General features: G+C 71.5%; 49 protein-coding genes and 1 riboswitch (1 of these 50 running past the window's edge). Of the genes, 15 read left to right on the top strand and 34 right to left on the bottom strand.

What is annotated here, in order from left to right; all coding sequences use genetic code 11:
- Positions 1-114: 114 nt before the first annotated feature.
- From ABJI51_RS06340 to ABJI51_RS06325, 4 genes are all read right to left on the bottom strand, one after another.
- Positions 115-447: a beta/gamma crystallin domain-containing protein gene (locus tag ABJI51_RS06340; protein WP_348948197.1), complete on the bottom strand. Its 333-nt coding sequence runs from the start codon at positions 445-447 to the stop codon at positions 115-117.
- Between the two features lie 83 nt (positions 448-530).
- Complete coding sequence (locus tag ABJI51_RS06335; RefSeq protein WP_348948704.1) at positions 531-917, bottom strand: beta/gamma crystallin domain-containing protein; 387 nt, start codon at positions 915-917, stop codon at positions 531-533.
- 99 nt (positions 918-1,016) lie between these two features.
- The gene (locus ABJI51_RS06330) at positions 1,017-2,168 is read right to left on the bottom strand and encodes a PucR family transcriptional regulator (RefSeq protein WP_348948196.1); all 1,152 of its coding nucleotides are present in this window, start codon (positions 2,166-2,168) and stop codon (positions 1,017-1,019) included.
- A gap of 758 nt (positions 2,169-2,926) precedes the next feature.
- A complete protein-coding gene (locus tag ABJI51_RS06325; protein ID WP_348948194.1) occupies positions 2,927-4,138 on the bottom strand; it encodes an NAD(P)/FAD-dependent oxidoreductase in 1,212 nt (403 codons plus the stop codon).
- Between the two features lie 204 nt (positions 4,139-4,342).
- Here ABJI51_RS06325 and ABJI51_RS06320 point away from each other — a divergent pair, with 204 nt between their 5' ends.
- The 3 genes from ABJI51_RS06320 (at position 4,343) to ABJI51_RS06310 (ending at position 8,717) form a co-directional block, all read left to right on the top strand.
- Positions 4,343-4,543, top strand: a complete 201-nt coding sequence (locus tag ABJI51_RS06320; protein ID WP_348948192.1) for a hypothetical protein — start codon at positions 4,343-4,345, stop codon at positions 4,541-4,543.
- Positions 4,544-4,627: 84 nt separating this feature from the next.
- The gene (locus ABJI51_RS06315) at positions 4,628-6,607 is read left to right on the top strand and encodes an SDR family oxidoreductase (RefSeq protein ID WP_348948191.1); all 1,980 of its coding nucleotides are present in this window, start codon (positions 4,628-4,630) and stop codon (positions 6,605-6,607) included.
- A 328-nt stretch (positions 6,608-6,935) separates the two neighbouring features.
- Entirely contained in the window at positions 6,936-8,717 is a 1,782-nt protein-coding gene (locus ABJI51_RS06310; RefSeq protein WP_348948189.1) for a hypothetical protein, read from the top strand.
- A gap of 1 nt (position 8,718) precedes the next feature.
- Here the strand turns inward: ABJI51_RS06310 and ABJI51_RS06305 are convergent, their stop codons facing one another.
- On the bottom strand, positions 8,719-9,852 hold the full coding sequence (locus ABJI51_RS06305; RefSeq protein ID WP_348948187.1) for an FAD-dependent oxidoreductase: 1,134 nt from the start codon (positions 9,850-9,852) through the stop codon (positions 8,719-8,721).
- Positions 9,853-9,945: 93 nt separating this feature from the next.
- Complete coding sequence (locus tag ABJI51_RS06300; protein ID WP_348948702.1) at positions 9,946-11,268, bottom strand: aminotransferase-like domain-containing protein; 1,323 nt, start codon at positions 11,266-11,268, stop codon at positions 9,946-9,948.
- Between the two features lie 99 nt (positions 11,269-11,367).
- On the opposite strand from ABJI51_RS06300, the gene ABJI51_RS06295 reads away from it, so the two are divergent.
- A complete protein-coding gene (locus ABJI51_RS06295; protein ID WP_348948185.1) occupies positions 11,368-12,024 on the top strand; it encodes an O-methyltransferase in 657 nt (218 codons plus the stop codon).
- A gap of 4 nt (positions 12,025-12,028) precedes the next feature.
- Here ABJI51_RS06295 and ABJI51_RS06290 read toward each other — a convergent pair whose 3' ends face one another.
- Complete coding sequence (locus ABJI51_RS06290; RefSeq protein WP_348948183.1) at positions 12,029-13,912, bottom strand: transglycosylase domain-containing protein; 1,884 nt, start codon at positions 13,910-13,912, stop codon at positions 12,029-12,031.
- 174 nt (positions 13,913-14,086) lie between these two features.
- Positions 14,087-14,812 (bottom strand): FadR/GntR family transcriptional regulator, encoded by a 726-nt coding sequence (locus ABJI51_RS06285; protein ID WP_348948181.1) that lies wholly within the window; start codon positions 14,810-14,812, stop codon positions 14,087-14,089.
- 100 nt (positions 14,813-14,912) lie between these two features.
- Between ABJI51_RS06285 and ABJI51_RS06280 the strand changes: the two genes are divergently transcribed.
- The gene (locus ABJI51_RS06280; protein WP_348948179.1) at positions 14,913-15,170 is read left to right on the top strand and encodes a hypothetical protein; all 258 of its coding nucleotides are present in this window, start codon (positions 14,913-14,915) and stop codon (positions 15,168-15,170) included.
- On the opposite strand, the gene ABJI51_RS06275 is transcribed toward ABJI51_RS06280, so the two are convergent.
- From ABJI51_RS06275 to ABJI51_RS06245, 7 genes are all read right to left on the bottom strand, one after another.
- Positions 15,157-16,524 (bottom strand): L-serine ammonia-lyase, encoded by a 1,368-nt coding sequence (locus ABJI51_RS06275; protein ID WP_348948177.1) that lies wholly within the window; start codon positions 16,522-16,524, stop codon positions 15,157-15,159. The two genes, ABJI51_RS06280 and ABJI51_RS06275, sit on opposite strands and share 14 nt — an antisense overlap.
- Positions 16,525-16,539: 15 nt before the next feature.
- Positions 16,540-17,541, bottom strand: coding sequence for a lipoyl synthase (gene lipA / locus ABJI51_RS06270; protein ID WP_348948175.1), 1,002 nt, complete (start codon positions 17,539-17,541; stop codon positions 16,540-16,542).
- The gene (glyA, locus tag ABJI51_RS06265) at positions 17,538-18,812 is read right to left on the bottom strand and encodes a serine hydroxymethyltransferase (protein WP_348948173.1); all 1,275 of its coding nucleotides are present in this window, start codon (positions 18,810-18,812) and stop codon (positions 17,538-17,540) included. Before glyA ends, lipA begins: the two co-directional genes overlap by 4 nt.
- Positions 18,812-19,189: a glycine cleavage system protein GcvH gene (gene gcvH, locus ABJI51_RS06260; RefSeq protein ID WP_348948171.1), complete on the bottom strand. Its 378-nt coding sequence runs from the start codon at positions 19,187-19,189 to the stop codon at positions 18,812-18,814. The genes glyA and gcvH overlap by 1 nt, the downstream gene beginning before the upstream one ends.
- Positions 19,190-19,199: 10 nt before the next feature.
- Positions 19,200-20,291: a glycine cleavage system aminomethyltransferase GcvT gene (gene gcvT / locus ABJI51_RS06255; RefSeq protein WP_348948169.1), complete on the bottom strand. Its 1,092-nt coding sequence runs from the start codon at positions 20,289-20,291 to the stop codon at positions 19,200-19,202.
- A 2-nt stretch (positions 20,292-20,293) separates the two neighbouring features.
- Complete coding sequence (gene gcvP, locus ABJI51_RS06250) at positions 20,294-23,125, bottom strand: aminomethyl-transferring glycine dehydrogenase (protein WP_348948700.1); 2,832 nt, start codon at positions 23,123-23,125, stop codon at positions 20,294-20,296.
- A 134-nt stretch (positions 23,126-23,259) separates the two neighbouring features.
- Positions 23,260-23,353: riboswitch (glycine riboswitch) on the bottom strand.
- A gap of 307 nt (positions 23,354-23,660) precedes the next feature.
- Entirely contained in the window at positions 23,661-24,953 is a 1,293-nt protein-coding gene (locus ABJI51_RS06245) for a helix-turn-helix domain-containing protein (protein WP_348948168.1), read from the bottom strand.
- 72 nt (positions 24,954-25,025) lie between these two features.
- Between ABJI51_RS06245 and ABJI51_RS06240 the strand changes: the two genes are divergently transcribed.
- Positions 25,026-25,217 carry a hypothetical protein gene (locus tag ABJI51_RS06240; RefSeq protein ID WP_348948166.1) on the top strand — a complete coding sequence of 64 codons (192 nt, stop codon included), beginning with the start codon at positions 25,026-25,028 and terminating at the stop codon, positions 25,215-25,217.
- On the opposite strand, the gene ABJI51_RS06235 is transcribed toward ABJI51_RS06240, so the two are convergent.
- The 4 genes from ABJI51_RS06235 to ABJI51_RS06220 are packed head-to-tail and all read right to left on the bottom strand — an operon-like array spanning position 25,214 to position 29,404.
- Complete coding sequence (locus tag ABJI51_RS06235; RefSeq protein WP_348948164.1) at positions 25,214-25,981, bottom strand: 3-oxoacyl-ACP reductase; 768 nt, start codon at positions 25,979-25,981, stop codon at positions 25,214-25,216. The genes ABJI51_RS06240 and ABJI51_RS06235 overlap by 4 nt on opposite strands.
- Positions 25,981-27,345 (bottom strand): aldehyde dehydrogenase family protein, encoded by a 1,365-nt coding sequence (locus ABJI51_RS06230; RefSeq protein ID WP_348948162.1) that lies wholly within the window; start codon positions 27,343-27,345, stop codon positions 25,981-25,983. The genes ABJI51_RS06235 and ABJI51_RS06230 overlap by 1 nt, the downstream gene beginning before the upstream one ends.
- On the bottom strand, positions 27,346-28,059 hold the full coding sequence (locus ABJI51_RS06225; protein WP_348948160.1) for a gamma-glutamyl-gamma-aminobutyrate hydrolase family protein: 714 nt from the start codon (positions 28,057-28,059) through the stop codon (positions 27,346-27,348). It lies immediately after the preceding gene.
- Complete coding sequence (locus ABJI51_RS06220) at positions 28,040-29,404, bottom strand: glutamine synthetase family protein (protein WP_348948158.1); 1,365 nt, start codon at positions 29,402-29,404, stop codon at positions 28,040-28,042. Before ABJI51_RS06220 ends, ABJI51_RS06225 begins: the two co-directional genes overlap by 20 nt.
- 279 nt (positions 29,405-29,683) lie before the next feature.
- Between ABJI51_RS06220 and ABJI51_RS06215 the strand changes: the two genes are divergently transcribed.
- Positions 29,684-30,208 (top strand): YflT domain-containing protein, encoded by a 525-nt coding sequence (locus ABJI51_RS06215; RefSeq protein WP_348948156.1) that lies wholly within the window; start codon positions 29,684-29,686, stop codon positions 30,206-30,208.
- An 87-nt stretch (positions 30,209-30,295) separates the two neighbouring features.
- Here ABJI51_RS06215 and ABJI51_RS06210 read toward each other — a convergent pair whose 3' ends face one another.
- From ABJI51_RS06210 to ABJI51_RS06200, 3 genes are all read right to left on the bottom strand, one after another.
- Positions 30,296-31,513 (bottom strand): DUF1700 domain-containing protein, encoded by a 1,218-nt coding sequence (locus ABJI51_RS06210; RefSeq protein ID WP_348948154.1) that lies wholly within the window; start codon positions 31,511-31,513, stop codon positions 30,296-30,298.
- Positions 31,510-31,833, bottom strand: a complete 324-nt coding sequence (locus ABJI51_RS06205) for a PadR family transcriptional regulator (protein ID WP_348948153.1) — start codon at positions 31,831-31,833, stop codon at positions 31,510-31,512. Before ABJI51_RS06205 ends, ABJI51_RS06210 begins: the two co-directional genes overlap by 4 nt.
- 87 nt (positions 31,834-31,920) lie before the next feature.
- Positions 31,921-32,367 carry an Lrp/AsnC family transcriptional regulator gene (locus ABJI51_RS06200; RefSeq protein WP_348948151.1) on the bottom strand — a complete coding sequence of 149 codons (447 nt, stop codon included), beginning with the start codon at positions 32,365-32,367 and terminating at the stop codon, positions 31,921-31,923.
- 61 nt (positions 32,368-32,428) lie between these two features.
- Here ABJI51_RS06200 and ABJI51_RS06195 point away from each other — a divergent pair, with 61 nt between their 5' ends.
- A complete protein-coding gene (locus tag ABJI51_RS06195; protein ID WP_348948149.1) occupies positions 32,429-33,328 on the top strand; it encodes an SMP-30/gluconolactonase/LRE family protein in 900 nt (299 codons plus the stop codon).
- Here the strand turns inward: ABJI51_RS06195 and ABJI51_RS06190 are convergent.
- The 8 genes from ABJI51_RS06190 to ABJI51_RS06155 form a co-directional block, all read right to left on the bottom strand.
- Positions 33,306-34,502, bottom strand: a complete 1,197-nt coding sequence (locus tag ABJI51_RS06190) for an MAB_1171c family putative transporter (RefSeq protein WP_348948147.1) — start codon at positions 34,500-34,502, stop codon at positions 33,306-33,308. The genes ABJI51_RS06195 and ABJI51_RS06190 overlap by 23 nt on opposite strands.
- A complete protein-coding gene (locus ABJI51_RS06185) occupies positions 34,499-35,029 on the bottom strand; it encodes a hypothetical protein (protein WP_431605584.1) in 531 nt (176 codons plus the stop codon). The genes ABJI51_RS06190 and ABJI51_RS06185 overlap by 4 nt, the downstream gene beginning before the upstream one ends.
- Positions 35,030-35,329: 300 nt before the next feature.
- A complete protein-coding gene (locus tag ABJI51_RS06180; protein WP_348948145.1) occupies positions 35,330-35,764 on the bottom strand; it encodes a helix-turn-helix domain-containing protein in 435 nt (144 codons plus the stop codon).
- Between the two features lie 54 nt (positions 35,765-35,818).
- Positions 35,819-36,691, bottom strand: a complete 873-nt coding sequence (gene mutM, locus ABJI51_RS06175; RefSeq protein WP_348948143.1) for a bifunctional DNA-formamidopyrimidine glycosylase/DNA-(apurinic or apyrimidinic site) lyase — start codon at positions 36,689-36,691, stop codon at positions 35,819-35,821.
- Positions 36,692-36,758: 67 nt separating this feature from the next.
- A complete protein-coding gene (locus tag ABJI51_RS06170) occupies positions 36,759-38,114 on the bottom strand; it encodes a polysaccharide lyase 6 family protein (RefSeq protein ID WP_348948141.1) in 1,356 nt (451 codons plus the stop codon).
- A 91-nt stretch (positions 38,115-38,205) separates the two neighbouring features.
- On the bottom strand, positions 38,206-38,955 hold the full coding sequence (rnc, locus tag ABJI51_RS06165) for a ribonuclease III (protein WP_348948139.1): 750 nt from the start codon (positions 38,953-38,955) through the stop codon (positions 38,206-38,208).
- Between the two features lie 13 nt (positions 38,956-38,968).
- Entirely contained in the window at positions 38,969-39,151 is a 183-nt protein-coding gene (gene rpmF, locus ABJI51_RS06160) for a 50S ribosomal protein L32 (RefSeq protein WP_003090635.1), read from the bottom strand.
- A 73-nt stretch (positions 39,152-39,224) separates the two neighbouring features.
- Positions 39,225-39,827, bottom strand: coding sequence for a YceD family protein (locus tag ABJI51_RS06155; RefSeq protein WP_348948137.1), 603 nt, complete (start codon positions 39,825-39,827; stop codon positions 39,225-39,227).
- A 141-nt stretch (positions 39,828-39,968) separates the two neighbouring features.
- Between ABJI51_RS06155 and ABJI51_RS06150 the strand changes: the two genes are divergently transcribed.
- Together ABJI51_RS06150 and ABJI51_RS06145 are read left to right on the top strand one after the other, a co-directional pair.
- A complete protein-coding gene (locus ABJI51_RS06150; RefSeq protein ID WP_348948135.1) occupies positions 39,969-40,406 on the top strand; it encodes a VOC family protein in 438 nt (145 codons plus the stop codon).
- 28 nt (positions 40,407-40,434) lie between these two features.
- Positions 40,435-40,881, top strand: a complete 447-nt coding sequence (locus tag ABJI51_RS06145; RefSeq protein ID WP_348948134.1) for a nitroreductase family deazaflavin-dependent oxidoreductase — start codon at positions 40,435-40,437, stop codon at positions 40,879-40,881.
- A gap of 7 nt (positions 40,882-40,888) precedes the next feature.
- On the opposite strand, the gene ABJI51_RS06140 is transcribed toward ABJI51_RS06145, so the two are convergent.
- The 3 genes from ABJI51_RS06140 to rsmD all read right to left on the bottom strand — a co-directional run bounded on the left by ABJI51_RS06140 (position 40,889) and on the right by rsmD (position 42,797).
- Entirely contained in the window at positions 40,889-41,614 is a 726-nt protein-coding gene (locus ABJI51_RS06140) for a DivIVA domain-containing protein (protein WP_348948132.1), read from the bottom strand.
- 102 nt (positions 41,615-41,716) lie between these two features.
- Positions 41,717-42,193, bottom strand: coding sequence for a pantetheine-phosphate adenylyltransferase (gene coaD, locus ABJI51_RS06135; RefSeq protein WP_348948130.1), 477 nt, complete (start codon positions 42,191-42,193; stop codon positions 41,717-41,719).
- A 43-nt stretch (positions 42,194-42,236) separates the two neighbouring features.
- Entirely contained in the window at positions 42,237-42,797 is a 561-nt protein-coding gene (gene rsmD / locus ABJI51_RS06130) for a 16S rRNA (guanine(966)-N(2))-methyltransferase RsmD (protein ID WP_348948128.1), read from the bottom strand.
- 123 nt (positions 42,798-42,920) lie between these two features.
- On the opposite strand from rsmD, the gene ABJI51_RS06125 reads away from it, so the two are divergent.
- Positions 42,921-45,035 (top strand): HelD family protein, encoded by a 2,115-nt coding sequence (locus ABJI51_RS06125; RefSeq protein ID WP_348948126.1) that lies wholly within the window; start codon positions 42,921-42,923, stop codon positions 45,033-45,035.
- 371 nt (positions 45,036-45,406) lie between these two features.
- Here the strand turns inward: ABJI51_RS06125 and ABJI51_RS06120 are convergent, their stop codons facing one another.
- Positions 45,407-49,198, bottom strand: a complete 3,792-nt coding sequence (locus ABJI51_RS06120; protein WP_489617900.1) for an nSTAND1 domain-containing NTPase — start codon at positions 49,196-49,198, stop codon at positions 45,407-45,409.
- Positions 49,199-49,339: 141 nt separating this feature from the next.
- Here ABJI51_RS06120 and ABJI51_RS06115 point away from each other — a divergent pair, with 141 nt between their 5' ends.
- The 4 genes from ABJI51_RS06115 to ABJI51_RS06100 form a co-directional block, all read left to right on the top strand.
- Entirely contained in the window at positions 49,340-50,335 is a 996-nt protein-coding gene (locus ABJI51_RS06115) for an LLM class flavin-dependent oxidoreductase (RefSeq protein WP_348948125.1), read from the top strand.
- Between the two features lie 357 nt (positions 50,336-50,692).
- The gene (locus ABJI51_RS06110; RefSeq protein ID WP_348948123.1) at positions 50,693-51,487 is read left to right on the top strand and encodes an MlaE family ABC transporter permease; all 795 of its coding nucleotides are present in this window, start codon (positions 50,693-50,695) and stop codon (positions 51,485-51,487) included.
- A gap of 2 nt (positions 51,488-51,489) precedes the next feature.
- A complete protein-coding gene (locus ABJI51_RS06105; RefSeq protein WP_348948121.1) occupies positions 51,490-52,341 on the top strand; it encodes an MlaE family ABC transporter permease in 852 nt (283 codons plus the stop codon).
- A protein-coding gene (locus ABJI51_RS06100; protein ID WP_348948119.1) for an MCE family protein crosses the window boundary here: on the top strand, positions 52,338-52,662 show its start. The gene runs 950 nt beyond the window's last position; the window shows 325 of its 1,275 coding nt (coding positions 1-325); its start codon is at positions 52,338-52,340; its stop codon lies off the right edge, out of view. The genes ABJI51_RS06105 and ABJI51_RS06100 overlap by 4 nt, the downstream gene beginning before the upstream one ends.

Genomic DNA, 52,662 nt, shown 5'->3' with positions numbered 1-52,662 from the left:
GGGTGGTTGGTGTTTTGGTAAAAACTGGTTTTCACCTTTTTTACGCACTCACGACAAGCCGCGGCAGACCGCCCAACCCGGCGATCCGCTGGTTCGGCTTCGGCGGCTCCGGGCTCAGAGGATCCGGATCTCGTCCATCCTCACTCCGCCGGGGTGGTTCGGCCAGGTGAACTTCGTCCACTTGTCGATCGGCGTCTCCGGCTGCCACCGTCCGTCACCGAGCCACTGGGCCCGGTTGTTTCCGGTCCAGATCTCGGTGACCCAGAAGGCCGAGCCCGCCAGGTTGTAGATTCTCATGGACCCGGCATTCGCGAAACACCAGGTTTTCGAGGGAAGATTGCTGGCGTGTACCGTGACGTGCAGGAATTCGTCGTTGTTGCACGGGACCTCGTTCATGGCCGATGCGACACCCGCCGGAATGGCGGCCGTCATCGCCGCGGCGGCCACCACCGTCAGCGCCAGCCTCTTGACATTTCGAGCCAACTTGATCCCTCCACAGCGGGAACAATCACTTGCCGGAGCTTGGAGCTTCAGAGGATCCGCACTTCGTCGAGCCGCACTCCGCCGGGGTGGTTCGGCCAGGTGAACGTGGTCCACTTGCCGATCGGCGTCTCCGGCTGCCACCGCCCGTCACCGAACCACTGGACCCGGTTGTTCCCGGTCCAGATCTCGGTGACCCAGATCGGGTTTCCGAACAGAGTCCGGATTTCCATGGACCCGGCGTTCGCGAAACACAGGTTCTGACTGGGGAAGTTGCTGGGGTGTACCGTGACCCGCGTAAATTCGTTGTTGTTGCAGGGGACCTGGTCCATGGCCGATGCGACACCCGCGGGAATGGCGGCCGTCATCACCGCGGCGGCCAGCACCGTCAGCGCCAGCCTCTTGACATTTCGAGCCAACTCTAGCCTCCGGATCATGGACAACCATTCGTTGGAAAATTGACACCGGCAATGCGCGCCGGTAAGAAAAACCGTAGCAACCGATCCGGTGACGAAACCAGGTACCGCGCTACGACGTCAGCCGCGCCGGATTGGAGATCCGCACAAGCTGCGGTACTGCAGGGCCCACCACACCTCGAACGCCGTTTCCGTGTCCTGCAGGTCTGCTTCGGTCAGCGCAGCGAACCGCTCCAACCGGTAGCGCAGTGTGTTGACGTGGACGGACAGTGCGGCAGCGGCTTCGGGAATCGACCGCCGCCGGGACAGATACGTTTCGACGCTGTCGAGCAACGCCTCGCCGATGGCGCTCTCCGCCTCGACCGGCTCGATGTACCGGGCGTGGAGGAACTTGCCCAGTTCCGGCTCGTTCGCCACCGCCAGCCGCAGCGCCATGCGCCCCCGGTCCACGATCCCGCGATAGCCGAACCGGGTGGCCGCCTCGAGCAGTTGCGTGGCCTCGGCGAATCCGGCACGCAACCGCGGCAGTTCGATCGGGCCGGCCAGTCCGGCGGTGACGTCGCCGGCCAGTTCGCTCGCGACGGGCTGGGACAGCACTGCCACCGCATCACCGCCGTAGGTGCCGGCCAGGGCCTTGTCCTGCGCGCCGGCCGCGCGTTCCAGCACGCCGGTGACCGCGAGCGGATCGGTGTTCGCCGACCGGGCCCGCAGCACCCAGTACTGCCGGTCGGCGGTGAGCCCGTACCCGACCCCCGCCGCGACCATCTGGCCGGTCGTCATCGTGCCTTCCAGCAAGCGGGCAAGCAGGGAGGTCCGCTGGCGCTTCTCGCGGCGGGCGAGGTCGAGCTCGGCTTCGCGGTGGCCGGCGAGGAACTCGTTGCCGTACTCGTCGCCGAGCTGCCAGATCCGCTGGGCGCCGAGCAGCATGGCCTCGGCAGAGATGGCCTGCGCCTGGGCGGTCCGGAGAAATTCGTCGCGCAGCAACGCTATCCCGTTCCGGTAGGCGGCCAGGACGTCGGAGACAGGGACGCCCTGCAGTGCCCGGCGCCGCCCGGTCTCCCGTTCGTCCTCCACGACATCGCCGGAGTGCTCGCCGCCGAGGGCGGCGAGCACCCGGACGACGTTGCGGTGCGCCGACGGCCGGACCTCCGACAGCGGAACCACGCGGTAGGAGCCGATCCCGGCGGTGACCCGCACCTGCGCGGTCACCAGCTCGTCGACCGGGAGCTTCCCGGCCACCAGCGCAAGCTGGGCATCGAGCGACTCGGACATGTTCCATCCCTCTCCCCTGGACGTCACACGAATGATCCGGCCCCACCGGACGACGCGGCTCGCTGCAGCCTCGCCACCGGTTCCGATGATCGGACAGCGCCCGGGCTTCAGCCGGAGTGCTCACGGGGCGCGTCCAACGCTAGGAGACCAGTGGCTCCAAGATCGTCACCGCACAGCGGGAACTTCGCTGTAGCTCGCACGGGGGACAAGAGTTCTTTCGGGCGGCCGATGACCTCGCGGGCCGCGTCCAGTTCTCCGGCGCGCGTCGATGGCCCGGGTCAGCAAGCGGCGGCCTTCACCGGCCGGCCGACCTCGATCAGTACCCGGCCGGCCATGACGTCGATCTCGTCCCGGCTCATCCAGTAACCCACTCCGGCTCGGGAATCCCGGGCGACCGCTCCTCGTGGGTGTCGTCGACCAAGTCGAGGGCCACTCGTGAGCTACGCGCAGCGGATCTTGCGGCGGTCCGTACCGAGACTCGACGGACACGTTCAGGGCACGCGAGTACGTGATGACGTGTTCCCGCTTGACGGCCCGGGTGCCGGTCTCCAGGTGCCCGAGCAGCGCCTTGCTCCAGCGGGTCTTGGCTGACATCGCGGCGCGGCCTGGGCCGGCACGGCCTTCCTGGTCATCCGGCTCAGCAGTCCGGCCAGGAACTACGCGCGTTTCCGCCTGGGCAATGAGGGCCGGAACGCAAAAGGCGTCCTCCTCCAGTCCGAGGACCAGGTGACGGCCTTCTTGAACATCCCCGTGGCGGATTACTGGGCGTTCGAAAGATCACCCTCCCGAAGCCACGCGGCATCGACCTTCTGGTGCCCGTCGACCAAGGCGGCCAGCGCGTCTCCGTCGTCCCACATGTTCACGTTCATCGCCGCCGTCACTTCGCCGTCGCGGAGCCAGAACGCCGTGAACTCGCGGGCCGCCAGGTCTCCCCTGACCACCAGCTCGTCCGAAGCCGGGTCCGCCAGGCCGCGGTACTCGCAGCCGAGGTCGTACTGGTCGGTGAAGAAGTACGGCGTCGCCAGGAACGGCTCGTTCTCCCCCAGCAGGTTCTGTGCCACGTGCGCGCCCTGGTCCTTCGCGTTCGCCCAGTGCTCCACGCGGATGCGGCGGCCGTAGCGCGGGTGGAAGTGGGCCGCGATGTCGCCCACCGCGTACACGTCCGGGGCCGCCGTGCGCAGGCCCGCGTCCACGCTCACCCCGCCGTCGTCGGACAGCTCCAGGCCCGCCGCGTGGGCCAGCTCGACCCGCGGGGCCGCGCCGACCGCGATCAGGACCACGTCCGCCGTCAGTTCTTCGCCGCTCGCCAGGCGGATGCCCGGGCCCGGCGTGATCTCCGCGACCTGCTCGCCCAGGCGCCAGTGCACGCCCTTTTCCGCGTGCAGGTCGCGGAACACGCCGCCGACCGTCTCGCCGAGCACGTTCGCCAGCGGCACGCGGACCGGGTCGACCACCGTCACCTCCGTGTCGTGCGCGCGGGCCGCCGCGGCCGCCTCCGAGCCGATCCAGCCCGCGCCGACGATCAGCACCCGCCCGGCCGCCGCGAACGCCGACCGCAGCTTCAACGCATCGTCGAGCGTGCGCAGCGTGTACAGCCCAGGGTCGTCGCCGCCGGGGACGGGGAGGGTGCGCGGGCGGGAGCCCGTCGCCAGGACCAGGCGGTCGTAGCGGTGCTCGCCGCCCGCGTCGTCGAGGACCAGGCGCGCGCCCAGCTCGATGCGCGTCGCCGTCACGCCCGGGGTGAAGCGGATGTCCTTGTCCGCGTAGAACTTCTCCTCGTGCACCCAGTCCGGCTCGTCGGCGTTGCCCAGCAGCACGCCCTTCGACAACGGCGGCAGCTCGTACGGGCGGTGCCGGTCCGACCCCATCAGCAGGACGTCGCCGGTGTAGCCGCGCTCGCGCACGGCCGCCGCGGCGGACGCCCCGCCCAGGCCCGCTCCGACGATGACGATCTTGTGCGGCTCCGGCATCCCGACCTCCCGTGAGACTGTCCGGAGCGCACGGTACTCCGGCGCCGTCCGGATCACGACCGGGCGATACGCCGGAAATCCCCGGAACGCAAGAGAAAACCCGCGAGTAGGCAGATCGGGTGAACCGGCGTCATAGCCTCCCCGAGACCCCCTCCCACCCTCGCACGGAGCACGACCACGACAAACGAGCGGAGGGCGGCGACCATGAGTCGGGGCGAGTGGTCGATCGGCTGCCGGGATCTGGCCGGCAGGCGCAGGGACGTGACGGTGTTCGTCAGCAACGACAAGGTGGTGCTGGTCGCGCCGCCGGGCGAGGCGGCGGTGCTCGGGCCGCTCGACGTCGGACGGCTGCGGGCCGCCCTGCGTGACGCCGTCGTGGCGACGGCCGACGAAACCGAAAGCTGAGGCCGGGCTCGCCCGGTGACACTGACAACTACCGTTCCTACTTTCCAGTAGGTTAGAGTCGGTCCCGACGAGAAGGGACCGGCCATGACGACCTACTTCGTGACGGGCGCGACGGGCTTCATCGGAAAACGCCTGGTCGCGCGGCTGCTACGGCGGCCGGAGACGTCCGCGGTGTACGCGCTGGTCCGCGAGACCTCCCGCGATCGCCTGGCCCGCCTGGCTCAGGACTGGCCGGGCGCGGACAAGCTGCACCCGGTGCCCGGCGACCTCGCCGAACCACGGCTCGGCGCCGACCCCGCCGTCCTGGGGCACCTCGACCACGTCGTCCATCTCGGCGCCGTCTACGACCTCACCGCCGACGCGGAGGCCAACCGGCGGGCCAACGTCGAGGGCACGCGCCACCTGCTCGCCTTCGCCGCCGCGGCGCGGGCCGGGCTGGTGCACCACGTCTCGTCGATCGCCGTCGCGGGCGATCACGCCGGCCGGTTCACCGAGGCCGACTTCGACCTCGGGCAGCACTTCGGGTCGCCCTACCACGCGACGAAGTTCCAGGCCGAGAAGCTCGTGCGCGAGCAGCCGCTGCCCTACCGCGTCTACCGGCCGTCCGCGGTCGTCGGCGACTCGCGCACCGGCGAGATGGACAAGATCGACGGCCCCTACTACTTCCTGCCCGCGATCTCGCGGCTGGCCGCCCTGCCGCGGCGCCTGCCCCTGGCCGCACCCGATCTCGGCGCGACCAACCTCGTGCCGGTCGACTACGTCGTCGAGGCGATGGACTTCCTGATGCACCGGGACGCGCCGTCCGGGACGACCTACCACCTCGCCGCCGCGCGGCCCCAGCCGCTCAACTCCGTCTACAACGCCTTCGCGCGCGCTGCCGGCGGCCCCACGATCCGCGCCACGCTGCCCGCGAAGCCGTCCGGCGTCGTGCGGCGCGCCGGCACGAAGGTCGCGAAGGCGGCCGCGGCGGGCATCGACCGCGTCCCCGGCGGCCGGGCGGCGCGGGCCGCCGTCCTCGAGGAACTGGGCATCCCGCTCGAAGTGCTGCCGCACCTGACCATGGACGTCGAGTTCGACACCGCGCGCACCAGGACGGCGTTGTTCGGCAGCGGCATCGAACTGCCGGACCTGCGCGACTACGCCGCACCGCTCTACCGGTACTGGCAGGCCCACCTCGACCCGGACCGCGCGCGGCGCGGGCACGGCCTGGCCGGGCGGACGGTGCTGATCACCGGGGCGTCGTCCGGGATCGGCCGTGCGTCGGCGCTCGCCGTCGCACGCAAGGGCGCGAAGGTGATCCTGGTGGCCCGCCGCGCCGCGGAACTCGACCAGGTGCGGCAGGAGATCACCGCCGCGGGCGGCACCGCGGCGGCGTACCCCTGCGACCTCACCGACGGCGACGCGGTCGACGCGCTGGTCAAGGACGTGCTCGGCGAGCACGGCGCGGTCGACATGCTGGTCAACAACGCCGGCCGGTCGATCCGGCGCTCGGTTTCGCTGTCCACCGAACGGTTCCACGACTTCGAGCGCACGATGGCGATCAACTACTTCGGCCCGGTGCGGCTGATCCTCGGCTTCCTGCCGTCGATGGCCGCGCGGCGGTTCGGGCACGTCGTCAACGTCACCACCCAGGGCCTGCAGACCGACACCCCGCGCTTCTCGGCGTACCTGGCGTCGAAGGCGGCGCTGGAGGAGTTCGGGCTGACGGCCGGGCGCGAGACGCTGTCGGACGGCATCACCTTCACGTCGGTGCGGATGCCGCTGGTGCGGACGCCGATGATCGCGCCGACCGGCTACCGCGGCATCCCGTCGAGCAGCCCGGAACGCGCGGCCGCGCTCGTGGTGAAGGCCCTCGAAGAGCGTCCGGAAGTGCTCAGCCTGCCCGAAGGCCGCGCCGCCGAGCTGGCGACGCTCGCCGCGCCACGGCTGGCGCGGTTCGCCGCGCACCTGGCGTACCGGGCGATGCCGGAGTCGGCACCGGAGGCCCGCGGGCTGCCGCGGCGTCCCGCGCCGGCGTCGGTCGCGGCGACGCTGACCCGCCTGATCTGGCGCCGCCGCGCCTGATCGCCGCGTATTCCGCCGATACGCTGGCACGGACGGGAGGGGACTTTTACCCTCGCGCCAGTCCCGTACATCGGTACGGGCGGGAACTGGGGAGTTCGAAATGCCGGAAACCACCATCGGGCGGCCAGACGGCCAGGCGGCCGAGATCGGCACGGCGCGGCGGACCTTCGGGTAGGCGCGGCGAGCCCCTTCACGGACTTGAAGTCCGTGAAGGGGCCATTCACGGCCCTCCGGTATCGCGGATGCCAGGTGGTGGCGTTCATGCCGGACGCCGGTCCGGCCGCTACCATCGCTTCCGGGTGTGATCGGGAGCGGAAGGCGGGCGGGCGTGGACGTGGCGAGTCCTGCGCACGCCGATGCCCCGGCACCCGCCCCGCAGCGGACGTCCCGCCCGTGGCGGCGCTGGAGCGTGCACGCCACCTGGGTCCTGCTGCTCGCGCTGGCCACCGAACTGCGGGTCGGCCGCTTCGGCTTCCACCCCTCCGACCAGGGTTTCATCCTCGCCCAGGCCTGGCGCGTCCTGCACGGCGAAGTGCCGCACGCCGACATCATCTCCGCGCGCCCGCTCGGTTCGGCCGTGCTGCACGTCCTCGACTACGCGCTGCCGATGCCGTTGTTCTTCGGGTCGAGCTTCCTGTCCATGATCGAGATCATCGTCGCCACCATCGCGTTCGCGACGCTGGTGACGCGGCGGCGGGTGCTGGACTGGGGCCCGGGCATGACGGCGATGGTCGCGGCGGCGTCGCTGATCAACCTCAACGCCTTCCCGCTGATGGCCTGGCACACCGTCGACGGCATCGCGCTCACCGCGTGCGGTGCCTGGGCGCTGGACGCGGGCCTGACCGGGAACAACGCCCTCGCCCGCCGCGGCGGGCTGGTGCTGCTCGGCTGCGCCGTGTTCGTCAAGCAGAGCTTCGCGCTGGCCGCGGTGATCGCCGTGCTGTGGCTGGCGCTGCACCCGGCGACACGGGCGGGCACGCGGCGCGCGCTGCGGCTGGTGCTCGACCTCCTCGCGCTCGGCGCGCCCGGGCTGGCGTACGTGACGTGGGTGAGCCTCGGCGGCGGGTTCACCGAGATGGTCGAGCAGCTCACCGGCGGCGTCCCCGCCTACGGCCAGCGGCTGCTCGGGCTGTGGCTGGACGACCCGGAGGTGCTCACCCGCGCCCCGGTGCGCGAGCTGAGTTTCTTCGCCGCCATCGCCGTGGTGCTGCTGGCCGTCCGGCTGCCCGGCGACCGGCTCGGCGCGGCCGGGCGCGCCGCGTCGTGGGTGCTGGTGCTCGCCGGCGCGGCCGCGGTGGTCTGGACCGTGGTCGACGGCCGGTTCACCGGCTCCTCGCGCTGGGCGGACGTCCTGTGGTGGATCGTCGCGGTGAGCGTGCCGGTGAACGCGGCCGTCCGGCGCAAGGTGCCGTGGGCCGGGCTCCTGGTGCTGGCCACCGGGTTCATGACCAGCCTGTCGTGGGGCAACGACACGCCGACGCTGCTCACCGGCACGCTCGCGCTGACGGTGTTGCTGCTGCTGAGCCACATCGTGCCGCCGCGGCCCCGGCTGGCGCGCCGCTGGGTGACCGCGACGGCCGGGCTGACGGCGGTCGCGGTGTGCGGCTGGGTGGTCGTCGCCCGCCACGACCAGGCGGCCTACCTCGACCTCGGGCACGACCGCCTGACCGCGGACCTCGGCGACGTCAGCCCCGCGATGAGCGGCATCCGCACGAACCCGTCGACCTACGCCTACGTCCGGCAGATCCGCGACTGCCTCGACCGCTTCCCGGCGGCGCGGACGGCGATCCTGCCCGACAACGCGTTCGCCTATCCCGCGTTCGGCCTGCGCAACCCGTTCCCGCTGGAGTGGCCGCTGCCGCTGGAGATCGTCGGCGACGCGCCCGAGCGGATGCTGGCGACGACCGACGCGCTCAACCGCTCGGGCGGCTACCTGGTGCTGTTCCAGACGGTGCCGAGCCGCCTGCTGGCCACCGGCGGCCCGGTGCCCGCCGAGGTCCCGGCCGACACCCCGGTGTTCACCTACCTCGGCCTGGAGACCGCCATCCAGGCCCGGCTCACCGGCCGCACGGTGACCTGCGGCAGCTTCGTCGGCAAGTACGCGCCCTGACTCAGGAGCCGCCGAGCGTGCTGAACACCTCGATCAGGTTCTGCACGACGTTCTCCTCGTCGGAGAGCAGCTTGCTCGCCACCATCCCCTCCTCGCCCACCTTCGCGGCGCGGGGGAACATCGCCTCCTCGTAGACGGCCAGCGCCGTTTCGACGTCGCCGGGGTGGGCGGCGAGGGCCTGGCCGAGTTCCGCACCGTCGAGCATGGCCAGGTTGGCGCCTTCGCCGTTGGCCGGCATCAGGTGGGCCGCGTCGCCGAGCAGGGTCACCCCCGGCACCCGCGCCCACCGCAGCCCGATCGGCAGCGTGTAGTGGGGACGCAGCACGGGCGCGGTGTCGGTCGCGGTGATCAGCGCCGTGATCTCCGGTGCCCAGCCGTCGAACTCCGCCGCGATCTTCGCGGCCGCCTCGGCGGCGTCGGTGAAGTCGATCGTGTCGAACCACTCCAGCTGCCGGACGAACGAGACGTACGCGTGCAGCGTGTCGCCGCTTTCCCGGTGGGCGAAGATGCCCTTGCCCGCCGCGGGCACCATCAGCGAGCCGCCGCCGACCGCCTTCGCCGTGGCGGGGTGTTTCGTGTCGGCGTCGTACAGATAGGTCTCGACGAAGACTTCGCCGGCGTACTCGGGCGTGGCGGCGGTGAGCAGCGGCCGGATCTTCGACCACGCGCCGTCCGCGCCGACCAGCAGGCTCGTGACGACACTGGTGCCGTCGGCGAAGGACACCTCGTGCCTGCCGCCGTCCAGCGTGCGGGCGCCGGTGACCTTGTGTCCCCAGTGGACAGTGCCGTCCGGCAGGGAGTCCAGCAGCAGCCGGCGCAGCTCGCCGCGCTGCACCTCGGGACGGCCGCCCGTGCCGTCGTCGTCCTTTTCGAACAGGACGGTCCCGTCCGTGCCGAGGACCCGCATGGCCTGACGGCCTTCCAGGATCAGGCCGCGGAACTGTTCCGTCAGGCCCGCGGCCTCGATCGCGAGCTGGCCGTTGTAGTCGTGGATGTCGAGCATCCCGCCCTGCAGCCGGGCCATCGGCGACGGCTCCGCCTCGTGGACCTCCACCGGGATGCCGTGGACGTGCAGCACGCGGGCTAGGGCGAGCCCGCCGAGACCGGCGCCGATGATCGTGACTGGGGTGTGCATCCGTGCTCCTTCGATTGCTGGTGACGCTCGAAGGTTCTCGGGCGGCGCTGGTGCGGAGCGCACACAGCGCTGCCATGCAGCTGTCAGTCGCTGTCAGCCGGGCACGAGATCGTCCGGGCTGCCTGCCGCGAGCCCGGCCAGGACGTCCAGAGCCGCGGACAGCGTTTCCACCGGCGGGGCCGACACGGCGAGCCGGACGGCGTTCGGCGCGTGGCCCGGCAGCACCGCGAACGCCGCCGCCGGGGACAGCGCGATCCCGTGCCGCGCCGCCGCCGCGACGAACGTCTCCGCCCGCCACTGCTGCGGCAGCTCCCACCAGCGGTGGTAGGCCGTGGCATCGCCGCGCAGCCCCGGCAGCTTCGCCTCGACCACCGCGGCACGCGCGGCGGCGTCACGGCGTTTCGCGGCTTCGACCTCGGCGAGGGTGCCCGTCGCGATCCACCGCGTCGCGGCCTCGACGGCGAAGCGCGACGCGGCCCAGCCGCCCGAGCGGACCGACGACGCCAGCCGCGCTGCCCACGACGGCGGCGGCACCAGGAAACCCGCGGTCAGCCCGGGCGCGACCCGCTTGGACAGGCTGTCGGCGAACACCGTCCGCTCCGGCGCGAACGCGGCGAACGGCGGGACGTCGCCGCGCAGGAACGTGTAGATGCCGTCCTCGATCACCGGGATGTCCAGCCGGGACACGGTTTCGGCCAGTTCCCGGCGACGGCGTTCGGGCATGGTCGTGCCGAGCGGGTTGTGCAGGGTCGGCTGGACGTAGAGCGCGCGGACCGGCCCGGCCGCGGCGAGCGCGTCCGGCACCAGACCGGAATCGTCGGTCTCGATCGGCACCAGTTCCACGCCGAGCCGGGTGGCGAGGGCCTTCACCACCGGGTAGGTCAGGGATTCGACCGCGAGCCGTTCACCCACCGGCACGAACGCGGCGATCGCGGCCGCGATGGCCTGCCTGCCGTTGCCGGTGAACAGGATCGTGGCGGGGTCCGGCCGCCAGCCGCCCCGGGCGAGCAGCGCGGCCGCCGCCTCGCGCGCCGCCGGCGTGCCCGCGGCCCCGATCGGGTGCAGGGCGGCGGTGAGGACGTCGGCGCGCAGCAGCGGTTCGAGCGCCCTGGCCAGCAGCGCCGACTGCCCGGGCAGGACGGCGAAGTTGAGTTCGAGGTCGACGCGGGCCTCACCGGGTTCGGCGAGCGCGGGTTCGGGCGGCGGTTTCGCGGCCCGCACGAAGGTGCCGCGGCCGACCTCCCCGACGGCCAGGCCCCGCCGGACGAGTTCCCCGTAGACCCGGGCGGCGGTGGAGTTGGCGATGCCGCGCTGCCGCGCGAACCGGCGCTGGGGCGGCAGCCGGTCACCGGGCCGCAGCCGCCCGGCCTCGATGTCCGCGGCGAGGGCGTCCGCGACGACGCGGTAGTCGTCCATGTCCACCTTCGCTTCCCGCCGCCGAACGCCGCCGGTGAGCATGATCCCACCGCGCCGGACCCCGCCGGTGATCGGCGCTAGATTGGTCGCGGAGGTGCCATGACCGAGAAGACCTGGGCCGCGGTCGACGACTACCTGACCGGTGCCCTGCTCAGCCCCGACCCGGTGCTCGACGACGCGCTCGCGGACTCGGCCGCCGCCGGGCTGCCGTCGATTGCCGTCGCGCCCAACCAGGGCAAGCTGCTGCACCTGCTCGCCCGGATGGCCGGCGCGCGCAGCATCCTGGAGATCGGCACGCTCGGCGGGTACAGCACGATCTGGCTGGCCCGCGCGCTCCCGCCCGGCGGCAAGCTGGTGACCTGCGAATACGACCCCAAGCACGCCGAGGTCGCGAAGGCCAACCTCGCCAGGGCCGGGTTCGGCGAGGACGTCGTCGAGATCCGGGTCGGCGCCGCACTGGACACGCTGCCGGCACTGAGCGGGCCGTTCGACTTCGTCTTCATCGACGCCGACAAGGCCAACCTCGCCAACTACGTCCGCGCGGCAATCGACCTGTCCCGCCCGGGCACGACGATCGTGGTCGACAACGTCGTCCGCCAGGGAGCGGTGGCCGACGCGACCAGCACCGACCGGAATGTCCAGGGCGCGCGGGAGATGTTCGCCGTCCTCGCCGAGGAGCCGCGTCTGGACGCCACGGCCGTCCAGACCGTGGGTGCCAAGGGGTACGACGGATTCCTGCTCGGCCTGGTCCGCTGACCCCTCACCGCGGCGGCCGCGCCATCGGCAGGCCGCCGTCCACCAGCGACCCCTGGTGTGCGGCGGCCATGAACGTGCGCCAGACGTCGGCCGGGATCACGTCGCCGGTCAGCTTTGCGCCGGTCGCGTCCCTCAGGCGGCGCTCGTCGTCGGAGCCGATCCAGACCGCCGTCACCAGCCGGTCCGTGTAGCCGACCGCCCAGGCGTCCTGGTTGTCCGGGCTATTGCCGTGCTCGGCTTCGCCGGTGCGCAGCGCCGCCGGGCGGCCGCCGGGCAGGGCCGTCGCCAGGGTGCTCGTGACGTCCGCGGCGATGCGGCGGCCCGCGTCGCCGAACGCCGGGGTTGCCGTGTCCGGGTGCTGCCAGATGACCGCGCCGCTCTCGTCGCGCACCTTCGCGACCAGGTGCGGCGTGGTGCGACGCCCGTCCGCGGCGAAGGTCGCGTACGCGCCCGCCATGTCCAGTGGCCGCAAGGGATACCGGCCGATCGCGATGCCCGGCCCGATCAGGAAGCCGTCCTTCTCGCGCATCGTCGGCACGCCATCGACGGCGTCCGGGATGCCCGCCTGGCGGGCGGTGTCGCTCAGCGCTTCCGGGCCGAGCTGCTTCGCCAGCGCGACGAACGGGCCCTGGGCGTGCGTCGCCATCGCCGTGCGCGGGGTGCATCTCGCGCCGCAGACGTCCGGGTACTGGAACTTCTCGCCGAGGAACTCGATTTTCGACGGCGACGGGATCGGCTGGTCGACGCCGTACCCGGCGCGCAGCAGCGCGGCGAGCGTGAACGGGTGGAACGCCGAGCCCGCCGCGTGCGGAGTGCCCGCGTAGTCGCGCACGCCCTGGCTGCCGCCGTGGTAGACGCGGACGGCACCGGTCTTCGGGTCGGTGGCGACGACGGCACCGCGGAACTCCGGCGGCTCGCCCTTCAGCCTGTCCTGCAACGTCTTCTTCGCGGCCTCCTGCAGGCCGCGGTCCAGCGTCGTCTCGACGGTCATGTTGCCCTGCTGGAGCCTGCCGAGCGGGAAGCCGTCCCGTTCGAGCTCGGCGAGGACCTGCTGCTTGACGTGGAACTCGTCGTAGGTGACCCGGCCGGCGCGCGTCTCCGACGGCGGCTGGATCTCGGCACCGGGGTAGGCCATCGGTTCGCTGCCGCTGACATAGCCGCGGCCGACGAGCTTGTCGCGCACGTACTGCCAGCGCCGCGCGGCGTGGGCGTCGCCGGAGGCGGCCGGGTCGTGCACCGACGGCGACTGGATCATCCCGGCGAGGAAGGCGGCTTCGCTCCAGGTGATGGAGTCGTCGAGCTTCCGCCCGAAGTAGGCGTTCATCGCGGCGGCGGGCCCGAACGTGCCGCGGCCGAAGGAGATGATGTTGACGTAGCTTTCGAAGATCTGCTCCTTGCTCTGCTCCTGGGTGATCTTGGTGGCGAGCACGAGCTCGGCGAACTTGCGGACGAGGGTGGCGTCGTCGTCGCCGGTGGACTTCTTGATGTACTGCTGGGTGATCCCGGAGCCGCCGCCGACCCCGGTGAGGAAGGCGCGGCCGATGCCGGTCGGGTCGAAGCCCTGGTTGTCCCAGAAGGTGGGGTCCTCGGTGGCGATGATGGCGTCCCGCAGCTTTGCGGGCACGCGCGCGTAGGGCACGAACAGCCGGTCACCGTCGGCGGGAACGACCTTGAGCAGCTCGGACCCGTCCGAGTACTGCAGGACGACGGTCTTGTCGAGCCCGGCGAGGACTTCCTGCGGGCTCCGGACGTCGAGCACGAGGTAGGCAACCCAGAAGGCGATCAGCGGGACACCGATGAGCACGCCCAGTGTCCAGGACACGATCCGCCGGACGCGCCGCCATCGGGTCTTCGGCTTGGTGGTGGGGTCCTCCGTCGCCAAGGTCACGAAGGGATGACGGCCGGACGGGTGAGAAGGTTGTGGGTGAAATGTTCGAATCCTGTCAGGATCCGGGTGCCGGGCAACGGCGGCGCCGGGCCCGCGTGTCTTGAATGAGTCATTCAGGGCTTCGGAGGTCCTGAATGACTCATTCATGTCGTCGAAGGAGCCACCCGAAGGCCGTCAGGACAGGAAGGCGCGCAGCAGCGAAGCCGTCCCTTCGATGTGCTCGGCCATCGCGCGGCGGGCCGCCGGGGCGTCGCCTGCGAGTATCGCGTCGACGATGGCCTCGTGCTGGGCGTTCGAGTGCTCCAGGTTGGGCGGGAGCAGCGGGATGCGGTCGAGCAGCTGGTTGACGCGGGTGCGGGCGTCGGCCATTGCCGTGGTCAGGGAGCCGGAGGCGGTCACCTCGGCGATGGCCAGGTGCAGCCGCGAATCCTTGCGGCGGTAGTCGGCGAGGTCCGCGGCGGCGGCCTCGGCGAGCGTGCCCGTGAGGTGGCGGCGGTCGGCGGGGCTGAGCGTGCGGGCGGCCGCCATCTCCGCGGCGCCGGTTTCGAGGACGTAGCGGAGGCTGAGGGCGTCCTCCAGCGCGACCGCGTCGACCTTTCCGCTGGGTGACCGTTCGGGCGGGCCGGGGAGGCTTTCGTTCACGAACGTGCCGCCGTACCGCCCTCGGCGTGACTCGACGTAGCCGGCGTCGGAGAGCGCCCGGATGGCTTCGCGCAGCGTGACGCGGCTGACGCCGAGCCGTTCGGCCAGCTCCCGTTCCGACGGCAGCCGCTCCCCCGCGCCGACGACGCCGAGCCGGATCGCCTGCAGCAGCCGCTCGACGGTCTCCTCGAAGGCGTTGCCGGTGCGGACCGGCCGGAACAGCGCTTCACCGGCATTCACGACCGAGGTCGAATCCATCCCGCGAGTTTAGGCGCACCGGCGGGGTCGTCGCTGTCGGTGACACCGCGCGTTCGCGGCGCGGAAAACCGGTGGCTCCGGACGGGCGCGGTCGGCAACGATGGCACCACCGACACCGAACATCGACTCAGGGGGCGATCCGGTGCACTTCCTGATGGCCGAAGATCTGGTCCACGAACGCGAGACCGAGCTGCGCCACGGCGTACGCAACCGCCCGCCGGGCCGGGCGACACCACGTCGCCGCACGGGAACGCGCAAGCAGCAGCTCGGCTGGACGCTGGTGGAGGTCGGCCTGCGCCTGGCGGTGGAGCCGGAGGCGCCACTTTCCCGGGAAAGTGACGCCGTCAGCACTCGATGACGTTCACCGCCAGGCCGCCGCGGGCGGTCTCCTTGTACTTCACGCTCATGTCCGCGCCCGTCTCGCGCATCGTCTTGATCGCCTTGTCCAGGGTCACCACGTGACTGCCGTCGCCGCGCATCGCCATCCGGGCCGCGTGGATCGCCTTCGACGCTCCCACCGCGTTGCGCTCGATGCACGGGATCTGGACCAGGCCGCCCACCGGGTCGCACGTCAGTCCCAGGTGGTGTTCCACGCCGATCTCCGCCGCGTTCTCCACCTGGGCCGGGGTGCCGCCCAGTACCTCCGTCAGGCCCGCCGCCGCCATCGCCGAGGCCGAGCCGACCTCGCCCTGGCAGCCGACCTCGGCGCCGGAGATCGAGCCCGTCTGCTTGAGGATCGAGCCGATCGCGCCCGCGGTCAGCAGGAACGTCACGATGCCGTCGTCGGAGGAGTGGCGGACGAACCGCTGGTAGTAGTGCAGGACCGCGGGGATGATGCCCGCCGCGCCGTTGGTCGGGGCCGTCACCACCCGGCCGCCCGCCGCGTTCTCCTCGTTGACCGCCAGCGCGTACAGGCTCACCCAGTCCATCGCGTACAGCGGGTCGTCGGCGCCGTCCTCGGCCAGCAGCTTCTCGTGCAGGGCTTTCGCCCGCCGCGGCACCTTCAGGCCGCCCGGGAGGACGCCCTCGTGCGTGCAGCCGTTGCGGACGCACTCGGCCATGACCGCCCAGATGTCCAGCAGCCCGGAACGCACCTCGGCGGCGGTGCGCCAGGACAGCTCGTTCGCCAGCATGATCTCGCTGATCGGCAGGCCGGTCGACGTGCAGTGCGCCAGGAGGTCCGCGCCGGTGCGGAACGGGTACGGCACCGGCGTCGAGTCCTCGACGAACACCGTGTCGGTCTCGTACGACTCGTCGCGGACGAATCCGCCGCCCACCGAGTAGTACGTGCGCTCGCGCAGCAGCTCGCCCGCCGCGCCGAACGCGCGGAAGATCATGCCGTTGGGGTGGGCGGGCAGGGACTTGCGGCGGTGCATGGTGAGGTCGCTGTCCTCGTCGAACGCGACCTCGTGCGTGCCGCAGAGCCGCAGCCGCCCGGACTCGCGGATCGCCGCGATCTTGCCGGGCACCGTGTCGGTGTCGATCTCTTCGGGACGCTCGCCGGACAGCCCGAGCAGGACGGCTTTGTCGCTGCCGTGGCCGAAGCCGGTCGCGCCCAGTGAGCCGAACAGCTCCGCCTGGACGCGGGACACCGCCGCGAGGTCCGCGCCGAGTCCGTCCACAAAGGTCAGTGCGGCCCGCATCGGCCCGACGGTGTGGGAGCTCGACGGGCCGATGCCGATGGAAAACAGGTCGAAGACGCTGATCGCCATTGATCTGCCCCTTCCTTATCGGGCCAGCAGCGAGCTGGCCTCTTGCGCGGCCGGGCCCTGGTCGGCGAGGTGGGCCAGGTTCTCCGGCAGTTCTTCTCCACGGTAACGCTTGGTCTGGGCGTAGAGCCGTCCCGCGCGGTACGACGAGCGCACCAGCGGCCCGGCCATGACCCCGGCGAAGCCCATGGCTTCGGCCGCGCGCGAGTGCTCCACGAACTCCTCCGGCTTGACCCACCGGTCCACCGGATGATGCCGCGGCGAGGGACGCAGGTACTGCGTGATCGTCAGGATCTCGCACCCCGCGTCGACCAGGTCCTGCATCGCCGGAGCCACCTCGTCCGGAGTTTCCCCCATCCCGAGGATCAGATTGGACTTCGTCACCAGACCGGCCTCACGCGCAGCCGTGATCACTTCCAGGGACCGAGCGTACCGGAATCCCGGACGAATACGCTTGAAAATCCGCGGAACTGTCTCCACGTTGTGCGCAAGAACCTCCGGCCGCGACCCGAAAACCTCCGCCAGCTGCTCCGGATCCGCATTGAAATCCGGAATCAGCAATTCCACGCCGGTACCGGGGTTCAACGCATGAATCTGCCGCACCGTCTCCGCATACAACCACGCGCCACCGTCGGGCAGGTCATCCCGCGCCACACCAGTGACCGTGGAGTACCGCAAACCCATGGCCTGCACGGACTCGGCGACCTTGCGCGGCTCGGTCCGATCCAACGCGGCAGGCTTACCGGTATCGATCTGGCAGAAATCACACCGCCGGGTGCACTGATCCCCGCCGATCAGGAACGTCGCTTCCCGGTCTTCCCAGCATTCGTAAATGTTGGGACACCCGGCCTCTTCACAGACCGTGTGCAAACCCTCACGCCGCACCAGGCCCTTGAGTTCGGTGAACTCCGGACCCATCCGCACCCGCGTCTTGATCCACGACGGCTTCTTCTCGATCGGCGTCTCACTGTTGCGCACTTCCAGGCGCAACAGCTTCCGGCCCTCGGGCTGCGCGCTCATCGCGAAAGGTCCGCGTACAGCGGGTGCTTCGCCGCGAGGGTCTCGACGCGGTCGCGGAGCTTGGCGCGCACCGCGTCGTCGAAGCCCGGCTTCAGCGCTTCGGCGATGATGTCGGCGACCTCGGCGAAGTCCTCGGCCCGGAAGCCGCGGGTGGCCAGTGCCGGCGTGCCGATCCGCAGGCCGGAGGTGACCATCGGCGGGCGCGGGTCGAACGGGACGGCGTTGCGGTTGACCGTGATGCCGACCTCGTGCAGCCGGTCCTCGGCCTGCTGTCCGTCCAGAGTGGACTGGACGAGGTCGACGAGCACCAGGTGGACGTCGGTGCCGCCGGTCAGCACGCGGACACCGGCCGCGGCGCAGTCGTCCTGCGAGAGCCGCGAAGCCAGGATGCGCGAGCCTTCGAGCGTGCGCTGCTGGCGCTCCTTGAACTCCTCGCTCGCGGCGATCTTCAGCGCGACGGCCTTGGCCGCGATGACGTGCTCCAGCGGCCCGCCCTGCTGGCCGGGAAACACCGCCGAGTTGATCTTCTTCGCCAGCTCCTCGCGGCAGAGGATGAGCCCGCCGCGCGGGCCGCCGAGGGTCTTGTGGGTGGTCGTGGTGACGATGTCGGCGTGCGGCACCGGCGACGGGTGCAGCCCGGCCGCGACCAGCCCGGCGAAGTGCGCCATGTCGACCATCAGGCGGGCACCGACGAGGTCGGCGATGCGGCGGAACTCGGCGAAGTCGAGCTGACGCGGGTAGGCGGACCAGCCCGCGATGATCAGCTTCGGCTGGTGCTCGACGGCCAGGCGCTCGATCTCGGCCAGGTCGACGATGCCGGTCTCCTTGTCGACATGGTAGGCGACGACGTTGTAGAGCTTGCCCGAGAAGTTGATCTTCATCCCGTGCGTCAGGTGGCCGCCGTGCGCCAGGTCGAGGCCGAGGATCGTGTCACCCGGCTTGAGCACGGCGAACATCGCGGCCGCGTTGGCCTGCGCGCCCGAGTGCGGCTGGACGTTGGCGTGCTCGGCGCCGAACAGGGCCTTCGCGCGGTCGATGGCGAGCTGCTCGACGACGTCGACGTGCTCGCAGCCGCCGTAGTAGCGCCGGCCCGGGTAGCCCTCCGCGTACTTGTTGGTCAGCACCGAGCCCTGCGCCTCCAGCACGCCCACCGGCGCGAAGTTCTCGGAGGCGATCATCTCCAGGGTGGACTGCTGGCGGTGCAGCTCGTCCGCGACGGCCGCGGCGACCTCGGGGTCGACGTCGGCGAGGTGGGCGTCGAAAGTCGGCATCAGTTCTCCTGGGTGTGCGCGGCGTACGCGGCGGCGTCGAGCAGGTCCGGCACGTCCCCGGACAGACGCACCTTCAGCAGCCAGCCTTCCGTGTACGGGTCGGAGTTGATGACCTCGGGGGTGTCCGATGTGGTGCCGTTCACCTCGACGACCTCGCCGGAGACCGGCGCGTACAGCTCGCTGACCGACTTGGTCGATTCGACCTCGCCGAACACCTCGCCCGCGGTGACGGTGGCGCCGACGTCGGGCAGCTGGACGAACACGATGTCACCGAGGGATTCGGCGGCGAAGGCGGTGATGCCGACGGTGGCGACGCCGTCGTCGACCTTCAGCCACTCGTGTTCCTTGGTGTACTGCAGGTTCTCGGGGATGCTCACAGGAAAGTCCTCACGCGCGGGAGTAGAAGGGAAGGGCGACGACCTCGACGGGCTCGATCCTGCCCCGGATGTCGACGGACAGCTCGGTGCCGGGCTCGGCGTACGCCCGATCGACGTACGCCATGGCGATCGGGTAGCCCAGCGTCGGCGACAGCGCGCCGCTGGTCACCTCCCCGATCTCGGTGTCCCCGGCCAGGAGCTTGTAGCCGTGCCGCGGGGCCCGGCGGCCGGTTCCGCGCAGCCCGACCCGCACGCGCGGGACGTCGGCCTTGGCCAGTTCCTCCAGCGCCGCGCGGCCGACGAAGTCGCCCGGCTTCTCGAACTTGACCACGCGCCCGAGCCCGGCCTCGAACGGGCTCTGCTCGACGGTGAGTTCGTTGCCGTACAGCGGCATCCCGGCTTCCAGGCGCAGGGTGTCGCGGCAGGCCAGGCCCGCCGGGACCAGGCCGTGCGGCTCGCCGGCCTCCAGCAGCAGGCGCCACAGCGCGGGCGCCTCGCCGGCGTCGACGAACAGCTCGAAGCCGTCCTCGCCGGTGTAGCCGGTGCGGGCGAGCAGGATGTCGTGGCCCTTCACCGAGGCCGGGACGCTGGCGTAGTACTTCAGCGCGCCGAGGTCGGCGTCGGTCACGGCGCCGAGGATCGCCGCGGCGTTCGGGCCCTGGACGGCGATCAGCGCGGTCGTCTCGGACCGGTCCTCGACCACCGCGTCGAAGCCCGCGACCCGCTCGGCCAGCGCGTCGGCGACGACCTGGGCGTTGCCGGCGTTCGCCACGACCAGGTAGTGCTCGTCGGCCAGCCGGTAGACGACCAGGTCGTCCAGCACGCCGCCGTCGGCGTTGCAGATCATCGTGTACCGCGCGCGGCCCGGCTTGACCCCGGAGAGGTTGCCGACCAGCGCGTAGTCGAGGACGTCCGCCGCCTGCTTGCCGGTGACGTGGATCTCGGCCATGTGCGACAGGTCGAACAGCCCGGCCGCCTCGCGGACGGCCCGGTGCTCGGCCAGCTCGCTGGCGTAGCGCACCGGCATCGACCAGCCGGCGAAGTCGGTGAACAGCGCACCGAGTCCCTTGTGGACTCCGTGCAGGGAGGTCTCTTTGGACACTGTCAGCCTTCGTAAGCGTTGAGGGGCGGGCAGGAGCACACGAGGTTACGGTCGCCGCGGGCGCCGTCGATGCGACGCACCGGCGGCCAGTACTTGTTCTTCCGCGAAACACCCGACGGGTACACGGCCAGCTCGCGGTCGTAGGGCTTGTCCCACGCCCCGACCAGCGTCTCGGCGGTGTGCGGGGCACCACGCAGCGGCGACTCCTCGGCGGTCCACCTGCCGTTCGCCACCTCGTCGATCTCGGCGCGGATGGCGATCATCGCGTCGCAGAACCGGTCGATCTCGCCCAGGTCCTCGGACTCGGTCGGCTCGACCATCAGCGTGCCCGCGACCGGAAACGACATCGTCGGCGCGTGGAAGCCGTAGTCGATGAGCCGCTTGGCGACGTCGTCGACCGTCACGCCGGTCTCCTTGGTGATCTGCCGCAGGTCGAGGATGCACTCGTGGGCGACCAGGCCGTCCTGGCCGGTGTAGAGCACCGGGTAGTGCGGCGCCAGGCGCGAAGCCACGTAGTTCGCGGCCAGCACGGCGACCTTCGTGGCCGCGGTCAGGCCGGGCGCGCCCATCATCCGGACGTAGGCCCACGAAATCGGCAGGATCGACGCCGAGCCGTACGGCGCGCCGCTGATCGGGCCGACGCCGGTTTCCGGGCCCGCCGCGTCGAGCAGCGGGTGGTTCGGCAGGTACGGCGCGAGGTGCGCGCGCACCGCGACCGGGCCGACGCCGGGGCCGCCACCGCCGTGCGGGATGCAGAACGTCTTGTGCAGGTTCAGGTGCGAGACGTCGCCGCCGAACTCGCCCGGCTTGGCCAGGCCCAGCAGGGCGTTGAGGTTCGCGCCGTCGACGTAGACCTGGCCGCCGCCGTCGTGGACGATCTTGGCGAGGGTGTCGATGTCGTGCTCGTACACGCCGTGCGTGGACGGGTAGGTGACCATGATCGCGGCGAGGGTGTCGCGGTGGGCGTCCACCTTGGACTTCAGGTCGTCGAGGTCGACGTTGCCCTCGTCGGTGCACTTGACGACGACCACGCGCATCCCGGCGAGAACGGCGGAGGCGGCGTTGGTGCCGTGCGCGGACGACGGGATCAGGCAGACGTCCCGTGCCTCGTCGCCGTTGGCGCGGTGGTAGGCGCGGATCGCGAGCAGGCCGGCCAGCTCGCCCTGGCTGCCCGCGTTCGGCTGCAGCGACACCTTGTCGTAGCCGGTCACCTCGGCCAGCCACTCCGCGAGCTGCGCGACCAGGACGTGGTAGCCCTCGGCGTCCTCGGCCGGGGCGAACGGGTGGATGCCGGCGAACTCGCGCCAGCTGATCGGCTCCATCTCGGTGGTGGCGTTGAGCTTCATCGTGCAGGAGCCGAGCGGGATCATGCCGCGGTCGAGCGCGTAGTCCTGGTCGGAGAGGCGGCGCAGGTAGCGCAGCATCGCCGTCTCGGAGCGGTGGGTGCCGAAGACCTCGTGGTCCATGAAGCCGGTCTCGCGGGCCAGGCCGGTCGGCAGCGCGACGCCGTCGTCCAGGCTTTCTTCGCTCCCGAACGCCTTGAGCACCTTCGCGGCGATCGCGGGCGTGCTGACCTCGTCGAAGGCGACGCGGACGTGGTCGGCGTCGACGTGGCCGAGGTTGATCCCGGCCGCGCGGGCGGCCGCGTGGACCTCGGCGGCCTGGCCGGGCACGTGCGCGACGACGGTGTCGAAGAAGGACTCGTGCACGACGTCGATGCCGGTCCGGCGCAGTGCTTCGGCGAAGCCCGCGGCCAGGCCGTGGACGCGCCGGGCGATCGCCTTGAGGCCTTCGGGACCGTGGTAGACCGCGTACATCGCGGCGAGCACGGCCGGGAGGACCTGCGCGGTGCAGATGTTCGACGTCGCCTTCTCGCGGCGGATGTGCTGCTCCCGCGTCTGGAGGGCGAGGCGGTAGGCGGGATTGCCGTCGGCGTCGACCGAGACGCCGACCAGGCGCCCGGGCAGCGAGCGTTCGAGGCCGGAGCGGACGGCCATGTACCCGGCGTGCGGGCCGCCGTAGCCGAGCGGGACGCCGAAGCGCTGGGTCGAGCCCGCGGCGACGTCGGCGCCGAACTCGCCGGGCGCGGTGACCAGCGTCAGGGCGAGCAGGTCCGCGGCGACGGTGTAGAGCGCGCCCGCGGCCTTCGCCGACTCGGAAATCGCCTGGTAGAAGCCGCGGCCGCGCAGCACTCCGGACGCGCCGGGGTACTGGACGACGACGCCGAAGAACTCGTCGGGCAGCCCGGTGAGCAGGTCGCGGACCTCGACCTCGATGCCCAGGGCCTCCACCCGGGTGCGCACGACGGCGATGGTCTGCGGCAGGCACTCGGCGTCGAGGACGACCTTGTTCGACTTGGCCTTGGACACGCGGCGCATCAGCGTGACGGCCTCGGCGACGGCGGTCGACTCGTCGAGCAGCGAGGCGTTCGCGGTGGCCAGGCCGGTGAGGTCGGCGACCATCGTCTGGAAGTTGAGGAGGGCTTCGAGACGGCCTTGGGAGATCTCGGGCTGATACGGCGTGTACGCGGTGTACCAGGCGGGGTTCTCGAGGACGTTGCGGCGGATGACGCCGGGGGTGACGGTGTCGGAGTAGCCGAGCCCGATCATCTGCGTCATCGGCCGGTTGCGCGCGGCGAGGGCACGCAGCTCGGCGGTGGCGTCCTCTTCGGACGCGGCAGGCGGAAGCCGCAGGTCACGGGTGGCGCGGATGGCACTCGGGACGGCGGCGCCGACGAGGGCGTCGAGCGAGCCGTAGCCGCACTCGGCGAGCATCTTGGCGCGTTCGGCCTCGGACGGGCCGATGTGGCGGGCGTCGAACTGCGTCGAAGTGATCGGGAGCTCCTCGGGCCGGGCACACAGCGGTGCGCTGGAACTCCCCCTCTGTCATGGCACCTGAGAGTTTCACCGCGCGCGGCACGGCTTTCACCTTGGGTGAGGCGCGGGTGCGCCTGCTTTCCAGAGTGGCCTCGCACGAAGCGGTAGCAGGTACCTGAGAGATTCCGGGGAGTTTGCTCCTTCGGTGCCCCACCGGTTTCGTGGGGGCTCTCCCGCCTCGGCTCAACGGCCCGATCTGCAGTTGTGGCGGTTACGGTACCCGGCGCTTCCCGAGGCCGTCTACATCACCCGGCCAACGCCACAGTGATCCTCGACCGCGCCTCGACCCGCGAACTCGCGTACCCCGAGGGTCGGTCCGCGTACCTGGAGGGTCGGCTCACCGTCCGACCCTCCAGGTACGCGAGCCGACCGTCCGGGTACGTGCCCCGACCTGCTGCCGGCTGGCGGAGCGCAGGCCCGGTGCGGTCGGCGGTGGCTCAGCTCGGTGTCTTGAATGACTCATTCAGGACGTCGGAGGTCCTGAATGAGTCATTCAAGACGTCCCGGCGACCCGGCGGACCACCCCACCGGCCAGCGGGGGCGGACGACGGACCCGGCCCGAGGGCAGGACCAGGCGTTTGAGCGGGCCGCCCAGCGGCACCGGCGGGAGGCCCGCGCCCAGCAGGACCTGCTCGACGATGTGCTCGGCGTGCCAGGCCACCGCGTCGTTGAGCCGGTCCAGGGACGGCCGGTCGCCGTCGAAGACGTCCTCGTCGGCCAGCGTCACCTCGAAATACGCGCAGCCCGGCGGGACCGACACCGCCTCCTCGATCGCTTTCGCCCCGTCGAGCGGGTCGTCGAATCCCGCTTCGAGCAGTGCCGACCGGTAGATACGGGCCGCGCGGGCGCGCATGCGGGGGCCGTAGCGGACCACGACCGGGAGGCGTCCGGTCAGGTCCGGGACCGCCAGGCCGTGCAGCAGCATGATCGGCGGCACCGAGTGCACCAGCCGCGGTGCCGGCTCGGCCAGTTCCCGCGCGGTGATCCGGACCCGGTCGGCCATCGCGTCCGGGAGCCCGAAGTACCGGAAGTCGACGTTGCCGAACCCGAGGCCGTCCGCGACCAGCGATGCCAGCAGCTCGCCGTAACCCCAGATCGGCGACAGCACCACCACCGGCGGCGCGGCGACGACCGGGGACGGCGCCGGCGGCCGGGTCGCCTCCTGCTCGGGAACCTGGATCACCAGCCGGGGCGGCTCGTGCCAGTCGTGGACCTCCGCGACCCGCCAGTACAGCCCCAGCGGCCGCCACAGCTCGCCGAGGATGTCGTGCTCGACGATCCGGCGGGCCTCGTCCTCGGTGTACGGGAAGTCCCGCGGCGGGACGACCCCGACGTAGTGGTGGTAGGTGACGCGGACCTCGTCGCCGCGGGTGGCCGAGCGGATCCGCATCTCCCAGTCGATCGGCGATGCCGCGATCGCGTTCGCCACCTGCGTTCCCGGCGACGAGTACACCAGCGCGGTCGCCTGCCGCAGGAACTGCCCGGCCTGGTCGATGCCCTCCCGCAGCGCCTTCGCCGCCTGCGCGACGTGCACCGGCGACGCCAGCGCTTCGGGCAGGACCCCGGCGACGCGCAGCAGTTCCGCCTCGCCGAGGCCGGTGACCTCGGCCAGCTGTGCCCAGTGGTCGAAGACGGTCACCTTCGGCGCGTGCCGGTGCTCGATCCAGCTGCGCAGGGTCGACGTCGGGACGCCGATGCGGCGCGCGGCCTCGTCCAGGGACAGGCCACGCGCGCGGATGCCGGTCCGGACCGCTTCCGCCCACTCGTCGGCGCGCCAGTGCGTCACGTCACAAAGCTAACGAAACCCGCTAGCTTTGCGCAGGGACGAAACGCCCACACGCACCCGACGCTGGTCGGCATGACCACCACCGTCGTCGCACTGACCCTGATCGTCGGCGCCGTCACCTTCGCCGCCGGCGCCTTCCTCGCCTCCGAGATCGCCACCCGGATCCTGCGCCGCCGCGAGCGGGAGATCTCCGAGGAACGCAAGCGGCTCAACGCCGCCTGGAAGTTCCTGCGGGAGGTGTACGGCGTGAAGGTCAAGCGTTAGAGCGGGGTGACGTACGCGCCGGAGATGCCGCCGTCGACGAGGAACTGCGACGCGGTGATGAAGCTGGCGTCGTCGCTGGCCAGGAAGGCGACCGCGGCCGCGATCTCCTCCGGCTCGGCGAACCGGCCGACCGGCACGTGCACCAGTCGCCGCGCCGCGCGTTCCGGGTCCTTGGCGAACAGCTCCTTGAGCAGCGGGGTGTTCACCGGGCCCGGGCACAGCGCGTTGACGCGGATGTTCTCCCGCGCGAACTGCACGCCCAGCTCGCGGCTCATGGCGAGCACGCCGCCCTTGGACGCGGTGTAGGAGATCTGCGACGTCGCCGCGCCCATCACCGCCACGAACGACGCGGTGTTGATGATCGAACCGCGGCCCTGGCGCTGCATGTGCGGCAGGACGGCCTTGCAGCACAGGTACACCGACGTCAGGTTGACGCGCTGGACCTTCTCCCACGCCTCGATGCCGGTGGTGAGGATGGAGTCGTCCTCGGGCGGGGAGATGCCGGCGTTGTTGAACGCGACGTCGACCGCGCCGAACTGCTCGACCGTGGTGTGGAACAGGTTCTCCACCTGCTCGGCGTCGGTGACGTCGGTCTGCACGAACGCGCCGCCGATCTCGTCGGCGACCGCCTTGCCCTCGACCGGCGAGACGTCGGCGATGACGACCTTCGCGCCTTCGCTCGCCAGGCGGCGGGCCGAGGCGAGCCCGATGCCACTCGCGCCGCCGGTGATGACCGCCACGCGGCCTTCGAAACGCTGGACCATTACTCCTCCGTGCTCAGAAAGACGTTCTTGGTTTCGGTGAACGCCGCCGCGGCGTCGGGGCCCAGCTCGCGGCCGAGGCCGGACTGCTTGAAGCCGCCGAACGGCGTCCAGTACCGCACCGACGAGTGCGAGTTCACCGAGAGGTTGCCCGATTCGACGCCGCGCGCCACCCGGAACGCGCGGCCGGCGTCGCGGGTCCAGATCGACCCGGACAGGCCGTACTCGGTGGCGTTGGCCATCCGGATCGCGTCGGCCTCCCCGTCGAACCGGACGACGGCGACGACCGGGCCGAAGACCTCCTCCGCCGCGGCGGGGTGCCGCAGGTCCGGCGGGGTGAGGACGGTCGGCGGGAACCAGAAGCCGCGGCCTCCGGGCGCGCTGCCGCGGAAGGCGACCGGGGCGTCGTCCGGCACGTAGGAGGCGACCTTCTCCCGGTGCGCGGCCGAGATCAGCGGGCCCATCTCGGTCTTCTCGTCGGCCGGGTCGCCGACGACGACGCCGTGCACCGCGGGTTCGAGCAGTTCCATGAAGCGGTCGTACGCGCTCGCCTGCACCAGGATCAGCGACCGGGCGCAGCAGTCCTGGCCGGCGTTGTCGAAGACGCCGTAGGGCGCGGTCGCCGCGGCCTTCTCCAGGTCGGCGTCGGCGAAGACGATGTTGGCGTTCTTGCCGCCCAGCTCCAGCGTCACGCGCTTCACCTGGGCCGCGCAGCCCGCCATGATCTGCTTGCCGACCTCGGTGGAGCCGGTGAAGACGACCTTGCGCACGGCCGGGTGATCCACGAACCGCTGTCCCACCACCGAGCCCTTGCCGGGCAGCACCTGGAAGACGTCCTCGGGGATGCCCGCCTCGCGGGCCAGCTCGGCCAGCCTCAGCGCGGTCAGCGGCGTCAGCTCGGCGGGCTTGAGGACGACGGTGTTGCCTGCGGCGAGCGCGGGCGCGAAACCCCAGCCCGCGATCGGCATCGGGAAGTTCCACGGCACGATCACGCCGACCACGCCGAGGGGTTCCTGGAAGGTGACGTTGATGCCGCCCGGCACCGGGATCTGCTTGCCGATCAGGCGTTCCGGCGCGGCGGAGTAGTAGTTGAGGACGTCGCGGACGTTGCCCGCCTCCCAGCGGGCGTTGCCGATGGTGTGCCCGGAGTTCTCGACCTCCAGCCGCGCGAGGTTCTCGAGGTCGGCCTCGACTGCGTCGGCGAAGCGGCGCAGCAGCCGCGCCCGGTCGCCGGGGGCGACGTCACGCCACGCGGGGAACGCCGCCTGGGCGCGGGCGATGGCCGCGTCGGTCTCCTCCGCGCTCGTCAGCGTCACCGACCGCACCACCTCCTCGGTGGCCGGGTTGAGGACGTCGAAGGTGGTCATCTAGTTCTCCTTGCTCGCTTCGACGAGAGCTTGGAACAGCCGGACGTCGGTGCTGTCCTGCTCGGGGTGCCACTGCACGCCCAGGACGAACTCGCCGGGCACCTCGGCGGCCTCGACCGTGCCGTCGGCGGCCCAGCCGACGGCTTCCAGGCCGGTGCCGAGCCGGTCGATCGCCTGGTGGTGGTAGCAGTGTCCCTTGGTCTCCGGCCCGAGGATCGCGGCGGCGCGGCTGCCGTCCTTCAGCGAGATCGTGCTGGTGCCGAAGGTCGCCGGGGCGGGCTGGTGGTCGGTGGACCCCGTGGTCTCGGGCAGGTGCTGGGCCAGCGTCCCGCCGAGGGCGACGCTCATCACCTGCAGGCCGCGGCAGACGCCGAGCACCGGCTTGCCCGCCCGGCGCGCGGCGCCGAACAGGCCGAACTCGAAGGCGTCCCGCTCCGGCCGGGTGTAGGTGGCCGGGTGCGGCTCGTGGCCGTAGCGCGCGGGCTCGACGTCGGCGCCGCCGGTGAGCACCAGCCCGTCCACAGTGGACACCAGCCGGTCGTACGCGTCGGACACCGGCGGCAGCAGCACCGGGACGCCCCCGGCCGCGACGACGCAGTCGACGTAGAACCGGTGCAGCAGCACGGCTTCGGTCTCCCAGACCAGGAACTTCGCGGGTTCCAGGTACGTGGTGAGGCCGATGACCGGGCGGGCGTCAGAGCCGTTCGAAGCCACGGATCAGCTCCCAGTCGGTGACGGCGGCGTTGTAGGCGTCGATCTCGATCTTCGCCGCGTTGAGGTAGTGGCCGACGACGTCGTCGCCGAAGGCCGCGCGCGCCAGGTCGCTGCCCGCCAGCGCCGCGGCGGCCTCGGGCAGGGTCGTCGGCACGGTGGCGCGGCCGGAGTTGTAGGCGTTGCCGGTGAAGGGTTCTTCCAGCTCCAGCTCGTTCTCGATGCCGTGGAGCCCGGCGGCGATGAGCGCGGCGACGGCGAGGTAGGGGTTGACGTCCCCGCCCGGCACGCGGTTCTCGACCCGCAGCGACTCGCCGTGCCCGACGACGCGCAGCGCGCAGGTCCGGTTGTCGGTGCCCCAGGCGATCGCGGTCGGCGCGAAGCTGCCGGGCACGAACCGCTTGTAGGAGTTGACGTTCGGGGCGAAGAAGTAGGTCAGTTCCCGCAGCCCGGCGAGCTGGCCGGCGAGGAAGTGCTCCATGAGCTTCGAGAAGCCGTGTTCGCCGTCTCCGGCCAGGACGGCGCGGCCCTCGGTGGAGCGCAGGCTGATGTGGATGTGGCAGGAGTTGCCCTCGCGCTCGTTGTACTTCGCCATGAAGGTGAGGCTCTTGCCCTCCTGCGCGGCGATCTCCTTGGCGCCGTTCTTGTAGACGCTGTGGTTGTCGCAGGTGGCGAGCGCGTCGGTGTAGCGGAAGGCGATCTCCTGCTGGCCGGGGTTGCACTCGCCCTTGGCGGACTCGGGGTAGAGCCCGGCGCCCGCCATCTCGTTGCGGATGCGGCGCAGCAGCGGTTCCAGCCGCGCGGTGCCGAGCATCGAATAGTCCACATTGTACTGGTTGGCGGGCTTGAGACCGTGGTAACGCTTGTCCCACGCGGTTTCGTAGCTGTCGTCGAAGACGATGAACTCCAGCTCGGTCCCGACGAAGGCGGCCAGCCCCCGCTCGGCCAGCCGGTCCAGCTGACGGCGCAGGATCTGGCGCGGCGAAACGGAAACCGGGCCGCCCTGCACCCGCTCGACGTCGGCGAGCACCAGTGCGGTGCCCTCGTGCCAGGGGATCTCGCGCAGGGTCTCGAAGTCCGGGCGCAGCACGAAGTCGCCGTAGCCGCTGTCCCACGAGGAGAGCGCGTAGCCGTCGACGGTGTTCATGTCGACGTCGACGGCGAGGAGGTAGTTGCAGGCCTCGGTGGCATGCCGGGCGACCTCGTCGAGGAAGTACTCCGCCGAGCAGCGCTTGCCCTGCAGGCGCCCCTGCATGTCCGTGATCGCGACGAGCACGGTGTCGATCGTGCCCGCGTCCACGCGCGCGCGAAGTTCGTCGAGCGTGAGCATGCCTCGCCTGCGTGCCATCCGTCGCCCCAAAGGTTTGGTATGAATCCTTTGCCGGTTCTTCCTACCCGGTGACCGGGTCGGGGTCAACCCAGGCAAAGGTATTTTGTTGGCCCATTGGCCGGGGAGGTCCCCCACGGCCGAGCGTAGTGAACGACTCGTTCACCCCGTCCGGGCTCCCGCAGCCTGGATGGAGCCGGGATTGTCCCCGATGCCCGGCTGAGAAGAGCCTGTGAATTCGCGCGCGCGGGAGGGATCCGGGGTACTCGCGCGTTGTACGGGGCAAGAGAGGTGAGATCGATGACCACAGCATTCACGCAGAGCACGTTCGGCGAGCAGCAGCAGGTGCGGCCCCAGCTGCCGACCCTGCCCACCGGCTGGCCGATCGGTTCGTACGAGTCCTACGAGCAGGCACAGCGGGCGGTCGACCACCTCGCGAGCGCGGACTTCCCGGTCACCGACGTCACGATCGTCGGCGTGGAGCCGCTGCTCGTCGAGCGGGTCGCGGGACGGATGTCGTGGGGCAGGGTGCTCGGCAGCGCGGCGACGTCCGGTGCGCTGTTCGGCCTCTTCCTCGGCCTCATGCTCAGCCTGCTGAACCCCGGCGCCGGCCTGGTCCCGATCGTGATCGGCCTCGTCGCCGGCCTCGGGTTCAACCTGCTCTTCGGCGCGCTGGGCTACGCCGTGAACCGCAACAAGCGCGGGTTCGTCTCGCAGAGCCAGCTGGTCGCCCGCCGCTACGACGTCCTGTCGCAGCCGCGCAACGCCGAGAAGGGCCGTGCGCTCCTGGCCGACCTCGCGGCCCGCAGCGCGTTCGGCCACTGACCCGCCGGATGATCGAAGGCCGCCCCCGGGCACTCCCCGGAGGCGGCCTTCGCCGCATCGGGAGCGGCCCCGACCGCTCCCGTCCCCCTACCTGGTCGGTGTCGACGTCGGTGCCGTCGTCGGCGTGGTGGCCGTCGGCACGGTCACCTTCGGGATCGCCGCGCTGAACGGGATGTCCGCGCTCTCGCGGCAGGCCGAGCGGTATCCGTTGTAGCCGTTGTAGTTGCCCTGGTCGTCGGTGACGCCCTGCTCGATCTTCGGCCGCGGGAACCGGTTGTCCGCTCCGATCCGCTGCTTGGTGCCGCTCGAGCGCTCGCAGCCGTAGCGGGTCACCGTCAGCGGCCTGCCGTCCTCGTCGTAGAGGTAGACCTCGGTGAGCGGCTTGCCCTCGGCGTCGAAGGCGTAGACGTTCTCGACCTCCCGGCCGCCGTAGTTCAGCTGGTCGGTGCCGTAGTGGTCGGACGACGACGAGTAGTACGGCGGCGCGTCGGAGTAGGAGCGCCCGCGGGCGAGCAGGTCGAACGCCGCGCCGAAGCCGCCCAGCGCGCTGCCGATGACGAACGCCGAGATCGGCACGGCCACCCACAGCAGCCGCCGGTCACCGCCCACCCGCGGCCCCGCCCACACGGCCGCGGCACCCGCGGCCAGCAGGAACGGCAGCAACAGCACCGCACTCCGGTGCCGGAACATCAGCAGCAGCCCGAACGCGACCAGCGCCAGCGCGCACAGCACCCACCACGCCGGCTTGAGCGAACCGAGGTATTGCAGGAACCTGCCGGCGTCCCCCTGCTCGCGTCCCTTGGCCATGGACGTGCGCAGCCACACCACTTCCGGCAGCGCCAGCACCGGCTCGACCCCCACGCGCAGCAGCACCACCAGGCTGACGAGGAACACCGGCAGCGCGACCAGCACCACGCCCAGGAGCACGTCGACGTCGACGGTGAGGGCGGCCCCGAACGCGAACATGGCCAGCGCCAGCGCGCAGAGCACCAGGCCCCACAGGGCGATCCGTGGTTTGACGAGACTGGGCGTAGCGGTGGCGAGCACCTGCGTGGCCCCGTCCGCCACTTCCGCCGCGGGCGGGAAACCACCCGACGCGCGCAGCTCGGCGGCGTAGCTCTCGGGCGTCCCGAGCCGCTCGATCAGGGCCTCGACGCGGGCACCCTCCCCCAGTTCGGCCTCAAGTTCGGCCAGGTGCGGCCGGACGTCCTCGAGGATTTCCTCGATCTCACTCGCGGGCAGGTCGGCGAGCGCGGTGCGGACCCGCGCCAGATACACCCGCACGGCGGTCGGCTTGTCGCTCATGCTGCCTCTCCCAAAAGCGCGTTCATCGTCGAAGCGAAGCTCTGCCAGGTCTTGCCCGACTCGGCCAGGCGCGCCCGGCCCGGCTCGTTCAGGCTGTAGTACTTGCGGTGGGGCCCTTCCTCGCTGGGCACCACGTACGAGGTGAGCAGGCCTGCCTTGTAGAGCCTGCGCAACGTCCCGTACACCGACGCGTCCCCCACCTCGTCCAGTCCCGCGGACCTGAGTCTTCGCAGGACGTCGTACCCGTAGCCGTCCTCCTCGCGGAGCACCGCGAGGACGGCGAGATCGAGCACTCCCTTGAGCAGCTGACTGATCTCCACTGCACCCTCCAGTCTTACGCATGGGAAGGTACCACGCATTGCACAGTAGTGTGCACGGCGGAGGCCCGACGGCGTGGCGGGACGGCTTCAGGCGCCGGTGTCCACCGGGCGTTCGAAGAAGGATTCGAGGATCACGATGGTCTGCGTGCCGGTGACGCCGTCGATCGCGAACAGCCGGCGCAGCGACGCCTGGAGCTCCTCGGTCGTCGCCGTGCGCACCTTGACCAGCAGCGACGCCGGGCCCGCGATGACGTGCGCCTCCACCACTTCGGGCAGCGCTTCGAGCGCCTCGCGCACCGGCGCGTCGCCCATCCAGGCGTTCGCCTCCACGAGCACGAACGCGGCCACCCCGCGGCCGACCGCCGCGGGGTCGACGTCCACGCCGGTCCGCCGGATCACGCCCTGCTCGCGCAGCTTGCGCACCCGCTCGTGCGCCGCCCCGGCGGAGAGCCCGACGGCCTTGCCGAGCGCGGCATATGCCTGCGTCGCGTCCCGCTGAAGTTCGGCAAGCAGCATGCGATCCAGCTGATCCATGCCTTGACCATATCAGGTTCGGTGATACATGCTTTCGACAGAACGTCATTAGGGGTGAGAGATGGATCTGGTCAAGACCGACTTCCAGGTGCTCGACGAGCGCTTCAAGCGGGTCAACGGCGACGAGTGGATGCAGCGCCTGCACACCGGCTGCCGCTGGACCGAGGGGCCCGCGTACTTCCCGGCCGGGCGCTACCTGGTGTTCAGCGACATCCCGAACGACCGCACGCTGCGCTGGGACGAGACCACCGGGCAGGTCGGGGTGTTCCGGCAGCCGTCGAACTACGCGAACGGGCACACGGTCGACCGTCAGGGGCGGCTGATCAGCTGCGAGCAGGGGACGCGCCGGGTGACGCGCACCGAGCACGACGGCTCGGTCACGGTGCTCGCCTCGCACTTCCAGGGAAAGCGGCTGAACAGCCCCAACGACGTCGTCGAGCACTCGGACGGGTCGATCTGGTTCACCGATCCGAGTTACGGCATCGACAGCGACTACGAGGGGTACCGGGCGGAGAGCGAGATCGGCGGCTGCCACGTGTACCGCGTCTCGCCCGCGGGCGAGGTGACGATCGTCGCCGACGACTTCTCCCGCCCGAACGGGCTGGCGTTCTCGGCCGACGAGTCGCGGCTGTACATCGCCGACACCCGGCAGGATCCCAGCCACCTCAGGGTGTTCGAGGTCCGCGACGACGGCACGCTGGCCGGCGGCGAGATCTTCGCGACGAGCGACTGCGGCGGGTTCGACGGCGTCCGCGTCGACAGCGAGGGCCAGGTCTGGGCGGCCGCGCACGACGGCCTGCACTGCTTCGCCGCGGACGGCACGCGGATCGGCAAGCTGAAGGTGCCGGAGGTCTGCTCGAACTTCACGTTCGGCGGCGCACGCCGGAACGAGCTGTTCATCACGGCGTCGAGTTCGGTGTACACGCTGAGGGTGACGGTCAACGGGGCTCGCTACCCGTGAGCCCGCGCGTGGCGCCCGCGCGGACCCGGTCCACCACCGCGGCGCGGCGCCACGCCCGGCTCACCCGGACCAGCCAGGCGGCCTCCGCCGCGACGTCGGCGTCGGGGAGCGGGTCCGGTTTTCCTTCGCCCGGCTCGAACCGGCGTCCCTCGCGGGCCGCGTCGATGGCCGCGGCCAGGCACACCGCTTCCACCGTCGCCGCGACGTCCGGCTCCGGCACGCCCACGCGGCGGGCCTCGGCCTCCGCGCGGCGCGGGAGTCCGGGGTCGAAGTGGGCCCGCAGGGCGAGGTGACCGTCGCGGATTTCGATGACCCGGCGGTACAGCGCGAACTCCGCGCCGCCCGCGAGTTCGTGGCCGGGGTCGAACACGATGCCGGGGACCGCGGCGCGCAACGCCGTCCACAGTGGCTCGATGCGGCGGTACGCGCGGTACGCCCTGGCCCGGCCGACCACCGAGGAGACCGCCGGGGCCCAGGCGCTGAGCGTCGCCCCGGCGGCGACCAGCCCGACGGTCACCGCGGCGAGCACCGAGGACGGCAGGTCTTCGCGGGCACCGATGCGGCCGGTCTCGGCGAGGCGGCGGACGTTGTCGACGTCCCAGAAGGTCCACGCGGACGCGGCGACCACGCCGGCGGCCAGCAACCACAGCCCGGCACGCAGCGGCCCCGGCTCGGCGTGCCAGGCGCTGCGGGCGAAGACCACGAACAGCAGGCCGAGGCTGACCAGGCTGTAGAGCAGGAAGACGACCTTGTCGCCGACGGCGAAGGGCAGCGAGCCGTCGGAGAAGACGGTCTCGTCACCGACCCGCCGCGGCTCCGACAGGGCGAAGCACACGGCGAGCAGGACCATGGTGGCGCCCGTGAACAGGGCGTGCGGCGCCAGGCGTGCGCCTTCGCCACGCCACACCGACTGCGTGAAGGCGACGGCGAACCCGATGGCACCCAGCCGCAGCTCGTCACCGGCCAGCGTCGCCACCCATTCGAACACCGGGCCCGGGCCGATCAGGGCTTCGACGGCAGGAGTCAGGACGACGATGCCGCACGCGATGCAGATCCCGAAGCCGGCGAGAAACCACATGGTCCGCACCGGCTGGCTGCGGCGAGCCTCGATCAGCTTGTACCCGAACCCGGCGAACGCGGCCAGGCACAGGTGGTAGGCCAGGGTTTCGATCACGGCGACCGGCGGCGCGGCCGCCCGCCGAAGACGGAGTCGAAGCGCCGCACGCCGTCCGGAACACCCCGCGCGGGTTCCCGCGGTTCCCCAGGCCGCACGACGCGCTGGGCGAGCAGGCTGGCGACCAGCTCGGCTTCGCGTTCTTCGGTTTCGGTGTAGGTGGTCCGCCCCAGAACGCGCCGAACGAGTTCGGGCGAGAGGTTGGGCATGAGCTGCCGCCCGGCGGCGGCGTCGATGGCGATGCCGTCGGCCCCACCGTCCGGCCCGGTGTGGCCGCAGAGGAGGTGGCCGACCTCGTGCAGCAGGATGTGCCGCCGGTGCAGGGCGGTGGTGTTGGTGGGATAGAGGATGTAGTCGGCGCGTTCGGTGCTCATGAGCAGGCCGCAGGGAGCGCCTTCGGGAGCGTTGGCGGGCATGAGTTCAATGGGCCGCCCCCGCTCGGCGGCCAGGCTCGCGACGAAGGCCTCGGCATCGAAGGGTTCGGGAAGGCTGACGGCATCGGCAACATCCCGGGCCCGCTGCCACAGGACCCGCCCGGGACGGCGGCGCACCCGGCGCCACGGTGCGGCGGTCACCTTGGCCCTCCTGCGGCTTGGGGAGCGATCGGAGTTCGCAGCGGCTGCTGAGCAACATCGGCCACCGCAGTAACTCCCGTCCGCCCCGACCGGAGGCCCCCGAGGCACGCAGCCGCCCCACCGGCCGAACTCCGCCGTGACTGCCGGGCAACGTCGGCCACCGCAGCACTGCCCAGCCGGCCGGAAGCCTCCGCCGCGTGCACTTTCGCCTCAGTCCGGGTGCTGGGCAAAGCTCGCCAGGGTGGTGCCACCTCAGCCCTCCTTCTTCGGGGCGCCGCGACCGGCCTCCCTTCGGGCGATCGCGTCGATCATGTCGCTGATCGTGTCGAGCCCGTCGGCCGACAGGGTTACCGCGCGCAGGGCCAGGTCGCGGACTCCCGCGTCGCGCAGTGCCCCCAGGAGGGCCAGCTCTTCGGCGATTTTCGTGCTCTGCTCGTCGTCGAAGAAGTATGCCGGAGGCACGCCGAAGAACTGGGCCAAAGCCTCCAGATGGCGCTTGGTCGGGTTGTCGCGGCGGCCCGTGCGCAGCTGCCACAGGTACGTCGTCGAAAAGCTCTCGCCCGTTGCCTCGCGGCAGGCCTTCGCGACCTCTTCGTTGCTGTACGGCTCCCGATCGGGCCTGCGGACCACGTGGAACAGCCGGTCGATCTTGTCGGCCAGCGTCGACTTTCCGGGCTCCTTGACCACGATGCACTCCCTCGGCTGCCAGGCATATTCATCCTAGCTGAAAGGCGCACCCCATTAATCAACGCGAGTTCGCCGTGGCCGGGGCTGGCAGCGCGGGCACGAAAACGACGACCGGTTCATGAACGGCTCCCGCCGGATCGCCGTGCCGCAGCGGTGGCAGGGCATCCCCTCCTGGCCGTACGCGTCCAGTGACCGGTCGAAGTACCCGGACTGCCCGTTCACGTTGACGTACAACGCGTCGAACGACGTGCCGCCCGCGCCCAGCGCCGCGTTCATCACGTCCGACGCCGCCGACAGCAGCTCGCGGCCCTTCGCCATGGTCAGCTTCTCCGTCGGCCGGGACCAGTGGAGGCGGGCCCGCCACAACGCCTCGTCCGCGTAGATGTTGCCGATGCCCGACACCAGCGTCTGGTCCAGCAGGGCGCGCTTGACCTCGGTGCGCCGCGACCGCAGCGCGCGCACCGCCGCGTCGAGGTCGAACGCCGGGTCCATCGGGTCGCGGGCGATGTGCGCGATGGTGTCCGGGAGCAGCACGTCGTCGCCGACGTCGCCGAGGTCGTCCAGCGCCAGGCCGCCGAACGTGCGCTGGTCGACGAAACGCAGCTCCGGCCCGTCGTCGTCGAAGCGCAGCCGGACCCGCAGGTGCTTCTCGTCCGGCGCGTCCTCCGGCTGGACGAGCATCTGCCCGCTCATGCCCAGGTGCGCCAGCAGCGCCTCCTTGCCGGACAGCTCCAGCCACAGGTACTTGCCGCGGCGCCGCGCGGCCTCGATGCGGCTGCCGGCGAGCCGCTGCGTGAAGTCCTCCGCGCCCAGGGCGTGCCTGCGGATGGCGCGCGGGTGCAGGACCTCCGCCTCGCGGATGGTCCGGCCCGCGACGTGCGCCTGCAGGCCCAGGCGGACGACTTCGACCTCGGGAAGTTCGGGCATACCGCCATTGTGCCCGCGGGGTACGACACTTTTTGACCGCCGCCTCCCCGGCCAGCGGGAATGCCGGTCAGGGAGCCGAGGGGCCGACGTCCGACCTGGTGAGCGGTACCCGGGTGGTTCCCGAGGCGAAGTACTCGTCCGCGCCGACGTCGAACGTGCCCGTGCGGGTCTGCAGGTCGAAGTCCTTCGCCGCCGACGGGTACGAACCCACGCCCGTGTCGATGGCCGGGCTGGCCGACGACAGGCGGTACAGCCCCGCCGCGTCCTTCACCAGCTTCGGGTCCACCGACCGCGACGGCATGCCCGCCGAGCCGCCCCACGTGATGTTGCCCTCGTACTTCACGACCGAGCCGCCCGGCAGCGTCACCAGCGGTCCCGACGTTCCCTTGACGATGTTGTCCGCGACCACGCAGTCCTTCGGCAGGTAGGCGCCGCCGTCGCCGTCGATCACCGACGAGCTGCCCAGCACCGTGTTGTACGCCACCGTCACGCGGTCCGGGCGGTCGTGGAGCTTGCTCGCCGGGCCGCTGTCGGCCTCCTCGCCGGACCCGAACACGATCGCGCGGTCGCCGCTGTTCGCCACGTAGTTGCCGACGACCTTGTGGTCGTTCCCGTGGAAGCGGATACCCGAGCCGAACAGGAGGTTGCCCTCGACGAGGCTGCGGTTGCCGTGGCGCAGCACGATGTAGCCGCGGCTGTCGCGGATCGTGTTGTAGCGCACCACGTCGTCGGACGACTTGACCGAGATCGCCTCGCTGTCGCCGTCGGCCTTCTCGAAGAGGTTGTTCTCGATCAGCGCGTACGCCGAGTACGACTGGCGGTCGCTGAGGCCCACCCGGATCGACTCGCCGCCGTTCGTGCCGGTGAACTGGTGGTTGTAGAAGTAGTTGTGGTGCACGTGGACGTGCTGGGCCATCCCGCCGGACGGCCCGAGGACCTGCAGGAACACGCCCTCGGTGGTGCGGTTCTGGAACACGTTGCGGTCGACGACGGTGTCGTCGCCGCTGACGGTCACCCAGTTGCCGCCGGTGGTGAGCTGGAAGTCGTTGCGGGTCAGGCGGTTGTGCGACGCGCCGGCGGGAACGCTCAGCGTCGCGCCGTTGCGGAACTTGAAGCCCCGCAGCACGACGTTCGAGACGCCACTGGCGAAGGCGAACGTCTTCGACCCGGTGATCGTGGCCAGGCCGGTGTGTTCCGCGGCGACCGTCACGGGCGCCGAACCGGTGCCGGACCGCCTGATCGTCAGCGTCGAACCCGCCGAGTACGTCCCGTCGGCCAGCACGATCGTGTCGCCGGGGTTCGCCTTGTCCATGGCGGACTGCAGCGCCGGCAGCGAAGTGACGCGGACCTGCGCGGCCGACGCCGCGGGTCCGGGGACGACGACGAGGGCCGCCACCACCAGGGGTACGAAGAACAGACGCATCCGCCACAACCTCTCGTTGGAACACGGGCGCGGCGGAGGACGATCACGCTAGTGACCGGCAGGCGGCGCCGTCAACGGAGGTTCCCGCTGATCAGGACTCGGGGTCGGCCTTCTTCTCGGCTTCGAGTTCGGCGGACAGCGAGCGCCAGGCCGTCTCGGCGGCCTTCTGCTCGGCTTCCTTCTTCGTCGACCCGGTGCCGTGGCCGAGGGCGCGGCCGGCGACGAGGACGGTGGCCGTGAACTCCTTGCGGTGGTCCGGGCCGGTGTCCTCGACCTTGTACTCGGGCACGCCGAGACCGGCCGAGGCGGTCAGCTCCTGCAGGCTCGTCTTCCAGTCGAGCCCGGCCCCGCGCAGCGGTGCTTCGGCGAGCAGGCCGTCGAACAGGTGGTGCACGAGCTTGCGGGCGATCTCGATGCCGTGCTCGAGGTAGGCGGCACCGATCACCGCCTCCAGCCCGTCGGCGAGGATGCTCGCCTTGTCCCGGCCGCCGGTGAGCTCTTCGCCCTTGCCGAGCAGCAGGTGCGCCCCGAGCCCGCCCTCGCCGAGCCCGCGCGCCACCCGCGCCAGCGCGTGCATGTTGACGACGCTGGCGCGGAGTTTCGCGAGCTGGCCTTCGGGCAGGTCGGGGTGCGTGGTGTAGAGGTGATCGGTGACGACGAGGCCGAGCACGGCGTCACCGAGGAACTCGAGCCGCTCGTTCGGCGGCAGACCCCCGTTTTCGTACGCGTACGAACGGTGGGTCAGCGAAAGCCGGAGCAGCTCGGGGTCGAGGCTGACCCCGAGCGCTTCGAGCAACGGCGCCGGATCGGCTGCGGGTCCCCCGGGCGTCTTGCCCCCCATGTCGGCTACCCGATCAGGCGGGCTCGACGACCTGGCGGCCGTTGTGCTGGCCGCACGACGGGCACGCGACGTGCTGGAGCTTCGGCTGCTTGCAGGCGCGGTTGGAGCAGGGCACCAGCTGCACCGGAGCCGCCTTCCACTGGCTGCGGCGGGAGCGCGTGTTGGATCGCGACATCTTCCGCTTCGGGACGGCCACGAGTAGATCTCCTTATGACGGTCTGCTCGCGGTCGTGCGAGCGAACTTTCTCTCCGGAACGAGCTGGCGCTCGTCAGGCTTGCTCAGGGGAGCCCGGCGCAGGCTTTCCGCCCGCGTTCTCGTCGAATCGCTCCACGAGTGCGGCCCACCGAGGGTCTATCTTCTCATGCCCGTGTCCGGGCTCGAGATCGGCCCACTTGACACCGCAGTCGGTGCAGAGCCCGGCACAGTCTTCCGAGCACAGCGGGGCCAGCGGCAGGGCCAGCACGACGGCGTCGCGGACGATCGGCTCGAGGTCGATCCGGTCGTCGACCAGCCGCGGGATCTCGTCCTCCTCGGTGGTCTCCTCCGTGGCCGACCCCGGGTAGGCGAACAGCTCCTGGACCTCGACCTCGACCTCCTCGGTCAGCGGGTCGAGGCAGCGGGCGCAGGTGCCCTTCGCGGTCGCCCTGGCGGTGCCGCTGACCAGCACGCCCTCGACGACCGACTCGAGCAGCAGGTCGAGTTCCAGCTCGGAGCCGGCCTCGATGGTGATGACGTCGGGGACGCCGAGCGGCGTCTCCACCGGCACGCTGCGCTGGACGGCGCGGCTGAGGCCGGCGTGACGGCCGAGCTCGCGGGTGTCGATCACCCACGGGCTGCGGTCGTCGAGCTGGGGGGTCTTGTTCTCGGACATCCCGTCCAGGGTACGCACGGCCCGCCACCCCTTTTGAGCTGGTCCCTCGCCGCGCGGGAAGAAATTCCGGCCCGGATGTCGAGAACCCGCGCCCGGCTCCGTCCCCGGTGCGGAACCAGCCACGGGACACAGGAGGCACTCATGACGACCCTGCGCATCGACAACATCGGCATCGTGGTCCGCGACCTGGACGCCGCCGTCGCGTTCTTCGGCGAACTCGGCCTGGAACTCGAGGGCAGGGCCACGGTCGGGGGTCCCTCGGTGGACCGCCTCGTCGCGCTCGACGGCGTCAAGTGCGAAATGGCCATGGTGCGGACCCCCGACGGCCACGGACGGCTGGAGCTGATGCAGTTCCACTCGCCGTCGGCGCCCGCCGGGCAGCCGGACGCGCCGGTCAACACGCCGGGCATCCGCCGGATCATGTTCGCCGTCGAGGACATCGAGGGCGTGCTCGCCCGGCTGCGTGCCCACGGTGCCGAGCCGATGGGCGAGCTGGTGGAGTACGGGGGCAGCCACCGGCTCCTCTACGTCCGCACCCCCGACGGCATCATCATCGCCCTGGCCGAGAAGATCGCCTGAGCCACTCCACCGGAAGGGGAACGCCACCATGGCCGTCGCCGAAGACCTCGACCGCGCCACCGACCCGGCCTGGGACTGGGTCGCCGAGCAGACCCGCACCTACCTGGCCTCGGGCGGGACCGAGGGGCACGAGTCGGACGGCCTGCGCCTGCTGCTGCTGGCCACGACCGGGCGCCGGACCGGCCTGCCGCGCCGGACGTGCCTGATCTACGGCACGTCGGGGGACGACTTCGTCGTCGTGGCCTCCAAGGGCGGCGCCGACGAGGACCCGGAGTGGTTCAAGAACCTCGTGGCGGAGCCGAGCGTCGGCGTCCAGGTGGGCACCCGCCGCTTCACCGCCCGCGCCCGGGTCGCGTCCCCGGCCGAGCGCGAGCGGCTCTGGCCCGGGCTGGTGGAGATGTTCCCGCTTTACGCCGAGTACGCGCAGAAGACCGAGCGGGTGATCCCCGTGGTGCTGCTCACGCCGCAGGACTGAGGCGTCGTCACACCTGGTAGTCGTACAGGGTCGGGCGGCCGCCGGTCGGCAGGTTCGCCGGGGAACGCAGGTGGTTGCGGCCCGAGTCGACCGTGCGCAGCGTCGTCGCCAGCAGTTCCGAGAACTCCGCCAGCTTGCCGTCGACGTACGCGTCGCAGTCCGCGCGCTGGCGGTCGGCCTCGGCGTGGGCCTCGTCCACGATCCGCGCCGACTCCGCGTGCGCGGCCTGCACGACCTCGGTCTGGGCGACCAGCCGGGCCTGCTCGGCGCGGCCGTCCTCGATCGCGCGGTCGTAGGCGTCGCGGCCGGCCTGGATCATGCGCTCGGACTCCGCGCGCGAGCGGTCGGTGAGGTTCTGGTACTCGGCCTGACCCGCCGCGATCGTGCGGTCGGCCTGGTCGTGGGCGTCGGCGAGCATCTGCTCGGCGCGGGCACGCGCGTCGGCCAGGATGCGCTCGGCCTCGTCGGTTGCTTCGGCGATGGTGCGCTCGGCCTCGGCGTTCGCGCTCGCGACCGTCTCGCTCGCCTCCTTGCGGGCGGCGTGGATGAGGTCGTCACGCTTGTCGAGGACGTCCTGGGCGTCGTCGACCTCGGCGGGCAGCGCGTCGCGGACGTCGTCGAGGAGTTCGAGCACGTCGCCCCGGGGCACCACGCAACTGGACGTCATCGGGACGCCGCGCGCCTCCTCGACGATGGTGACGAGCTCGTCGAGCGCCTCGAAAACCCGGTACACGGCAACTCCAATCCCCTGTCGCTGGGGACCAGTCTGCCCGCATCGGGCGCCGAAGCGGTGAAGGCGCACGGCACCGGGCGTGTCCCCGGCAGCGGACGCGGGTCAGCGCCCGAACTTCGCCGAGAGGCGCTCGAAGACGATCGGCGGTACGAAGCGCTCGAAGTCGCCGCCGAGGGCCGCGATCTCCTTGACCAGGGAACTCGACACGAACCCGAATGCCGGGTTGTTGGCCATCAGCAGCGTCTCGACGCCGGTGAGCTCGCGGTTCATCTGCGCCATCTGCAGCTCGTAGTCGAAGTCGCTGACCGAGCGCAGGCCCTTGGCGATCGCCGCGATGTCGTGCTCGCGGCAGTAGTCGACGAGCAGGCCCTCCCACGCGTCGACGCGCACGTTCGGCAGCTTCGCGGTGATCTCGCGCAGCATCTCCAGGCGTTCCTCGATCTCGAAGACGCCCTTCTTGCTCTTGTTCACCCCCACCAGGACGACGAGCTCGTCGAACAGGCGGCTCGCCCGCTCGATGACGTCGAGGTGACCGTTGGTGGCCGGGTCGTAGGAACCGGGACAGACCGCACGCCGCATGGCGCGGACGCTACCGTGCCGGGCCCGGTTTCCGCCGCGTGGCTCACGCCACAGGCGTGTACTCGGCCCAGAAAACCGCCGTGTCGCCGTACTTCTTCTCGCGTGAGGGCGCGAAGCCCGGCGGCCAGTCCGGTGCGCCGTCGCGGGCCGCCCGCTCGATCACCACCAGCGCCGACGTGCCCAGCCAGCCGCCTTCCGCGAGCGCGGCGAGCACCTTGCCCAGCGCGGCCGCGCCGACGGCGTACGGCGGGTCCGCCAGCACCAGGTCGAACTCGCCGGACGCGGGCGCGGCGACCACCGTTTCGACCTGCCCGGCCCGGACCGTGCCGCCCAGGCCCAGCGCCGCGACGTTGCCGCGCAGGACGTCCACCGCGCGCCGGTCGGACTCCACGAACAGGGCCTCCGACGCGCCGCGGGAGAGTGCCTCCAGGCCCAGCGCGCCCGAGCCGGCGTAGAGGTCCAGCACGCGGGCGCCGTCGATCTCCCCCGCCGTCTCCAGTGCGTTGAACAGGGCTTCCCGCACGCGTTCCGACGTCGGCCGGGTCCCCTTCGGGGGCACCTTCAGCCGCCGCCCGCCCGCCGTTCCGGCCACGATCCTGGTCACCCTCCGATTGTGCGGGGACGACGCGCGGGCGGCGAAACCGGGACATTGATGTCCCCGCGGGACCCAACGCGTAGAGTCGTTCTTCGCCCTCGGAGGCGATCCAGAGCTGTCAAGGAGCCATGCGTGTCGGAACCTCGGGTCAGACGGGCCGAGATCGCCATCGAACAAGCCCACGTCGATCGCGTGTACACCCGTCTGGACGAACTGCGGGCCCAGGCCGAGGCCATGCGCACGAAGGGCTACGAAATCGGCCAGGGCGCCCAGCGCGAGGCGATCTTCGAGCAGGCGTCGATGCTGTTCGAGCGCGACATGATGGTCTACCACGCCAACCAGACGCTGCAGTCGCTCGACGCCGAGTACGAGGGCCTCGTCTTCGGGCGGCTCGACCACGTCGACGCCGAGCGCGTGTACGTCGGCAGGCTCGGCATCCGCGACGCGGAGTTCGACAACCTGGTCACCGACTGGCGCGCGCCCGCCGCGGCCGCGTTCTACCAGGCCACGGCCGAGGAGCCGATGGACGTCGTGCGGCGGCGCGTGATCCGCTGCTCCGGCCAGAACGTCCTGGACGTCGACGACGACGTGCTGATGGCCGACGCCGTGCCCGAGGACATGCAGATCGTCGGCGAAGGCGCGCTGATGGCCGCGCTGGGCCGCTCGCGCGGCGAGAAGATGCGCGACATCGTCGCGACCATCCAGAAGGAGCAGGACGAGGTGATCCGGGCGCCGTGGCGCGGGGTCACCGAGATCACCGGCGGGCCGGGCACCGGCAAGACCGCCGTCGCCCTGCACCGCGCCGCCTACCTGCTGTACCGCCACCGCCGTCAGCTCGGCGGGGCCGGGGTACTGGTCATCGGGCCCTCGGGGGTGTTCACCAGCTACATCTCGCGCGTACTGCCCTCGATGGGCGAGACGAACGTCGAGCTGCGCGCGCTCGGCGAGGTCCTCGACGGCCTGGAGGCGACGCGGCAGGACGCGGCGCCGCTCGCGGCGGTCAAGGGGTCGCTGCGGATGCGGAAGGTGCTGCTGCGGGCGCTGCGGGACACCCCGCCGGACGCGCCGGAGGAGATGCGGATCGTCTACCGCGGCGAGGTGCTGAAGCTCACGGCGCGTGAGCTGGAGAAGGTGCGCCGCAAGGCCCACACGCAGGGCGCGCCGCCGAACCGGTCCCGGATCCGGGCGGCGGAGCTGCTGCTGGACGCGCTGGCGGCGAAGGCCGAGGAGTACGCGAAGGCCGACGGCAAGCAGATCGACCGCGCGGAGCTGATCACCGACCTGGGCGAGCGGATCGACTTCCACCGGTTCCTGGTGGTGTGGTGGCCGGTGCTGTACCCGGCCCAGATCCTCAAGTGGCTCGGCGACGAGAAGCGGCTGGCGTCGGCGGCGAAGGGCGTGCTGAACCGCCAGGAGATCTCGATGCTGGCCGCGGACTTCGCGGACCGCTCGCGCGGCTGGTCGATCGCCGACGTCGCGCTGCTGGACGAGCTGCGCGTGCTGATCGGGCCGCCGCCCAAGCGCAAGCGCCGCCAGGTGATCGAGGCCGAGCCGGAACGCACGGGCGGCGCCCCGACCCGGCCGGAGCACTACGACGAGTACTCGCACGTGGTCGTCGACGAGTCACAGGACCTGTCGCCGATGCAGTGGCGCATGGTCGGCCGCCGCGGCAAGTACGCGAGCTGGACGGTGGTCGGCGACCCGGTCCAGAGCTCGTGGCCGGACCCGGCGGAGGCGGCATCGGCCCGCGACCAGGCGTTCGGCGTCAAGACGACCCGGCGCCGGTTCACGCTGCGCACGAACTACCGCAACTCGGCGGAGATCTTCGAGCTGGCGGCGAAGGTGGTGGCAGGCCACGCGGAGGCGGGCGAGCTGCCGGTGGCGGTCCGCCGCACGGGCGTCGAGCCGGAGGTCCGCCCGGTGGAGGCGGCGGGCCTGCCGGAGGCGACCCAGGCGGCGGTGAAGGAACTGCTGGGCGCGGTCGACGGCACGGTCGGCGTCATCACGGCGATGGACCGGGTGCCGGAGGTCGCGGGCTGGCTGTCGGCCCAGCCGGACGAGCGGCTGAAGGTCGTCGGCAGCCTGGATTCCAAGGGTCTGGAGTACGACGCGGTGGTCCTCGTCGAACCGGTGGACCTGATCACGGAGTCGACCACCGGGCGGCGGGTGCTGTACGTCGCGCTGACCCGGGCGACGCAGCAGCTGATCGTCCTGGCCTCGAACCCGGACTGGCTGCCTGCCGCCTGAGCCCGCCCCCTGTCCCTGTCCCGGCTCGCCCGAGCCCTGCTCCCCGGCGCCGGTTCGCGTACCCGAAGGGTCGGCTCGGGTACCTGAACGGTCGGCTCGCGTGCCTGGAGGGTCGGCTCGCGTGATCCAAGGGTCGACACACGTGATTGAAAGGTCGACTCGCGTGATTGCGGGGACGACACGGGGCCGGGCACGCTGAAGGGCTCCTTCGAGGGGCGGGAGGCGGGTTCCCGTGCCCTTGAAGGAGCCCTTCAGACCCCCGGTGAAATGTCGTCTTCGGGGACGACTCTGTCGTCCGAGGGCATGTCTACTCGAAAAACGTTGTTCGGTGTCCGCGGCCGGGCACCGAACAACAACGCCGAACAACCTGCTCAGGGGCAGGGCGGGGTGTAGCCGAGGCCAGGGAGGGTGCGGTCCCACTCGGCTTCGGTGATCCGGGGTGCCGCGACCGCGCAGATTCTTTCGGCCGCCCGGTCAGGATCGGTCTCCCAGAACCGTACCGTGCCGTCGGCGACCGTGCTTGCCAGCGTGTGGCCGTCCGGGGCGTACTGGACCGCGTACACGCGGTCGCGCTCCTCGGGCAGTACCGCGTACTGGGACGCCCCCGCGACGTCCCACAGCCGGACCGTGCGGTCGTAGCTGCCGGAGGCCAGCCTGCGGCCGTCGCCGCTGAAGGACACCGACATGACGTTGTCGGCGTGGCCGGTCAGGACCACCGACGGCGGCACGCGGGCCGGGTCGCGGACGTCCCAGAGCCGGATCGTGCGGTCGGCGCTGCCCGTCGCCACGCGGTGGCCGTCGGGGCTGTAGGCGATCGAGAAGATCGTGTCCGTGTGCCCTTCGAGCTTCGCCAGCGGCCGCGGGGCGCGCGGCGCCGAGACGTCCCACAGGCGGGCCGTGTGGTCCCAGCCCGCCGTCGCCAGTGTCCGGCCGTCGGGGCTGAACGCCAGCGTGTGGACGTCGTCGTCGTGGCCTTCCAGCTTCGCGATCTCCACCGGGTGGCGGCGGTCGGCCAGGTCCCACAGCCGCGCCGTGTGGCCGTCGCCCGCGGTCGCGAGGAACCGGCCGTCCGGGCTGAACGCGACCGCGTCGAGGTCGTCGTGGGTCCGGTTGAACACCACCGGCGGCCCCGGGTGCGCCGGGTCGGTGATGTCCCGAAGCGTCATCGTGTGGTCCCAGCTGCCGATCGCCAGCGTCCGGCCGTCCGGGCTGATCGCGACGCCGCAGGCCGCGTTGCCGAAGCCGCCGACCGTCGCCAGCAGCCGGGGCGCGGCCGGGTCGGTGCGGTCGTGCAGGCGGACGGCCTCGTCGTAGCCGCCGCTGGCCACGAGCCTGCCGTCCCGGCCGAAGGCGACGCGGCAGGTCTGCGCCGTGTGCGCCGGCAGGGCGGGGCCGGGCAGGTCCCAGAGCCGGGCGGTCTGGTCGTCGCTGGCCGTGACCAGGGTGCGGCCGTCGCCGGTGAACACCGCGGAGACGACCGCGCCGGTGTGCCCCGGCAGGGACGGCAGCTCCCGCGGCTGCCGCGGGTCGGCGACGTCCCACAGCCGGGCCGTGCGGTCGAAGCCGGTGGTGGCCAGGGTGCGCCCGTCGGCGGTGAACGCCACCGAGCGCACGATCGCCTTGTGCGCGCCCAGCGTCGCCAGCGGCGCCGGGCGGGCCGGGTCGGTGACGTCCCACAGCCGCGCCGTCTGGTCCTGGCTCGCCGTCGCGAGCAGGTGCCCGCCGGGCGCGAACGCGACCGAGTGCACGACGTCGGTGTGTCCCTCCGCGACGCCGAGCTGCCGCCGCGCGGCGACGTCCCAGATCCGCGCCGTCTTGTCGGCCGACGCGGAGGCGAGCAGCCGTCCGTCGGCGGAGAAGGCGAGGTTGTTGATGTACGAGGCATGCCCGGTCAGCTCCCCGGACGGCCGCGGGTGGGCCGGGTCCGAGACGTCGTACAGCCGGATCATGCCCTTGACGTCCGCGGTCGCCAGCAGCGGCCCGGCCGGGCTGAACGCGACCGCATACGCCTTGCCTTCGTGCTTCTCGGCGAGCACGCCGGGCCCGGGCTTGGCCGGGTCGGAGACGTCCCAGACGCGCACGGTGCCGTCGAAGCCCGCGGTCGCGACGGTCCGGCCGCTCGCCGCGAAGGCGACGGAGTTGACGTTGCCGGTGTGCCCGGCCAGCACGCCCAGCGCGACCGGGTGGTGCGGGTCGTGGACGTCCCAGAGCCGGGCCGTGCCGTCCCAGCTCGCCGTGACGAGGACCCGCCCGTCCGGGCGCAGGGCGGCCGTGTTGATCCGGCCGGTGTGCCCGGTGAGCCGCGTCGAGTACGGCGTGCCGAACATGCCGAGGACGCTGCTGCGCGCCTCCGGGCTGGGGTCGAGGCGGTACGCGGCGAGCGCGAGCTGCACGGCCAGCGCGGGGTTGGTGGCCCGCATGGCCAGCGCCTGGCCGGCGACCTTCTGGGCGAGCGCGTTGTTGCGCTGGTCGGTGGCGGTGGTCTCGGCACGCACGGCGTAGACCGTGGCGGCCACGGCGACGACCAGCAGCACCGCGAGCAGCGCGACCAGCTGACGCAGGCGCCGGGTCCGGCGGCGGTCGCGTTCCTGCTCGGCGTGCTCGACCGCGAGGCTCGCGTCGAGGAACCGCCGTTCCCGCTGGGACAGCGCGGTGTCCTGGCGGCCGGCCCACTCGCGCGCGATCGCCAGCCGGGTGCCGCGGTAGAGCCAGCCCGGGTCCTCGCCGACGGACTCCCACGCGTCGGTCGCCTCGGTCAGCTGCCGGTGGACGCGCAGGCCTTCGCGGTCCTCGGTGAGCCACTCGCGCAGCCGCGGCCAGCCGCGGATGAGGGCCTCGTGGGCGATCTCGATGCCGGTGTCGTCGAGGGTGACCAGCCGGGCCGCGGCCAGCTCGGCGAGCACGACGGCGGTGTCCTCGTCGTCGGTGTCGAGCTCGGCACGGCTGATGCGGCGCTTGGTGTCCTCGGTGCCTTCGCCGAGCGCGGTCATCCGGAGGAAGATCTGGCGCGCCAGACGCTGCTGCCGGGCCGAAAGCTTCGCGAAGGTGCCTTCGGACGTCTGCGCGATCGCGCGCTCGATGCCGCCGGTGGATTCGTATCCGGCCAGGGTGAGCGTGGTGCCGCGGCGGCGGCGCCAGGTCTCCAGCAGCGCGTGCGACAGCAGCGGCAGCACGCCCGGCTGGCCGGTGGCGTCCGCGACCAGCCGCGAGACCAGCGCGGTTTCCACGCGGTAGCCGGCGTCGACGGCGGGCCGCGAGATCGCCTGCCGCAGCTCCTCGGTCGTCATCGGGCCGACCAGGACCTGGGCGTCCTGCATGGCCTCGGCCAGCCCCGGATGCCGCGCGCAGTGGGTGTAGAAGTCGGTGCGGATGCCGAGCACCACCCGCGTCCGGCTGCCGGGTTCGGTGGTCGCGGTGACCAGGGCGTCGAGGAACCGGGCCCGCTCCTGCTCGTCCTGGCAGAGCGTGAAGACCTCCTCGAACTGGTCGACGACCAGCACGAGGTCGCCCTCCTGGCCTTCGAGGAGCAGGCGGGCGGCGAGGCCGAGGTTGCGCGGGTGCGCGAGGAGGTCGGAGAGCAGGGCGCCGGGGGCGACGCCGAGCCCGCCGGCGAGCTTGACGGCGCACTCCTGCAGCGGCCGGGCGCCTGGGGTGAGCAGCACGGCCCGGCCGGGCAGCGCGGGCAGCAGGCCGGCGCGCAGCAGGGAGGACTTCCCCGAGCCGGACGCGCCGAGGACGGCGAGAAAGCGGTGTCTGGTCAGCCGTCCGGCAAGCTTTTCGACCAGCCGTTCGCGGCCGAAGAATCGCTTCGCGTCGCCGGGACCGAATGCGGCGAGACCCACGTACGGGGGATTTTCGCCGGATTGCGGCTCGGGCGGTGAATCGGCACCGGCGCGGTCCGTCTCACCGGCGACGGCGTGCCACCGCTCCTCCCATTCCCGCGGGTCGCCGCCGCAGGCGCGGACGTAGGCCAGAGTGACCGCCAAGCTGGGAAGTTTCCGCCCGCCGGCGGCCTCGGACAGCGTGCCCGCCGAGTAGTGGGCGCGCCTGCCCAGCTCGCGATAGGTCGGATTCCCGGCTTTCTCGCGCAACCGCCGGAGATCGGCAGCGAATACGGTCAGCGGATCGTCGCCGGGATCCAACGGTCGCTCGGGACGCGGCACCCGTCCTCCTGTTTCTCTTTTTCCGGGTCGGGCCACCGTATCCTGATTGCGCGCGGTTGAGGGGCCGGGCGGCGCAAGCCGCGTGAAGAGCGTCACCGCCCGCCGGGAAGCATCGGCGGCACCGGGGCGTTGACCCCGGTTGTGAGCTCACTGCCTGACGTGCCGCTGTCCGTGCTCGACCTGTCCCCCGTCTCGGAGGGGAACACCGTCGGCGAGACGCTGCGCAACACCCTCGACCTCGCCCGCGCCGCGGAACGGCTGGGCTACCACCGCTACTGGCTGGCCGAGCACCACAACATGCCCGGCATCGCCAGCTCGGCGACGGCCGTGCTGATCGGGCACGTCGCCGATGCCACCGAGCGGATCCGCGTCGGCTCGGGCGGGGTCATGCTGCCCAACCACGCGCCGCTGGTCGTCGCCGAGCAGTTCGGCACCCTGGAGGCGTTCCACCCCGGGCGGATCGACCTCGGCATCGGCCGCGCCCCCGGCACCGACCAGCGGACGGCGCTCGCGCTGCGCGGGCCGGGCGGGCTGTCGGCGGAGAACTTCCCCGAGCACCTGCAGGAGCTGCTCGGCTACTTCACCCATTCGGAGGCCCGCGGCGTCAACGCCGTGGTCGCCGAGGGCAACCAGCCGCCGGTGTGGCTGCTGGGGTCGAGCGGCTACAGCGCCCAGCTCGCCGGGCGGCTCGGGCTGCCGTTCTCCTTCGCCCACCACTTCGCCGCCGAGAACACCATCCCGGCCGTGCAGCTGTACCGGGAGAACTTCCGGCCGTCGGAGGTGCTGGACGAGCCGTACGTGATGCTCGGCGTGTCGGTGGTCGCCGCCGAGACCGACGAGCGTGCCCGCTTCCTGGCCGGGCCGTCCGGGCTGACGTTCCTCAGCCTGCGCCGCGGCCGCCCGATCCCGCTGCCGACGCCGGAGGAGGCCGCGGAGTACCCGTACACGGAGATGGACCGCGCGTTCCTGGCCGAACGCTTCGGTTCCAGCATCATCGGCTCGCCCGAGACGGTCCACAAGGGACTCGAGCAGCTCCTCGCCGACACCGGCGCGAACGAGCTGATGATCACGACGATGGTCCACGGCCACGCCGACCGCGTCCGCTCCTACGAACTGGTCGCCTCCCTCAAGTCCTGACCCGTGCGGCAAACGCCGACACGCGTGATCAGAGGGTCGACACGCGTGTCGTCCGTTCCGGTACGCGGGAATTGACACCCGCGTGCAGGCCCGCCACCGTCGCCGGAGCCGGGACGGGAATTTCTTTTCCTTCGTTGACAACAAGATCCGGTGCGGTTGTCAGTACCCGACAAGAAATGTGCGGTTACCAGCCCGTGACCGCATGATCCCGGTGAAGTTCTTGTCTCCCAGCAAGGCCGTCGTTAGCGTACCGACCAGTAGGAAACGGCACGGTGTCCCCGAGACCGTGAATGGCGGACAATTGTTACACCGTTCGGACCATTCAGCGTGCCGCCGAAACCCGCTGGAGGCACACGAATGGCCGAACGGACGACGACGGCGTCGTTCCCCGGGGCCGCCGCGCTGCGGCAGACCGGGCGGCTCTACGGACTGGGCCTCGACGTCGTCCGGCTGACCTTCCGCCGCCCCTTCCAGGCGCGGGAGCTGATCCAGCAGTTCTGGTTCATCGCGAGCGTGTCGATCCTGCCGACGGCGCTGGTCTCGATCCCGTTCGGCGCGGTGATCGCGCTGCACATCGGGTCGCTGACCACGCAGATCGGCGCGCAGTCCTTCACCGGCGCGGCGAGCGTGCTCGCGATCATCCAGCAGGCCAGCCCGATCGTCACCGCGCTGCTCATCGCCGGCGCGGGCGGCAGCGCGATGTGCGCCGACCTCGGCTCGCGCACCATCCGCGAGGAAATCGACGCCATGGAGGTCCTCGGCGTCTCGCCGGTCCAGCGGCTGATCGTGCCGCGGGTGCTCGCCGCGATGGGCGTCGCCGTCTTCCTCAACGGCATGGTCAGCGTCGTCGGCGTGCTCGGCGGCTACTTCTTCAACGTCATCATGCAGAACGGCACGCCCGGCGCCTACCTGGCCAGCTTCTCCGCCCTCGCGCAGCTGCCCGACCTGTGGATCAGCGAGATCAAGGCGCTCATCTTCGGCTTCGTCGCCGGCGTGGTCGCCGCCTACCGCGGCCTGAACCCCAAGGGCGGGCCGAAGGGCGTCGGCGACGCGGTCAACCAGTCGGTGGTCATCACGTTCCTGCTGCTGTTCGTGCTGAACCTCGTGCTCACCACCGTCTACCTGCAACTCGTGCCGCCCAAGGGGAGCTGATCGTGACCACCGCGGACCTCCCGAGAACAGCCCGCGTGCGCGAGGCCGTCGACCGCCGGTTCGGCTTCCTCGACACCCTCGGCGACCAGATCCTGTTCTTCCTCCGCGCGATCGCGTGGACTCCCCGCGCGGTCCACCGCTACCTGCGCGAAATCGTGCGCCTGCTGGCCGAAGTCAGCTTCGGCAGCGGGGCGCTGGCCGTCATCGGCGGCACGATCGGCGTGATGATCGGGATGACCGTGGCCACCGGCACGGTCGTCGGCCTGCAGGGCTACTCGGCGCTCAACCAGGTCGGGACGTCGGCGTTCGCCGGGTTCGTCTCGGCCTACTTCAACACCCGCGAGATCGCGCCCCTGGTCAGCGGGCTCGCGCTGAGCGCCACGGTCGGCTGCGGCTTCACCGCGCAGCTCGGCGCGATGCGCATCTCCGAGGAGATCGACGCGCTGGAGGTCATGGGCATCCCCAGCGTCCCGTACCTGGTGACGACGCGGGTGATCGCCGGTTTCCTGGCCGTCATCCCGCTGTACGCGATCGGGCTGCTGTCGAGCTACCTCGCCTCGCGGCAGGTCACGGTGTGGTTCTTCGGCCAGTCCGCGGGCACCTACGACCACTACTTCCTGCTGTTCCTGCCGCCCGGCGACGTGCTGTGGTCGTTCGGGAAGGTCCTGGTGTTCAGCGTCGTGGTGGTCCTGGCCCACTGCTACTACGGCTTCCGCGCGAGCGGCGGCCCGGCCGGGGTCGGCGTCGCGGTGGGCCGCGCGGTGCGCACCGCGATCGTCGCGATCAGCGTGCTCGACTTCTTCCTGTCCCTGGCGATCTGGGGTGCGACGACGACCGTGCAGGTGGCCGGATGAGACGCGAAACCCGCCGCAAGGCCGGGATCCGCGCCGCGGGCGTGCTGTTCCTGGTGGTCATGGGCGTGCTCGTGACGCTCTCGATCAAGGTGTACGACAAGGACTTCGTCAGCACGGTCCCGGTGACGCTCAAGGCGAGCCGGATCGGCAACCAGCTGCAGCCCGGCGGCCAGGTCAAGGCCCGCGGCGTGCTCGTCGGCGAGATCCGCGCCGTCCGCGCGACACCGCAGGGCGCCGAGATAGCGCTTGCCCTGGAACCGGCCAAAGCAGACATGCTGCCGCGCAACGTCTCCGCGCTGCTGGTCCCGAAGACGCTGTTCG

Origin of the sequence: Amycolatopsis melonis, from assembly GCF_040064235.1 — a bacterium.
GTDB classification, from domain to species: Bacteria; Actinomycetota; Actinomycetes; order Mycobacteriales; family Pseudonocardiaceae; genus Amycolatopsis; species Amycolatopsis melonis.
This window is presented reverse-complemented; position numbering and strand designations above follow the sequence as displayed.

Coding starts and splice junctions, on each gene's coding strand:
- ABJI51_RS06330 (WP_348948196.1), bottom strand. CDS start 2,168: ATGTCCGAGTCGCTCGATGCCCAGCTTGCGCTGGTGGCCGGGAAGCTC.
- ABJI51_RS06325 (WP_348948194.1), bottom strand. CDS start 4,138: ATGCCGGAGCCGCACAAGATCGTCATCGTCGGAGCGGGCCTGGGCGGG.
- ABJI51_RS06110 (WP_348948123.1), top strand. CDS start 50,693: ATGGCCGAACGGACGACGACGGCGTCGTTCCCCGGGGCCGCCGCGCTG.
- ABJI51_RS06155 (WP_348948137.1), bottom strand. CDS start 39,827: ATGTCCGAGAACAAGACCCCCCAGCTCGACGACCGCAGCCCGTGGGTG.
- ABJI51_RS06305 (WP_348948187.1), bottom strand. CDS start 9,852: ATGCACACCCCAGTCACGATCATCGGCGCCGGTCTCGGCGGGCTCGCC.
- lipA (WP_348948175.1), bottom strand. CDS start 17,541: ATGAGCGCGCAGCCCGAGGGCCGGAAGCTGTTGCGCCTGGAAGTGCGC.
- ABJI51_RS06315 (WP_348948191.1), top strand. CDS start 4,628: ATGACGACCTACTTCGTGACGGGCGCGACGGGCTTCATCGGAAAACGC.
- coaD (WP_348948130.1), bottom strand. CDS start 42,193: ATGCGGCGTGCGGTCTGTCCCGGTTCCTACGACCCGGCCACCAACGGT.
- ABJI51_RS06195 (WP_348948149.1), top strand. CDS start 32,429: ATGGATCTGGTCAAGACCGACTTCCAGGTGCTCGACGAGCGCTTCAAG.
- ABJI51_RS06200 (WP_348948151.1), bottom strand. CDS start 32,367: ATGGATCAGCTGGATCGCATGCTGCTTGCCGAACTTCAGCGGGACGCG.
- ABJI51_RS06240 (WP_348948166.1), top strand. CDS start 25,026: ATGACCACCACCGTCGTCGCACTGACCCTGATCGTCGGCGCCGTCACC.
- glyA (WP_348948173.1), bottom strand. CDS start 18,812: ATGCCGACTTTCGACGCCCACCTCGCCGACGTCGACCCCGAGGTCGCC.
- ABJI51_RS06150 (WP_348948135.1), top strand. CDS start 39,969: ATGACGACCCTGCGCATCGACAACATCGGCATCGTGGTCCGCGACCTG.
- ABJI51_RS06220 (WP_348948158.1), bottom strand. CDS start 29,404: ATGGCACGCAGGCGAGGCATGCTCACGCTCGACGAACTTCGCGCGCGC.
- ABJI51_RS06275 (WP_348948177.1), bottom strand. CDS start 16,524: ATGGCGATCAGCGTCTTCGACCTGTTTTCCATCGGCATCGGCCCGTCG.
- ABJI51_RS06170 (WP_348948141.1), bottom strand. CDS start 38,114: ATGCGTCTGTTCTTCGTACCCCTGGTGGTGGCGGCCCTCGTCGTCGTC.
- mutM (WP_348948143.1), bottom strand. CDS start 36,691: ATGCCCGAACTTCCCGAGGTCGAAGTCGTCCGCCTGGGCCTGCAGGCG.
- rnc (WP_348948139.1), bottom strand. CDS start 38,955: ATGGGGGGCAAGACGCCCGGGGGACCCGCAGCCGATCCGGCGCCGTTG.
- ABJI51_RS06215 (WP_348948156.1), top strand. CDS start 29,684: ATGACCACAGCATTCACGCAGAGCACGTTCGGCGAGCAGCAGCAGGTG.
- ABJI51_RS06235 (WP_348948164.1), bottom strand. CDS start 25,981: ATGGTCCAGCGTTTCGAAGGCCGCGTGGCGGTCATCACCGGCGGCGCG.
- ABJI51_RS06145 (WP_348948134.1), top strand. CDS start 40,435: ATGGCCGTCGCCGAAGACCTCGACCGCGCCACCGACCCGGCCTGGGAC.
- ABJI51_RS06280 (WP_348948179.1), top strand. CDS start 14,913: ATGGCACCACCGACACCGAACATCGACTCAGGGGGCGATCCGGTGCAC.
- ABJI51_RS06210 (WP_348948154.1), bottom strand. CDS start 31,513: ATGAGCGACAAGCCGACCGCCGTGCGGGTGTATCTGGCGCGGGTCCGC.
- ABJI51_RS06295 (WP_348948185.1), top strand. CDS start 11,368: ATGACCGAGAAGACCTGGGCCGCGGTCGACGACTACCTGACCGGTGCC.
- ABJI51_RS06230 (WP_348948162.1), bottom strand. CDS start 27,345: ATGACCACCTTCGACGTCCTCAACCCGGCCACCGAGGAGGTGGTGCGG.
- ABJI51_RS06335 (WP_348948704.1), bottom strand. CDS start 917: ATGATCCGGAGGCTAGAGTTGGCTCGAAATGTCAAGAGGCTGGCGCTG.
- ABJI51_RS06300 (WP_348948702.1), bottom strand. CDS start 11,268: ATGGACGACTACCGCGTCGTCGCGGACGCCCTCGCCGCGGACATCGAG.
- ABJI51_RS06285 (WP_348948181.1), bottom strand. CDS start 14,812: ATGGATTCGACCTCGGTCGTGAATGCCGGTGAAGCGCTGTTCCGGCCG.
- ABJI51_RS06320 (WP_348948192.1), top strand. CDS start 4,343: ATGAGTCGGGGCGAGTGGTCGATCGGCTGCCGGGATCTGGCCGGCAGG.